This is a genomic window from Arthrobacter sp. MYb227 (assembly GCF_002975435.1).
Classification (GTDB): domain Bacteria; phylum Actinomycetota; class Actinomycetes; order Actinomycetales; family Micrococcaceae; genus Paeniglutamicibacter.
This window is the reverse complement of sequence record NZ_PCPT01000001.1, coordinates 57672-114560: the sequence shown is the minus strand read 5'-3', so window position 1 is coordinate 114560 and position 56889 is coordinate 57672. Positions and strand designations below refer to the sequence as shown.

The 56889-nt window shown below is 55.6% G+C and carries 55 protein-coding genes, 6 tRNA genes and 1 riboswitch (2 of these 62 running past the window's edge); of the genes, 28 read left to right on the top strand and 33 right to left on the bottom strand.

Annotated features, from left to right (window positions below; translation table 11 throughout):
- A protein-coding gene (locus CQ018_RS00575; protein ID WP_105548042.1) for a DNA topoisomerase (ATP-hydrolyzing) subunit A crosses the window boundary here: on the bottom strand, nucleotides 1-2438 show its 5' portion. The gene continues 205 nt to the left of window position 1, outside the view; only the first 2438 of its 2643 coding nucleotides appear in the window; it begins with the start codon at nucleotides 2436-2438; its stop codon lies beyond the left edge, outside the window.
- A 123-nt stretch (nucleotides 2439-2561) separates the two neighbouring features.
- On the opposite strand from CQ018_RS00575, the gene CQ018_RS00570 reads away from it, so the two are divergent.
- The 3 genes from CQ018_RS00570 (at nucleotide 2562) to CQ018_RS00560 (ending at nucleotide 7216) form a co-directional block, all read left to right on the top strand.
- A complete protein-coding gene (locus CQ018_RS00570) occupies nucleotides 2562-5264 on the top strand; it encodes a bifunctional GNAT family N-acetyltransferase/acetate--CoA ligase family protein (RefSeq protein WP_105548041.1) in 2703 nt (900 codons plus the stop codon).
- A 64-nt stretch (nucleotides 5265-5328) separates the two neighbouring features.
- A complete protein-coding gene (locus tag CQ018_RS00565) occupies nucleotides 5329-6009 on the top strand; it encodes a DUF5998 family protein (RefSeq protein ID WP_105548040.1) in 681 nt (226 codons plus the stop codon).
- A gap of 19 nt (nucleotides 6010-6028) precedes the next feature.
- On the top strand, nucleotides 6029-7216 hold the full coding sequence (locus CQ018_RS00560) for an alkaline phosphatase family protein (RefSeq protein WP_105548039.1): 1188 nt from the start codon (nucleotides 6029-6031) through the stop codon (nucleotides 7214-7216).
- A 157-nt stretch (nucleotides 7217-7373) separates the two neighbouring features.
- Here CQ018_RS00560 and sepH read toward each other — a convergent pair whose 3' ends face one another.
- Complete coding sequence (gene sepH / locus CQ018_RS00555) at nucleotides 7374-8477, bottom strand: septation protein SepH (protein WP_105548038.1); 1104 nt, start codon at nucleotides 8475-8477, stop codon at nucleotides 7374-7376.
- Between the two features lie 333 nt (nucleotides 8478-8810).
- Between sepH and CQ018_RS00550 the strand changes: the two genes are divergently transcribed.
- The gene (locus CQ018_RS00550; protein WP_105548037.1) at nucleotides 8811-9116 is read left to right on the top strand and encodes a DUF4193 domain-containing protein; all 306 of its coding nucleotides are present in this window, start codon (nucleotides 8811-8813) and stop codon (nucleotides 9114-9116) included.
- 117 nt (nucleotides 9117-9233) lie between these two features.
- Here the strand turns inward: CQ018_RS00550 and CQ018_RS00545 are convergent, their stop codons facing one another.
- Nucleotides 9234-9767 (bottom strand): DUF3093 domain-containing protein, encoded by a 534-nt coding sequence (locus CQ018_RS00545; protein ID WP_105548643.1) that lies wholly within the window; start codon nucleotides 9765-9767, stop codon nucleotides 9234-9236.
- Between the two features lie 127 nt (nucleotides 9768-9894).
- On the opposite strand from CQ018_RS00545, the gene dut reads away from it, so the two are divergent.
- The 4 genes from dut (at nucleotide 9895) to CQ018_RS00525 (ending at nucleotide 12449) form a co-directional block, all read left to right on the top strand.
- Entirely contained in the window at nucleotides 9895-10365 is a 471-nt protein-coding gene (gene dut / locus CQ018_RS00540; protein ID WP_105548036.1) for a dUTP diphosphatase, read from the top strand.
- Between the two features lie 45 nt (nucleotides 10366-10410).
- Nucleotides 10411-11211: a DUF3710 domain-containing protein gene (locus CQ018_RS00535; protein ID WP_105548035.1), complete on the top strand. Its 801-nt coding sequence runs from the start codon at nucleotides 10411-10413 to the stop codon at nucleotides 11209-11211.
- Between the two features lie 6 nt (nucleotides 11212-11217).
- Nucleotides 11218-11655: a hypothetical protein gene (locus tag CQ018_RS00530; protein WP_258142348.1), complete on the top strand. Its 438-nt coding sequence runs from the start codon at nucleotides 11218-11220 to the stop codon at nucleotides 11653-11655.
- 68 nt (nucleotides 11656-11723) lie between these two features.
- On the top strand, nucleotides 11724-12449 hold the full coding sequence (locus CQ018_RS00525) for a DUF3159 domain-containing protein (RefSeq protein WP_105548034.1): 726 nt from the start codon (nucleotides 11724-11726) through the stop codon (nucleotides 12447-12449).
- Nucleotides 12450-12535: 86 nt separating this feature from the next.
- On the opposite strand, the gene CQ018_RS00520 is transcribed toward CQ018_RS00525, so the two are convergent.
- Together CQ018_RS00520 and CQ018_RS00515 are read right to left on the bottom strand one after the other, a co-directional pair.
- Nucleotides 12536-13204 (bottom strand): TrkA family potassium uptake protein, encoded by a 669-nt coding sequence (locus CQ018_RS00520; RefSeq protein ID WP_105548033.1) that lies wholly within the window; start codon nucleotides 13202-13204, stop codon nucleotides 12536-12538.
- A gap of 8 nt (nucleotides 13205-13212) precedes the next feature.
- On the bottom strand, nucleotides 13213-13887 hold the full coding sequence (locus CQ018_RS00515; protein WP_105548032.1) for a TrkA family potassium uptake protein: 675 nt from the start codon (nucleotides 13885-13887) through the stop codon (nucleotides 13213-13215).
- Between the two features lie 191 nt (nucleotides 13888-14078).
- Between CQ018_RS00515 and CQ018_RS00510 the strand changes: the two genes are divergently transcribed.
- The 5 genes from CQ018_RS00510 (at nucleotide 14079) to CQ018_RS00495 (ending at nucleotide 21569) form a co-directional block, all read left to right on the top strand.
- Nucleotides 14079-16115, top strand: coding sequence for an APC family permease (locus tag CQ018_RS00510; protein WP_105548031.1), 2037 nt, complete (start codon nucleotides 14079-14081; stop codon nucleotides 16113-16115).
- A 7-nt stretch (nucleotides 16116-16122) separates the two neighbouring features.
- Nucleotides 16123-17475, top strand: coding sequence for a class I SAM-dependent RNA methyltransferase (locus tag CQ018_RS00505; RefSeq protein WP_105548030.1), 1353 nt, complete (start codon nucleotides 16123-16125; stop codon nucleotides 17473-17475).
- A 180-nt stretch (nucleotides 17476-17655) separates the two neighbouring features.
- Complete coding sequence (gene acnA / locus CQ018_RS00500; protein ID WP_105548029.1) at nucleotides 17656-20361, top strand: aconitate hydratase AcnA; 2706 nt, start codon at nucleotides 17656-17658, stop codon at nucleotides 20359-20361.
- A gap of 145 nt (nucleotides 20362-20506) precedes the next feature.
- The gene (locus CQ018_RS19965) at nucleotides 20507-20665 is read left to right on the top strand and encodes a hypothetical protein (RefSeq protein WP_181149672.1); all 159 of its coding nucleotides are present in this window, start codon (nucleotides 20507-20509) and stop codon (nucleotides 20663-20665) included.
- A 205-nt stretch (nucleotides 20666-20870) separates the two neighbouring features.
- Nucleotides 20871-21569 carry a hypothetical protein gene (locus CQ018_RS00495; RefSeq protein ID WP_146111784.1) on the top strand — a complete coding sequence of 233 codons (699 nt, stop codon included), beginning with the start codon at nucleotides 20871-20873 and terminating at the stop codon, nucleotides 21567-21569.
- Nucleotides 21570-21575: 6 nt separating this feature from the next.
- Here the strand turns inward: CQ018_RS00495 and CQ018_RS00490 are convergent, their stop codons facing one another.
- The 3 genes from CQ018_RS00490 to CQ018_RS00480 form a co-directional block, all read right to left on the bottom strand.
- Nucleotides 21576-21998, bottom strand: coding sequence for a low molecular weight phosphatase family protein (locus CQ018_RS00490; protein WP_105548027.1), 423 nt, complete (start codon nucleotides 21996-21998; stop codon nucleotides 21576-21578).
- Between the two features lie 72 nt (nucleotides 21999-22070).
- A complete protein-coding gene (locus tag CQ018_RS20395; RefSeq protein WP_308728957.1) occupies nucleotides 22071-22259 on the bottom strand; it encodes a helix-turn-helix transcriptional regulator in 189 nt (62 codons plus the stop codon).
- 58 nt (nucleotides 22260-22317) lie between these two features.
- On the bottom strand, nucleotides 22318-22959 hold the full coding sequence (locus tag CQ018_RS00480; protein ID WP_105548026.1) for a hypothetical protein: 642 nt from the start codon (nucleotides 22957-22959) through the stop codon (nucleotides 22318-22320).
- A gap of 257 nt (nucleotides 22960-23216) precedes the next feature.
- Here CQ018_RS00480 and dxs point away from each other — a divergent pair, with 257 nt between their 5' ends.
- From dxs to CQ018_RS00460, 4 genes are read left to right on the top strand one after another with little or no spacing between them, the layout of a single operon-like run.
- Nucleotides 23217-25184 carry a 1-deoxy-D-xylulose-5-phosphate synthase gene (gene dxs, locus CQ018_RS00475; RefSeq protein ID WP_105548025.1) on the top strand — a complete coding sequence of 656 codons (1968 nt, stop codon included), beginning with the start codon at nucleotides 23217-23219 and terminating at the stop codon, nucleotides 25182-25184.
- Nucleotides 25185-25195: 11 nt separating this feature from the next.
- Nucleotides 25196-25780 carry a YgaC family protein gene (locus CQ018_RS00470; protein ID WP_258142346.1) on the top strand — a complete coding sequence of 195 codons (585 nt, stop codon included), beginning with the start codon at nucleotides 25196-25198 and terminating at the stop codon, nucleotides 25778-25780.
- Nucleotides 25781-25794: 14 nt separating this feature from the next.
- Nucleotides 25795-26367: a hypothetical protein gene (locus CQ018_RS00465; RefSeq protein ID WP_105548024.1), complete on the top strand. Its 573-nt coding sequence runs from the start codon at nucleotides 25795-25797 to the stop codon at nucleotides 26365-26367.
- Between the two features lie 14 nt (nucleotides 26368-26381).
- Nucleotides 26382-26690, top strand: a complete 309-nt coding sequence (locus CQ018_RS00460; RefSeq protein ID WP_105548023.1) for a hypothetical protein — start codon at nucleotides 26382-26384, stop codon at nucleotides 26688-26690.
- A gap of 118 nt (nucleotides 26691-26808) precedes the next feature.
- On the opposite strand, the gene CQ018_RS00455 is transcribed toward CQ018_RS00460, so the two are convergent.
- Nucleotides 26809-27459, bottom strand: coding sequence for a maleylpyruvate isomerase family mycothiol-dependent enzyme (locus tag CQ018_RS00455; protein WP_105548022.1), 651 nt, complete (start codon nucleotides 27457-27459; stop codon nucleotides 26809-26811).
- A 181-nt stretch (nucleotides 27460-27640) separates the two neighbouring features.
- A complete protein-coding gene (argG, locus tag CQ018_RS00450; protein WP_105548021.1) occupies nucleotides 27641-29068 on the bottom strand; it encodes an argininosuccinate synthase in 1428 nt (475 codons plus the stop codon).
- A 181-nt stretch (nucleotides 29069-29249) separates the two neighbouring features.
- On the opposite strand from argG, the gene CQ018_RS00445 reads away from it, so the two are divergent.
- Nucleotides 29250-30233 (top strand): aldo/keto reductase, encoded by a 984-nt coding sequence (locus tag CQ018_RS00445; protein ID WP_105548020.1) that lies wholly within the window; start codon nucleotides 29250-29252, stop codon nucleotides 30231-30233.
- Nucleotides 30234-30373: 140 nt separating this feature from the next.
- On the top strand, nucleotides 30374-31036 hold the full coding sequence (locus CQ018_RS00440; RefSeq protein ID WP_146111783.1) for a hypothetical protein: 663 nt from the start codon (nucleotides 30374-30376) through the stop codon (nucleotides 31034-31036).
- Between the two features lie 71 nt (nucleotides 31037-31107).
- Here CQ018_RS00440 and CQ018_RS00435 read toward each other — a convergent pair whose 3' ends face one another.
- From CQ018_RS00435 to msrB, 12 genes are all read right to left on the bottom strand, one after another.
- Nucleotides 31108-31641 carry a cysteine hydrolase family protein gene (locus CQ018_RS00435; protein ID WP_374954167.1) on the bottom strand — a complete coding sequence of 178 codons (534 nt, stop codon included), beginning with the start codon at nucleotides 31639-31641 and terminating at the stop codon, nucleotides 31108-31110.
- A complete protein-coding gene (locus CQ018_RS20185) occupies nucleotides 31571-31759 on the bottom strand; it encodes an isochorismatase family protein (RefSeq protein ID WP_219843975.1) in 189 nt (62 codons plus the stop codon). The genes CQ018_RS00435 and CQ018_RS20185 overlap by 71 nt, the downstream gene beginning before the upstream one ends.
- 236 nt (nucleotides 31760-31995) lie before the next feature.
- Nucleotides 31996-32472 carry a Rieske (2Fe-2S) protein gene (locus CQ018_RS00425; RefSeq protein WP_181149671.1) on the bottom strand — a complete coding sequence of 159 codons (477 nt, stop codon included), beginning with the start codon at nucleotides 32470-32472 and terminating at the stop codon, nucleotides 31996-31998.
- A gap of 65 nt (nucleotides 32473-32537) precedes the next feature.
- Nucleotides 32538-32972 carry a ubiquinol-cytochrome c reductase iron-sulfur subunit gene (locus tag CQ018_RS00420; RefSeq protein ID WP_146111782.1) on the bottom strand — a complete coding sequence of 145 codons (435 nt, stop codon included), beginning with the start codon at nucleotides 32970-32972 and terminating at the stop codon, nucleotides 32538-32540.
- A gap of 117 nt (nucleotides 32973-33089) precedes the next feature.
- Entirely contained in the window at nucleotides 33090-35219 is a 2130-nt protein-coding gene (locus CQ018_RS00415) for a 3-hydroxyacyl-CoA dehydrogenase NAD-binding domain-containing protein (protein WP_105548015.1), read from the bottom strand.
- A 4-nt stretch (nucleotides 35220-35223) separates the two neighbouring features.
- The gene (locus tag CQ018_RS00410) at nucleotides 35224-36465 is read right to left on the bottom strand and encodes a thiolase family protein (RefSeq protein WP_105548014.1); all 1242 of its coding nucleotides are present in this window, start codon (nucleotides 36463-36465) and stop codon (nucleotides 35224-35226) included.
- A gap of 175 nt (nucleotides 36466-36640) precedes the next feature.
- Nucleotides 36641-37951 (bottom strand): HRDC domain-containing protein, encoded by a 1311-nt coding sequence (locus CQ018_RS00405; RefSeq protein WP_105548013.1) that lies wholly within the window; start codon nucleotides 37949-37951, stop codon nucleotides 36641-36643.
- Between the two features lie 72 nt (nucleotides 37952-38023).
- Nucleotides 38024-38659, bottom strand: a complete 636-nt coding sequence (locus tag CQ018_RS00400) for a DUF3000 domain-containing protein (RefSeq protein ID WP_105548012.1) — start codon at nucleotides 38657-38659, stop codon at nucleotides 38024-38026.
- A 101-nt stretch (nucleotides 38660-38760) separates the two neighbouring features.
- A complete protein-coding gene (locus CQ018_RS00395; protein ID WP_105548011.1) occupies nucleotides 38761-39816 on the bottom strand; it encodes a low specificity L-threonine aldolase in 1056 nt (351 codons plus the stop codon).
- Nucleotides 39817-39906: 90 nt separating this feature from the next.
- Nucleotides 39907-40635: an SDR family NAD(P)-dependent oxidoreductase gene (locus CQ018_RS00390; RefSeq protein ID WP_105548010.1), complete on the bottom strand. Its 729-nt coding sequence runs from the start codon at nucleotides 40633-40635 to the stop codon at nucleotides 39907-39909.
- A 102-nt stretch (nucleotides 40636-40737) separates the two neighbouring features.
- Nucleotides 40738-42111, bottom strand: a complete 1374-nt coding sequence (locus CQ018_RS00385; protein WP_105548009.1) for a DUF6421 family protein — start codon at nucleotides 42109-42111, stop codon at nucleotides 40738-40740.
- A 224-nt stretch (nucleotides 42112-42335) separates the two neighbouring features.
- Nucleotides 42336-42758 carry a peptide-methionine (R)-S-oxide reductase MsrB gene (gene msrB, locus CQ018_RS00380; RefSeq protein WP_308728839.1) on the bottom strand — a complete coding sequence of 141 codons (423 nt, stop codon included), beginning with the start codon at nucleotides 42756-42758 and terminating at the stop codon, nucleotides 42336-42338.
- 143 nt (nucleotides 42759-42901) lie between these two features.
- Here msrB and CQ018_RS00375 point away from each other — a divergent pair, with 143 nt between their 5' ends.
- Complete coding sequence (locus CQ018_RS00375; protein WP_105548008.1) at nucleotides 42902-44149, top strand: S9 family peptidase; 1248 nt, start codon at nucleotides 42902-42904, stop codon at nucleotides 44147-44149.
- Here CQ018_RS00375 and ybaK read toward each other — a convergent pair.
- The 3 genes from ybaK to CQ018_RS00360 form a co-directional block, all read right to left on the bottom strand.
- Nucleotides 44146-44655, bottom strand: a complete 510-nt coding sequence (gene ybaK / locus CQ018_RS00370) for a Cys-tRNA(Pro) deacylase (protein WP_105548007.1) — start codon at nucleotides 44653-44655, stop codon at nucleotides 44146-44148. The genes CQ018_RS00375 and ybaK overlap by 4 nt on opposite strands.
- Nucleotides 44656-44766: 111 nt before the next feature.
- A complete protein-coding gene (locus CQ018_RS00365; RefSeq protein WP_105548006.1) occupies nucleotides 44767-45216 on the bottom strand; it encodes a SufE family protein in 450 nt (149 codons plus the stop codon).
- A gap of 4 nt (nucleotides 45217-45220) precedes the next feature.
- Complete coding sequence (locus tag CQ018_RS00360) at nucleotides 45221-46129, bottom strand: sulfurtransferase (protein ID WP_105548005.1); 909 nt, start codon at nucleotides 46127-46129, stop codon at nucleotides 45221-45223.
- A gap of 264 nt (nucleotides 46130-46393) precedes the next feature.
- Between CQ018_RS00360 and zapE the strand changes: the two genes are divergently transcribed.
- Complete coding sequence (gene zapE, locus CQ018_RS00355; RefSeq protein ID WP_105548004.1) at nucleotides 46394-47431, top strand: cell division protein ZapE; 1038 nt, start codon at nucleotides 46394-46396, stop codon at nucleotides 47429-47431.
- A 95-nt stretch (nucleotides 47432-47526) separates the two neighbouring features.
- Here zapE and CQ018_RS00350 read toward each other — a convergent pair whose 3' ends face one another.
- The 8 genes from CQ018_RS00350 to CQ018_RS00315 form a co-directional block, all read right to left on the bottom strand.
- A complete protein-coding gene (locus CQ018_RS00350) occupies nucleotides 47527-48678 on the bottom strand; it encodes a benzoate/H(+) symporter BenE family transporter (RefSeq protein ID WP_105548638.1) in 1152 nt (383 codons plus the stop codon).
- A gap of 152 nt (nucleotides 48679-48830) precedes the next feature.
- Nucleotides 48831-49058 (bottom strand): antitoxin, encoded by a 228-nt coding sequence (locus CQ018_RS00345; protein ID WP_105548003.1) that lies wholly within the window; start codon nucleotides 49056-49058, stop codon nucleotides 48831-48833.
- Nucleotides 49059-49365: 307 nt separating this feature from the next.
- Nucleotides 49366-49438: transfer RNA gene (locus CQ018_RS00340), tRNA-Gly, on the bottom strand.
- A gap of 32 nt (nucleotides 49439-49470) precedes the next feature.
- Nucleotides 49471-49542, bottom strand: a tRNA-Val gene (locus CQ018_RS00335).
- 83 nt (nucleotides 49543-49625) lie between these two features.
- A tRNA-Gly gene (locus CQ018_RS00330) sits at nucleotides 49626-49698 on the bottom strand.
- A 33-nt stretch (nucleotides 49699-49731) separates the two neighbouring features.
- A tRNA-Val gene (locus CQ018_RS00325) sits at nucleotides 49732-49803 on the bottom strand.
- A gap of 27 nt (nucleotides 49804-49830) precedes the next feature.
- Nucleotides 49831-49901 (bottom strand) — tRNA-Cys (locus CQ018_RS00320).
- A gap of 53 nt (nucleotides 49902-49954) precedes the next feature.
- Nucleotides 49955-50027, bottom strand: a tRNA-Gly gene (locus CQ018_RS00315).
- A gap of 208 nt (nucleotides 50028-50235) precedes the next feature.
- On the opposite strand from CQ018_RS00315, the gene CQ018_RS00310 reads away from it, so the two are divergent.
- The 7 genes from CQ018_RS00310 to ribD all read left to right on the top strand — a co-directional run.
- Entirely contained in the window at nucleotides 50236-51105 is an 870-nt protein-coding gene (locus tag CQ018_RS00310; protein ID WP_105548002.1) for a PD-(D/E)XK nuclease family protein, read from the top strand.
- A 90-nt stretch (nucleotides 51106-51195) separates the two neighbouring features.
- Nucleotides 51196-51771 carry a peptide deformylase gene (def, locus tag CQ018_RS00305; protein WP_105548637.1) on the top strand — a complete coding sequence of 192 codons (576 nt, stop codon included), beginning with the start codon at nucleotides 51196-51198 and terminating at the stop codon, nucleotides 51769-51771.
- A complete protein-coding gene (gene fmt, locus CQ018_RS00300) occupies nucleotides 51768-52706 on the top strand; it encodes a methionyl-tRNA formyltransferase (RefSeq protein WP_105548001.1) in 939 nt (312 codons plus the stop codon). The genes def and fmt overlap by 4 nt, the downstream gene beginning before the upstream one ends.
- Complete coding sequence (locus CQ018_RS00295; protein WP_105548000.1) at nucleotides 52703-54256, top strand: RsmB/NOP family class I SAM-dependent RNA methyltransferase; 1554 nt, start codon at nucleotides 52703-52705, stop codon at nucleotides 54254-54256. Before fmt ends, CQ018_RS00295 begins: the two co-directional genes overlap by 4 nt.
- A gap of 53 nt (nucleotides 54257-54309) precedes the next feature.
- Nucleotides 54310-54981 carry a ribulose-phosphate 3-epimerase gene (gene rpe, locus CQ018_RS00290; protein ID WP_105547999.1) on the top strand — a complete coding sequence of 224 codons (672 nt, stop codon included), beginning with the start codon at nucleotides 54310-54312 and terminating at the stop codon, nucleotides 54979-54981.
- 20 nt (nucleotides 54982-55001) lie between these two features.
- Nucleotides 55002-55152: riboswitch (FMN riboswitch) on the top strand.
- A 152-nt stretch (nucleotides 55153-55304) separates the two neighbouring features.
- Nucleotides 55305-56006, top strand: a complete 702-nt coding sequence (pnuC, locus tag CQ018_RS00285; RefSeq protein ID WP_105547998.1) for a nicotinamide riboside transporter PnuC — start codon at nucleotides 55305-55307, stop codon at nucleotides 56004-56006.
- Nucleotides 56006-56889, top strand: partial view of a bifunctional diaminohydroxyphosphoribosylaminopyrimidine deaminase/5-amino-6-(5-phosphoribosylamino)uracil reductase RibD gene (gene ribD, locus CQ018_RS00280; RefSeq protein ID WP_105547997.1) — the 5' portion only. It continues 163 nt past the right edge of the window; 884 of the gene's 1047 nt are visible here — the first part of the coding sequence; the start codon lies at nucleotides 56006-56008; its stop codon lies beyond the right edge, outside the window. The genes pnuC and ribD overlap by 1 nt, the downstream gene beginning before the upstream one ends.

Below are 56889 nucleotides of genomic sequence, written 5' to 3'. Positions count from 1 at the left end.
AGTGGGACACCTGAGGCATCGCGCTTGGCATATTCGGTCGGCAGTGCACGGACCACACCGGCTGTTGAGGATGCACGTGCAGGGCCTTCGCCGGCGTAGGCAAGGTCCAGCCTGTCTTCACCCTTCAGGAACCTGTGCGCACGTACGCCCGCCGTTGCTCGACCCTTGGATGGGTATTCGTTGAAGTCGGTGACCTTCACGGTGTGTGAGGCGGTACCCGGTAACGCATCAGAACCGGTAGCAATGGAAACGAATACTGCTTCTGCCGCGTGTTCGGGAACCACACCGAAGAAGATCGCGGTATCACCTGCAGCAAGCTTGATGCCAGCCATGCCACCGGCGGTACGTCCCTGCGGACGCACATTACTCGCCGCAAAGCGCAGTAGCTGGGCGCCACGAGTGACGAAGACCAGATCTGCTTCGTCGGCACCCACCGCGGCACCAATGACCGTGTCCTTATCCTTCAGGGTGATCGCTTCCCACTCATCACGGTTCAGTGGGTATTCGGGGGTAAGTCGCTTCACCACGCCATTTGCTGTACCCAGTGCCACCACCTGATTCAGTGGGACCAAAGCAACCATTTTCTCGCCCTTGGTCAGCTGCGCGAATTCGGCAACCTTGACACCACCGGTCAGCTGTGGGAAGCCATTGGCCGGGGGCAGCAATGGCAAATCAACAACCTGCAGACGTAACATCCGGCCGGTGGAGGTAATTCCACCAATTTCACCGCGTGCGGTGGTAGAAACCATGGAACCGAGCACATCATGCTTGATGCGTGCACCGGAATCATCAATCGGGTTACGTTCCGCGGTGCGGGCCACCTGACCGGTTGCCGAAAGCAAGACCCAGCACGGATCATCAGCAATCTCAAGGCTCAGCGGTGCCTGCTTACCGGTACCAACCACCGCCGGCATGGTGCTGCCCTTCAGCGGCGTGCTGCTCTCGGACTCCAACAAGATAGTCCGTCGCGGGGTGGCGAACTTTTCTGCCATCTCTGCGAGTTCACCGGAGACCAACTCACGCAATAAGGCTTCGGATTCTAGGATGGCACGAAGCTCTTCGATTGCCGCACGTAGTTCGTCGGCTTCCTTCTCCAACTCAATGCGGGAGAACCGGGTGAGTTGACGCAGGCGCAGTTCAAGAATGTGGTTTGCTTGCAGCTCGGAAAGATCATAAATCTTCATCAAACGCTCGCGAGCCTGCGCCGTCTCATCCGAAGAACGAATGATCGAAATGACCTCGTCAATATCGACGATCGCAATCAAAAGGCCTTCAACCAGGTGCAACCGGTCGAGTTTCTTATTCAACCGGTAGTTGGTGCGGCGGCGCACAACATTGATGCGGTGCTCAACGTACACGGTAAGCAATTCCAGCAGACCTAGGGTGCGTGGCTGACCATCTACCAGTGCAACGTTGTTGATACCGAAGGAATCTTCCATCGGGGTGAACTTGTGTAGCTGCGCCAGCACGGCGTTGGGGTTGAACCCATTTTTGAGTTCAATGACAAGTCGCAGGCCGTGACTACGGTCGGTCAAATCCATGACATCGGCAATACCGGTGAGCTTCTTGGCCGTTACCGCGTCCTTGATTTTTTCAATGACCTTTTCCGGGCCCACCATGTAGGGAAGCTCGGTAATGACCAGGCCGGCACGGCGTGCGGTAATCTGCTCAAGAGCAACCTTGGCGCGCGTCTTAAAGGTGCCACGTCCCGTACGGTAGGCATCACGAATTCCCTCAAGGCCAACAATGGTGCCACCCGTGGGCAGATCCGGACCCGGAATAAACTTCATGATTGCCGCCAAATCCGCTTCCGGATTCGCAATCAAATGCTGGGCGGCCGCAATCACTTCACCGAGGTTGTGCGGGGCCATATTGGTGGCCATACCCACGGCAATGCCCGTGGTGCCATTGACCAAGAGGTTAGGGAATGCTGCCGGGAGTACCTCCGGCTGCATGATCTGGTTGTCATAGTTCGGGACGAAGTTCACGACGTCTTCGTCTAGGTTGGCGGTCATCGCCACCGCGGAGGCATCCAGCCGCGCTTCGGTATAACGCGAGGCAGCGGGACCATCGTCGAGGGAACCGAAGTTTCCGTGGCCGTCGATCAACGGTAGGCGCAACGCAAAGCTTTGGCTCATGCGCACCATGGCATCGTAAATTGCCGTATCACCGTGTGGGTGAAGCTTACCCATCACCTCACCAACAACACGCGCACTCTTCACATGCCCCTTATCCGGGCGCAATCCCATCTCACTCATCATGTAGAGAATGCGGCGCTGCACCGGTTTGAGCCCGTCACGAGCATCGGGCAGAGCACGGGAGTAGATCACCGAGTAGGCATACTCGAGGAAGGAGCCCTCCATTTCGCTAGTCACATCGATATCAACAATGTGCTCCACGAAGTCCGCTGGTAGTGGTTCAGGCTTTTTGCGCGCCATATTAAGTGTGAATCCTTGGTTAGGTACTGATGTCGACCCTTGTCAGGGGTCGAAAGGTTCGTTGCTATGGTTTCGGCGCGTCGAACGTGCAACAACGCTCGGCGCGACCGATAGGCTAAGCCTATGGTGGATGGTCGTAAACCCGGAGAATACCCTTCCCATTGGGAAGCTGATGTCGTTTTGCGCAATGGATCGACAGCGCATCTACGCCCGATTCAACCCAATGATGCCGACGCTTTGCAAAAAATGCATCAAAGCCAGTCGGAATCCTCCGTCTACATGCGCTATTTTACTTACAAATCAGCGTTAACAGCTAAAGAGCTTAAACGCTTCACCGAAGTCAACCACATAGACCGGGTAGCTTTCGTCGTCACCCGAGGCGGAGACATCATCGGTGTGGGACGTTATGACCGCCTCGATGACCCGGCCGAGGCAGAGGTTGCCTTCAATATTTCTGATGTCTACCAAGGCATGGGTGTTGGCTCGATTTTGCTCGAACACCTCGCCGCGGCGGCCCGCGAAAATGATATCGAACGTTTCAGTGCAGAGGTGCTACCCGAAAACCGCAAAATGCTCACGGTCTTTGCCGAAGCCGGCTATGCGGTCAAGCGCCACTTCGACGAGGGCGTGGTCATGCTCGAATTTAGTGTAGATCCCACGGACAAATCACGTGCGGTGATGGAATCACGCGAACACCGCGCGGAGGCCAAATCTCTGAGTGGACTTCTAGCACCACAATCCGTTGCAGTCATCGGCGCCAGCCGAGAGTGGGGATCCATTGGCTACTCACTACTGAACAACCTCATCGAAGGAGGTTTCGAGGGCCCCGTCTACGGGGTCAACCCCGAGGCCTTCGAACTTGGCGGGATGATCAGCTACGGAACCGTCGCAGAAATCCCCGGCCCCATCGACCTAGCAGTCATTGCGGTACCCAAGGAAGAAGTCCAATCGGTCATTGAGGCCTGTGCGCTCGCCGGAGTCAAAGGACTATTGATTGTCACCGGCGGCTTTGAAAACGACGGTGAGGAAGGCATGATGCACCAGCGTGAACTGGTGCGGCTGGCCCGAGCCAACGGCATGCGCGTGATTGGCCCAGCATCGCTAGGCATGGTCAATACTGACCCGGAGATCGCCTTGAATGCCTCAGTTGCCCCGGGCATGCCCAAACGTGGTTCCTTGGGACTTTTTAGCCAATCCGCAGCCATCGGGGTGCTGCTCTATGCCGCTGCCTCACGGCGTTCCATGGGCATATCATCATTTGTCTCCGCCGGGAACCGAGCCGATGTCTCGGGTAATGACGCAATGCAATATTGGGAGGATGATCCAGCCACCAATGCGGTTGGCCTATATCTTGAATCCTTTGGCAACCCGCGTAAGTTCTCCCGTATTGCCCGCCGGCTCGCGAACTCAAAACCGGTGATCGTTGCCAAATCCGATGTCATGGGGTTACGTCTGCCACCCGGACACGCGGTACGCACGACCCAGGCTCCAACCGCTGCCGTCGATGCAATGCTGCGTCAATCCGGGGTGATTCGAGTGAGCACCAATGAAGAGCTCATGGAGATCGCTCAGATTGTTGCCGTGCAACCCATGCCCGCGGGAAACGGCCTCGCTATCATGTCTAACTCGGTGGCGCTAGCCTCGGTCGTTGCCGACGCTGCGGGACAAAACGATCTGGACGTGATCTCGCAGAATGCACAAATATCCCTAGATGATGGGCAATCACGTGCCCTGCCCAGACTTGCACGACTGATAGGTGAAGCCCTTGCCAACGAAAACGTTCACAGCCTGATCATCACGTTGCTTCCTTCGGTGGGCATCATGACTTCCGCGCTTGCCAAGTGTATTCGCGCGGCAGCTACAGACTCGGGTAAACCGGTGGTTGCGGTGTTTACCGGAATCATTGATGCCTCAATTCCGGCCGAAGGATTATTAGATACAGGAACTCGAAGCGATGGCAGCAGCTATGGTCTGCCGTGTTACTCGAGCCCGGGATCGGCGATTAAGGCGCTTGGCGCAATAGTGCGTTATGCCGCGTGGGTCGCCCGAGATCATGGGCAATACCTAGTGCCCAGCGATATAGATGTTTCGGCGGCCGCGGATCTCATCGAAGAATCGTTGGCCACTGTTAGCGGACTAGAGCTGCTGCATCTGCCGCGCAGCACTGCCACCAAGCTTTTGGATCAGTATGGGATTTCGGTATTGGAATCGGTGAAGTTCTCCACCGAGGACCAAGCGGTTGCTGCTGCTCAACGATTGGGTTGGCCGGTAGCGCTCAAGGCCCGCGACGAACACTTGCGCCATCGCCTTGATCTAGGCGGTGTGCGTCTAAACATCACCGATGAGGCCTCGCTGCGTGGAAATATTGCGCACATGAAAGAAATGCTTGCCCCCTTTGCCGCCCAAGATCTTGAGGTGCAAGCCATGGCCCCCGCCGGGCAGGGCTGTGTGATTCGGGCAGTTGAAGACCCGCTCTTGGGCCCGGTGGTGTCCTTTGGGCTGGCCGGAGACGCCGTGAATCTTCTGGGTGACTGGGCTCACGGTATTCCACCGTTGACCAATGTCGACCTTGCAGATCTGGTGAAAAGCCCGCGGGCCGCGGCACGATTGCGTGGATACCAGGGGCTTCCGGCCGTTGATGTACCGGCGCTTGAGGATTTGTTGAACCGGGTTGCAACGCTGAAAGATAACCACCCGGAGGTCGCATTGTTGGAGATTAATCCCGTCATGGTGACGAGCGATGGCACTGTTTCTCTCGCCGTTGAGCTGTGGGTGGGTAACCCGGAACAACGCACCGATTCGGCTCGCAGGGCGATGAGCCAGTAACCATCATGTAGCCGAGAGAAGAGCACAAATCTTGCTAGACGAGCGTTTGGGTAGACTTGAGGGTATGACCCCCCTTTCTTCGCCCATGGGCCGTGACCTGCAAGCTGACATCAATCGCGCAGGGTTCTACCCAAAAATGGTTTTGGACGTTATTGATGAGGCGCTCGATGGTCGGGATCCCGGAGACCATTTGGTTCACTTAGAAACCCACTTTGATCAAAATGAGGTTCACCGTCACATCACGGTCCTTGTACTAGCCCAGGATGTGTTGTTGGTGGCTCATGTGGATGACCAGCAGCTTGATGAAAGCGGCCGCCAGATCATGGCGCAGATTTCCACCGAACTGGTCCAGCTGGCCAAGGTCACCACGGTTGCCAGCAGCTACGTCTATCACCAGCCACAGAATTACCGCACTGGCGATCCCGTCAAGGAACTGACCCTCGGCATTGCGTGGGCAGGTGCCCAGCGCATCGATCTGGCACCAGCCGGTTGTGCGGATCCAAATTGTGAAGGGGATCATGGCTACACCGGCACCAGCCAGCAAGAAGATTTGGTCTTACGCGTCAGTGCCGAAGCCGATGGTGCAGGGGCCGTGACGGCGGCGCGAAATTTTGCCAAGGCCATACGCCGTGCCTCGGCACCACGTGCCACCGGAACCATTGAAACCTCGGCTCCGGTAACCCCCGCGGCAGATCTGCTGGGACGAGTTTCTTCACGTTTTGGCCGCAACCCAAACCAGGGCTAAAGGAACGAGTACCCCTCACGTGAGCACGAGTCAGCGGATTACCCCTGCCCAAGAACTGCCCGCCGCGCCACCCTACGGCGTATCAACTATTGCAGAACTGCTTCCAAGTGCCGCCGCGGTACTTAACGTCCCGGGCTATGAAAATACCTTGGGGCTACCGGTTGCCTCACGAATCTGCGTGGTAATGATCGACGGGCTTGGAAAGGCCTTGCTTAAATCGCGTGGGGGACACGCACCATTCCTGCGCAAGGCCCTGGAGAATTCCCTGACCCTGTGCTCGCCCTTCCCTTCGACCACTGCAGCGTCCTTGGCGAGCCTTGGCACCGGGCTAGCACCCGGAAGCCACGGAATCGTCGGGTATGACGCTGTTGACCCGGTCAAGCGCCGTACAGTGAACCAATTGGGTGGTTGGCCCAAGGATTTAGATCCGCTTACGTGGCAGCCACACCAGACAGTTTTTGAACGTGCAGCGGAATCCGGTGTGTACACGGCCACCGTGAGCATGAGCCAATTCAAAGAATCCTCACTGACCAAGGCCGCGTTGCGCGGTACTAATTTCATCGAAGCGAATTCGACGCACGCGCGTGTACGGGCAACAACCGAAGTTCTTGAAGCGAACTCGAGATCATTGGTCTATTGCTATTTCAACGAGCTTGATAAGGCCGGACACCGTTATGGAAAAGACTCCTTGGAGTGGGGACATACCCTAGAAGAAATCGATTCGTTGGTCCGAACATTGGCGGCCAGGGTGCCTAGCGGAACTTTGCTGTTGCTAACCGGTGATCATGGCATGATCGACGTACCAGAAAAATGGCGTATTGATTATTCCGAGTTCCCAGAACTTATCCAAGGCGTTGAATTGACTGCGGGGGAGCCGCGCGCAGTTCAATTACACTTCTACAGCAATACCGATGATGAACAGCGTGTAGCGGTTGCTGAGGCATGGCGTGAGCGCTTTGGTGCCAAGGCTTGGGTACTAACCCGTGCCGAAGCGATTGAGCATGGACTCTTTGGCGAAGTTTCCGAACGTGTCAGCGAACGCATTGGGGAGCTGCTGATTCTTGCTGCGGAGGACATTGCCTTCCTTGATGGGCGCCGGGTAAATCCGGCAGCATTTACCATGATCGGGCAGCATGGTTCGCTCACGCGCGCCGAGCGGGAAATTCCCCTGCTGACTCTTAAGGCTCCTCAGAGTAAAAAGAAGTAGTAGTTCCTCACACAGCGAGGAATCCAGTCCCCTCCGTGGTGCTCATAGTTTCTTGAAGGTGGTGCTGTTCGCACGCGATGGGCCAGCTAGCAAAAGGTCCCGGTCTCCAATCACCCTAGGGGTATTTAGAGACCGGGACCTTTTGAATTAGTAAGGGTTAGTCGTTGTTACGGCGACCAAAAACTATTTCATCCCAGCTGGGAACCGAAGAACGCTTTGCCTTTTTCTTGGCCGCCGCATCCTCATCGATGGCCTCTTCAGTGTCGTCCTTCTCATCTTCGGGCTCGGCAGCGGGACGCAGCGGCGGCACCACAGAAATCTGGGTAGTACGGGTGATACCGTCATAGAGCTTCGGAAGACCCCCAGTTTCGGGGTTCGCTGGTCCGGCCAGACGCGGATCGTTATCAGGATGCGGGGTGCCAGGACTGCGGGTGAGCATCGAAGCTAGATTGTCATCGCTTTGTTCATCAACGCCCAGGCGCTGACCGCGGCGTGCGCTGAGAACATCGAGGAGTTCCTCTGAATCGGCAACTGCGGCCTCAAAGTCGACAGCTTCGGTACCATCCTCATTGAGCTCAACATCAAAAGGATGATCAGCGACCGCCGAGAGACGGCGAGTACCCAATGGCGCGTCGAAACTTTCAAGTTCACTGAGCGCCTGGGCCCAACGGTTGGCATTCTGCAAGGATTTGCGTCCGGGATGGAAAACCCAACGAGCTAAAGATTCATCGGTGCCAGAGCCAACGCTGAGGGTGGCAGTATTCTGCGGCTGGCCAAAACGCACGACGACTTCCCAGGAATTATCGGCAGCACGCCAGGCATCCCATTCTAAGGAGTCGCCATCAATGCCCATTAGATGAGCGCGGTATGCAACCATCTCCCCAAGGTTTGCTGGCTCTTCACCAAAAATTGCGCGGTAGCCATCATGTGTTTGTGGTGCCGAGACTTCAACGTTGCGTGCCTGCGAGGCAATATATTCACGTTCCGCAAGTACCGGGCCTTCATAACGCATGATGTGTTCAAGCGACATGCCAGAAGATTCTGCCACCTCCTCGGCGGTGGCACCGGAACGAATCCTTGTCTGGATTTCGCGTGGCGAAAGCGGCGACGCTGGGGGCTCGGTTCGTTCGGCACGGGCAGCGCGCGTCAGCGCACTGCGCAGCGCTTCATCGATGGGCAGCGTAAAGCTATTCCCATCTTCACTGCTCAGGTGCAGGCTTTCACCGTTCTCGTGGATGCCCACCAGTCGGAGTTGACGCATGACTATCCTCCACAAACCGTCGTGTATTGACTAAAACTCTGCCACCTGTGGGCGTAATTACCTAAGAAGCGCCTTGGTGTGGCGTGGAACAGGTTTATGATTTCTCCCATGAAACGGGGCAGATCAGGTGTTTTGCCTCATTGAAGTCCCACTTACGTGTTGGAAAGTGGGAAGATAAACCGCCGGTTGGTTGCAACGGGCACAAAATCAGCAGCGCCGTTGTTGAATCATAGGCGCAAACAAATGCGTGGATGGCAGGGCACCGGTATACCGGGGTCGTGGCACCCAAACCGAAATACAGCTTTAACTAAAGCGGAGTGTGAAGCAGCAATTATGGCAACCGATTACGATGCACCTCGGAAGCACGCCGAAGACGATGAGAAGCTCGAGGCACTGCCCGAACTCAAGGCGCAGCGCAACACCAGCAACGAATCAAACCTGATCGATGAGGACGAAGCGGCCCTAGCCGATAGTTATGAGCTACCCGGTGCCGATCTTTCGGGCGAAGAGCTTCAGGTCATGGTGCTACCTGCGCAATCGGACGAGTTCACTTGTGCCTCCTGCTTCCTGGTTCGTCACCGTTCGCAGATTGCCTTGGAAAAAGACGGTTTACTTTACTGCACCGACTGCGAGGGTTAGGCCCCTAGCAGCAACAGCGCTAAAGAAAGATTTGCGTTTAACGACGATGAGCGTGGTTCCCATAACAACTGGGAACCACGCTCATTCGCCTATGAGGGCAACTTTGCCGACAAAAACCTATTCGGAATCGGCAGGTGACTCGGATGCCTGATCTTGGGTTTCTTCAACCTCACGGAATTGGCTCATGACCCCGCCCAAGGCAGCGGTAAGTTCTTCAGGGCGACGGGTGGAGGTGAGCCAGTATGGTGTGGCATCACGCTCATCGGTGATTTCGATGCGCACAACCGGGTCAATCCAGCCACGAATATTCATGAACGCAATGCCGTTGAGGCCCGGTCCACGCTGATGGTAAGCAGCGGAACCTCGGTAGCCGGTGACCTCGCCAACGTATTGACGCTCAATGCTTGCCCGGCCAACACGCACGGTATCGGCGGTGACTTCAATGGTTGGAGTGTTTGCAATGAAAGCAAAAGCAATCAAGGCAAAGGCAATGAGCCCGGCAGTGATTCCCCACTGGGCTCCGATGGGGAAGAAAGCAACTCCTGCTGTAGCGCCAAGACCCAACGCAACAAGCCAGATTGCCCAGTTTGGTCTGAGCTTTTCTTGGAAGATGACAGGGGCATGCGGGGCAACTGAAGGATTCTCGGGCATACCTACAAGCATAGGCCGTTGCTTCACCGCACATTGCCACGTATCTGTTCCTCAAGCGACTAGAGTTGAAGGGCCCCTGTATCAGCCTCTGCGCTGCCCCGAACCAAACCCCCTGGAGTTAATACACATGTCCGAGTCGAGAGTCGATATTGCCCTGCTGATGTTGGACCCGGAACTTCCGCTTCCAAGTTACGCTCACCAGGGTGATGCTGGCGCGGATCTTTGCGCCCGTGAAGATATCACCTTGGAGCCGGGAGAGCGCGCCTTGGTACCCACCGGCGTCGCCATCGCTCTGCCTCTTGGCTATGTGGGACTGATCCACCCCCGCTCGGGGCTTGCAACAAAGCATGGTCTCACAGTTGTTAATGCACCGGGAACCGTTGATGCAGGATATCGTGGTGAGTTGAAGGTCACGTTGTTGAACACCGATGCGCGGACCCCCATTGTGCTCAAGCGCGGCGACCGCATCGCACAACTTGTCATCCAGAAGGTTGAGCGAGCCACGTTCATTCAGGTTGAAGAGCTCGACGAAACGGTGCGCGGCACCGGCGGGTTCGGCTCAACCGGCGGTTTTGAGACCGCGTCAACTCAAATCTAAGAACCGCAGCAGTCTCACGCCAGACTAAAGCAGAGAGCTACTCCAATGATTTTCAAGCGCAAGAAGAAGGCCGCCATCGAAGCGGCGGCCGAACAGACGATTGCAGAGTTAAACGCAACAGCGGCCAAGCAGGACGAGGCGCCTGAAGAAGTGCCAACGGACACGGACGCGGAAGCTGACGAGGCCTTGGCTACAGCAATCAAGGGCGTGAAGCAGAACCCGGATGAGGGCCCCTTTGACGGTGATGATTTTGAGGACCATGACGAGTACCTCGACATGGGTTCGCTTCTGATCAAGCCGGTTCCCGGGTTACAGCTTCGTCTAGAGGTTGAGGAATCAACGCAACGTGTCATTGCCGTTGCCCTAGAACTTGGTGGTTCACGGATGCAGCTGCAGGTATTTGCCGCATCGAAGTCCGAAGATCTCTGGCCTGGCATCTCCACCCAGATTGCAACGGGCATTGCCGATCAGGGTGGTGAAACCGAGATGGTTCCGGGTCGCTTTGGTAACGAATTGCTGGCACGTGTGCCGCAAACGGCACCCGATGGCCGTCAGGGTTATGTTGTGTTGCGTTTCTTGGGCGTCGATGGCCCACGTTGGTTCCTGCGTGCGGTGATTGGCGGTGCGGCACTAACCGATCCTGCGGAATCAAAGGCCATGGAGGACGCGCTGGCTCAGGTCGTTGTGGTTCGAGGCGATACGCCGATGCCGCCTACCGAGCTTCTGCCGCTGACGGTGCCACAGGGTGCCCTGACCCATACGGATGCTGCTGCGCAGGCAGCATCGGCAGCGGAGTCCAGCACCGAACGCCCCGAACGCGGCCCAGAAGTTACCCAGATTGGCTAACATTTAGTGCCTAAAGAACTAGTTGGCAAAAACACGGCTAAGGCTTCGCACCCCGTCCCGGATACCGGGTCACGGGGGAGCGGGGCCTTAGCCGCCAGCGGCAAGATGTTGAATTCCCTTGCAGAATTGCCCGAGCGTGGACGTATCATCCACCGCGGCTATGTTGAATCAATAACCATTCTTCCGGCAGAGCAAGCGCCGGCCTTTACGGTGTCTGTGGTTGATCATCCGGCTCCGCCCGGGGGACGCCGGGTTGCAGTGCCGCATCTGCATTTGATCTTTGTGGGACAGCGCCGGGTGCCTGGAATCCTTGCTGGCACCCGATTGAACTATGAGGGTATGGTCGCTCCAATTGATGGGGTGGCAACCATATACAACCCCCGTTATGAAATTCTTCCGGAGCGAAGTTCCGGGCAATTGCCGAAACCTAAAACAAGTTCTTGAGCTTAGCTAAGCGCAATGACATCGATTCTGCGGCATGTGCCGCACCCTCCCCAAGGACTTTTACTTCCATGAGTGATTCCACATCGACCCCGTCCGAGCCGGAAGAGCATGACCCCACGGCCGAGGAAATAGCTGCACGCATTGGTGCCAATGCGGGAATTGAACGTCGCGAAGACGGACAGATCGATGTGCTCAAGACCATCGGTGGGGTACGTGGACTTGTTGAATCCTTGCTTCCTGGTTTGGTCTTCCTTGTTATCTTCACCCTCATACAGCAGCTGAACCCGGCGCTGATTGCCTCGGTAGCCGTTGCCGTCGGTTTTACCGTGGCTCGACTAGTGCGTAAGGGCACGCTCGCCCAAGCACTTACTGGTCTGGTGGGTGTGGTGATTTGCGCTATTTTCTCGCGCGTTACCGGTGAAGCCAAGGATTACTACGTCCCGGGTTTCTACACCAATATCGCCTATGGGGCAGCACTTATTATTTCTATCGTGGTCCGTTGGCCACTGATGGGCGTCATCTTTGGCTTTATCCGTTCGGAGAACACCAGCTGGAGAACGGATAAGGTTCGTGCTCGGCAGTACACGTGGGCCACCTGGATTGTTGTTGGAGTGTTTTTTGCCCGGTTACTTGTTCAGGTGCCATTGTATTTCGCGGATAACATCCCGGCCCTAGGTGCCGCCCGACTTGCCATGGGCGTTCCACTTTATGCGGCCGGCTTGTGGATTGCTTGGATGATTTCACGCCCCATGAAAAGCGTTGAAACTTCAAGTCAAATCGGGTCTAGTTCCTAAGAATATTTCACCGTCATGAAGGTTTGAAGCCCGGCCAATCTTCCCTTGCGGATCGGTCGGGCTTCAAACTTTTTAAGGCATGCAGATCATGCGGTTTCGGTGGTGCGTAGCACCGCGCGAAGTTCATCTTCGGCAACGATCGTGGTGACAAAGAAGAGCTCGTCGCCACTTTCAATCACGTCGTCTTGGCTTGGCGTCAATGGAATATCATCACGCAAAATTGCAACAACTGTTGCATCTGCTGGCCAGGGAACCGAACCAATGGTGCGGCCAATGAGCACCGAATCGTGTGGCACGGTGAATTCGACCATTGAGACAACTCCCGATTGCAACGTCATGAGCCGAACCAAGTCACCGATTTCAACTGCCTCTTCGACAAGTGCGGTCATCAAACGCGGGGTGTTGACGGCAACGTCAACACCCCATGCGTCATCAAACATCCAGTCGTTCTTTGGATTATTGACTCGCCCAACGGTACGACCGACGCCGAACTCGCTCTTGGCCAACAACGAAACTACGAGGTTGACTTTGTCATCTCCGGTAGCCGAAACTACGACATCGAATTGATCAAGTTTTGCTTCCTTGAGCACACTAAGTTCGCAAGCATCTCCAAAGAGCCAACGGGCGCCCTGTACTCCGGCTCGAGCAACGACTTCTGGTTTTTCATCAATGAGCAATACCTCATGCCCGTTGGAGATCAGTTCTTTGGCGATAGAGCTTCCCACCGAACCTGCTCCGGCAATCATGACTTTCATAAAGGTTCCTACTCGGCAACTGGTTGTGGAGCGCTAGATAGGGCGCGTTCAATCTCGCCCGTCGCGTAGATTGGCATCATTGCATGAACAATGTCGCCTTGCTGAAGGCGGGTTCCGGGTGCCGGAAGCATTCCTTCACCAAAACGCGAAAGATAGGCTACTCGGATCGGAGCGACCGCTTCTAGATCCTCGAGCATGTGCCCATACCAGCCCTCGTGTACGTTGACTTCACCAAGAATCAGTCGGCCAGAAGCCTCGCGAAAATCCCCGTTGAGTGTATGTTCGGGAAGAATACGACGCAGTACCTGGTCGCTGCTCCAGCGCACCGCTGCCACCGTGGGGATGCCTAGGCGTTGGTAAATTTCAGCGCGTCCTGGATCATAAATTCGGGCCACCACGTGCGGGACATGATAGGTTTCGCGGGCTACGCGAGTCGCAAGAATATTTGAGTTATCGCCACTTGATACCGCCGCGAAGGCATAAGCGTTAGAGATTTCTGCGCGTTCAAGGGTCTCGCGGTCGAAACCAACGCCGTGAATCTTGCTTCCAGAAAAGTTCCTGCGCAGCCTGCGGAAGGCACGTTCGTCCTGATCGATGATTGCCACGGTATGCCCGGCATCGTCCAGAGTATGGGCGAGTGTAACCCCAACCCTGCCGCAACCCATGATGACAAAATGCGCCATGCGCCCGTTCCCTTCCACAAAGATGAAACAGCATCGTACGTCCATGCTCGATTTCATGGTGCTGGCCTAGCTGCCAGTGAACTCACGGCTAAGTCTTTCATGGAATTAAACACCGGGGTGTGATTGCTCAACTAAGGATCTTAACGGTGTGGTGTATGACAGGGGAGGGTAAAGCGGGCTAACTTTGGATCGTGCTTTCATTCCTTGACGCGCTTAAGCGGATTCTGGTGGGGCGCCCGTTTAGGACCGAACGTCTAAAACAGGCTCCACTGCGTAAACGCATGGCCCTGCCCATTTTCTCTGCCTCGGCGCTGTCATCTATCGCCTACGCGCCCGATGAAGTGATTCTGACCCTTGCCTTGGCCGGAGTCACTGCAATCAGCATTTCACCGCAGGTGGGGCTGGCAATCATGGTAGTCATGTTTGTCATCATTGCTTCTTATCGGCAATCGGTGAAAGCCTACCCATCGGGACGTGGGGACTACGAAATTGCCTCGGTAAATCTTGGTCCTAGGGCCGGAACCACTGTTGCAGCGGCACTTCTTGTTGACTTTGTCCTCACCGTTGCGGTGTCGATTTCCTCCGCCTCCCACTACGTGATTGCAGCTTTCCCTGCCTTGGCCGGAAAACAAGCCTTGATTGCCACCGCCGGGGTGGTAATTCTGACCGTCTTGAATTTGCGCGGCAGAGGCAGATCGCAACGCTTCAATGCGGCTCCCGTGTACTTATTTATTGGTGCACTATTACTCATGCTTGCCCTCGGTGGCATCTTTGCCATGTTAGGTACCTTGGGTGAATCGCCAAGCGCAGGATTTGAAGTCATGCCTAACCCCGACTACCCGGATGGGCTGACGGGAATTGCTGGAATTTTGCTTGTCCTGCGTGCCTTCTCCACTGGCTCCGCCGCATTGACAGGTGTTGAGGTTCCCATCTCCAATGTTCACACGCTTGCCGCGCCCAAGGCTCGCAACGCAGCATCACTGTTGTTGTGGCTTGGATTGATTGCTGCCGCATTGACGCTTGGAACTATGTATCTGGCCCGGGCAGTCAATGTTCACGTTGTTGAGGATCCACAAACCGGGATGCTGTTCAATGGCGGGCCCATTCCCGGGGACTATATTCAGGACCCGGTGTTGGGCCAGCTCGCTCATGCAATATTTGGTGGGGGATCGATTGGTTTCTTTGCCATTATGTTGCTCACCGTCGGTGTGCTCTTGGTCGCCTCCCATACCGCGTTCAATTCATTCCCCAACCTTGCCTCACACCTGGCAACTGATGGTTATCTACCGCGGCAATTGCGTACTCGCGGGGATCGGTTGGGTTTTTCCAACGGTATTTTGTCATTAGCCTTTGCCGCTATTGCCTTGATCTGGATTTTCAATGCTCACGTTCCAACGCTGATTCAGCTCTACGTTGTCGGGGTGTTTGTTTCCTTCACGCTGAGCCAATTAGGCATGATCAAACACTGGGGACGCGAGCTGGCAATGACACCGGATAAGCGAGTTCGTGCCAAAATTCAGCGCTCCAGGCTGCTCAATCTTGTGGGATTCATCCTCACCGCGGCAGTCTTGGTGATTGTCTTAGGTACCCGGCTGATCCATGGAGCATGGTTGGCCGTGCTAGGTATTGCGGTGCTTTTTTTCCTCATGGATTCTTTACACCGCCACTACGTTGCCGTTGATGATGAGCTCTCCATCGATACCGCTCAATCACCCACCGCGCTGCCGGCACGGGTTCATGCCCTCGTGCTTGTTTCAACGCTACGGAAGCCGGTGCTTAGAGCCGTTGCGTTCGCACGAGCCTCGCGACCCTCTAAGCTTGATGCGATAGTTGTTGATGCGGACTCGGAAAAAACCGAGCAAACCATTGCCGAGTGGGAGCGATTGGGCATTCCGGTGCCTATCACGGTGCTAGCTTCTCCCTATCGGGAAATAGCACCACCGCTGATCGAGTACATCCGTTCCATCAAACGTGATTCACCTCGTGACCTGATAGTCGTTTATATCCCCGAGTATGTGGTTGGCCGCTGGTGGGAACAGCTGGTACACAACCAAACCGCCATGCGCATTAAAAACCGATTGCATTACGAACCGGGTGTTGTGGTGGCCTCGGTGCCATGGCGTCTGGCTTCATCCGACGCTGCGGCGTTTGGCGGAGCCACCGAGTCTGCCTCCCACGGACGAAACCCCAATACTTCACTACCTCCAGCTTCCAAAGCGAAAGATTGATCCCCTCATGAGTACCGAAAACAGTATCCTGCGCGTGCGTCTTGACGCACCAGCCCACGGCGGACACAGCGTCGCCCGCCACGACGGCCGGGTGATTTTTGTACGTCACGGAATCCCCGGGGAAGAAGTCAGCATCGTGCTGCGCGACGCCGGTGAAAAATCACGCTTCTGGCGTGGCGACGTTGTTGAGGTGCACGAGGCTTCCGAGCATCGAGTGCCGCATTTCTGGGCAGCTGCGGATTCGCTGCGATGCGCGGCACGCAATGTGTTGCCCGTGGGCGGTGCAGAATTTGGTCACATGAGCCTTGCACACCAGCGCGAACTCAAGAGCCAGATCTTTAGCGAACAGATGCAACGCTTGGGCAAAATTGATGCTGCCGAGCATGGTTTTACCGGTGTTATAGCACCCGCTGGTGAGTCTGATGATGGACTTGGCTGGCGTACTCGCACGGCCTTCGCCGTTGATGCTAAGGGCCGCTTGGCGATGAGTCCCTTCCGATCTAACGAGCTGATTCCGGTCAAGGACATGCCGCTGGCACACCCTAAGATCAATGAGCTTCAGCTCTGGGATCTGCCGTTGATGGGTATTAGCCGAGTTGAGGTTGCCGTTGGATCGAGCGTCGAGCCAGGGGTGTTGGTGCTCTTCATCGAGGATGGAAGCATCAAGGGCGCAGCTGGGCGCGCGGCAAAGCGTTTGCCGGAGTGGGCCTCTGCCGCCTCGTTGACTCAGGCCGGGGGATCGGCCGCCGATGGACGCGGCGAGCTGACACGCTTGCGCGGGCGGACTTGGCTTTCGGAATCCGTTGCCGGGCACGATTACCGCATTACCGGTGAAGGCTTCTGGCAGATCCACCGTTTGGCTCCGGGCGTGCTTGTCGAGCGTGTCATGGCGCAGCTGAACCCCGGCTACGGAGCACGGGTTGCTGATCTCTATGCGGGAGCGGGGCTCTTTAGTGCACCGCTGGCCAAAGCCGTCGGGGATGACGGAATGGTGCTTTCGATTGAGGGCGCCCCGGGCACCAGTAAGGATGCGCTAAAAAACCTGCGTGAATTCCCGCAGGCAGTCGTGTCGCAGGGGCGTGTCGAAAAGACTTTGACCCGAGAATTGACTGCTCGTAAGGCCAAACTTGATTCGATTGTGCTTGATCCGCCGCGCACCGGTGCCGGTAAGTTTGCTATATCGGCGATGGTGCGATCCGGGGCCAAGAAGATCTCTTATGTTTCGTGCGATCCGGCCTCATTTGCCCGCGACAGCGCAGATCTTACTGCAGCAGGTTTCCGGTTGAACCAGATTGAGGTTTTGGATCTCTATCCACACACCCATCACATGGAAACTATTGGTCTTTTCGAGCGCCACTAGTCGTGGATATGACTCCGGTCATCTCGAAAGTGTCGGGTTGATCGGAGTCTAATCGCGTGCGGGGGATAGACTGTCTATAGCTCTGCCGCGAACCAACGCATAAGAATCTCAGTTAGGGAGTCCTAACTGGATTTTGTGCCCGCGTGCAACGAAGATGAAAATCCGGCGAGAGGAGTCCCAATGAGCAAAGTGGACAGCTTCGGGGCCAAAGGCGTACTGGACGTCGAAGGCAACGAGTATGAAATTTTCCGGCTGAACGCAGTAGAAGGTGCGCAAAGCCTTCCGTACAGCCTTAAGGTTCTTTTGGAGAACCTGCTTCGCACCGAAGATGGTGCGAACATTACTGCAGAGCATGTCAGGGCCATTGGCCAGTGGGATGCGAACGCAGAACCAAACACCGAAATTCAGTTCACCCCGGCACGCGTCATCATGCAGGACTTCACCGGTGTTCCGTGCATCGTTGACCTCGCCACGATGCGCGAAGCCGTCAAGGAACTCGGTGGCGACCCCACCCGCGTGAACCCACTTGCACCTGCCGAAATGGTCATCGACCACTCGGTTCAGATCGATGTTGCCGGCAACGCCGGTGCCCTCGAGCGCAACATGGAGATCGAATACCAGCGCAATGGTGAGCGTTACCAGTTCCTGCGTTGGGGCCAGACCGCATTTGATGACTTCAAGGTAGTCCCACCGGGCACCGGCATCGTGCACCAGGTAAACATTGAGTTCCTGGCTCGCACCGTGATGACCCGCGAAGTTGACGGCGTGCTGCGTGCCTACCCGGACACCTGCGTCGGCACCGACTCCCACACCACCATGGTTAACGGCATGGGCGTGTTGGGTTGGGGCGTTGGCGGCATCGAAGCCGAAGCAGCAATGCTCGGCCAGCCGGTCTCCATGCTGATCCCGCGCGTTGTTGGCTTCAAGCTCAACGGCTCGATCCCAGCCGGCGCTACCGCAACCGACGTCGTGCTGACCATCACCGAAATGCTGCGCAAGCACGGTGTTGTTGGCAAGTTCGTTGAGTTCTACGGCCAGGGTGTTGCCCAGGTTCCGCTGGCAAACCGCGCCACTATTGGTAACATGAGCCCGGAATTCGGTTCCACGGCTGCCATGTTCCCGATCGATGACGTCACCCTTGAATACCTGCGCCTGACCGGCCGTTCCAAGGAAAACGTAGACCTCGTTGAGGCCTACGCCAAGGAACAGGGCATGTGGCACGATCCGAACCGCGAAATCCGTTTCTCCGAATTCCTCGAGCTGGATCTGTCCACGGTTGTTCCGTCGATCGCTGGCCCGAAGCGTCCGCAGGACCGCATCGAGCTCTCGAGCGCCAAGGAACAGTTCCGCAAGGACATCCACAACTACGCAGCAGGTGAAGCCGACGAGCTGAACATTGGTCGCCCGTCGACCTCCGTTGCAGTGACCAAGGCTGATGGTACCGAGTTCTCGATCGATCACGGCCTGGTTTCCATCGCCTCGATCACCTCGTGCACCAACACCTCCAACCCTTCGGTCATGCTTGCCGCAGCACTGCTGGCACGCAAGGCAGTGGAAAAGGGCTTGGTCTCCAAGCCTTGGGTCAAGACCTCGGTAGCCCCGGGTTCCAAGGTCGTTACCGAGTACTACGAAAAGTCCGGCCTGCTGCCGTACCTGGAGAAGCTTGGCTTCTTCGTCGTAGGCTACGGCTGCGCAACCTGCATTGGTAACTCCGGTCCGCTGGATGCCGAGATCTCCGAGGCCATCCAGGCCAACGACCTCGCAGCCACCGCAGTTCTTTCGGGTAACCGTAACTTCGAAGGCCGCATCAACCCGGACGTAAAGATGAACTACCTGGCTTCCCCGCCATTGGTCATCGCTTACGCACTGGCTGGCACCATGGACTTCGACTTCGAAACCGATTCGCTGGGCACCGACACGGACGGCAACGAGGTGTTCCTCAAGGACATCTGGCCGACCCCGACCGAGGTTCAGGCAACCATCGACTCGTCGATCGACGAGGGCATGTTTGCCAAGGGTTACGAAGGCGTCTTCGACGGCGACGATCGCTGGAAGGCGCTCGACACTCCGGCAGGCAACACGTTCGAATGGGCCGAGGATTCGACCTACGTTCGTAAGCCCCCATACTTTGAAGGTATGACCGCTACCCCGGCTCCGGTTGAGGATATCTCCGGCGCACGCGTGTTGCTCAAGCTCGGCGATTCGGTCACCACTGACCACATCTCCCCGGCTGGCTCCTTCAAATCGGACACCCCGGCCGGTCAGTACCTGATCGCCAACGGTGTGGCTCGCAAGGACTTCAACTCCTACGGCTCACGTCGTGGTAACCACGAGGTCATGATTCGCGGTACCTTCGCGAATATCCGCATCAAGAACGAACTCCTGGACGGCGTCGAGGGTGGCTTCACCCGCGACTTCACCCAGGAAGGTGCACCGCAGGCCTACGTCTACGATGCGGCACAGAACTACAAGGAAGCCGGCACCCCGCTGGTTGTCCTGGGTGGTAAGGAATACGGTTCGGGTTCATCGCGTGACTGGGCAGCCAAGGGCACCGCATTGCTGGGCGTCAAGGCAGTCATCACCGAGTCCTTCGAGCGTATCCACCGCTCGAACCTGATCGGCATGGGCGTTCTTCCGCTGCAGTTCCCTGTAGGCGAAAACGCCGAGACCCTGGGCCTGACCGGCACCGAAACCTTCGCAGTCGAGGGCGTGACCGAACTCAACAACGGCACCACCCCCAAGACCCTGAAGGTCACGGCCGTGGGGCAAGACGGCAAGACCGTCTCCTTCGATGCGGTTCTGCGCATCGATACCCCGGGTGAAGCAGATTACTACCGTAACGGTGGCATTCTGCAGTACGTTCTGCGTCAGATCTCCGCAAACTAATTAGTTAGCGCTAGATTTACGCACGCAAGGGCGGTTAGTTGGGAATTTTCCCAGCTAACCGCCCTTGCGGCATTTTAACCCCCGCTGGAGTTATCGTAAGTAGAGATAGTGCTTCACGCTGGCTCCACGCGAAAGGATTCTGCACATGGGTGGATTAGATAACTGGCATTGGATCATTCTCGCAAATATCGTGATTGTTGCAGGACTGATTTTCCTTACGTATTGGTATTTTGTCGGTTCCCGCAAGCGTGCCCGACGCAAGCAACAGGAACAAGCCTCACGAAACGGTGATTCTCTCGAATAAGTCTCAGGACCCTAGACCATCAATTGTTCAGTTGGATAGTGCGGATTCTGCTTATTGGTTGCAGGACCGGCTTGCGACGAATTTTGGGGAACCGAATACGTTTGTGCCGCGTGGCTTTGAAGCCTACGCTCGCATCTTGCACCCTATCGAGCGCGATAGACCTCAACCACCGGAAACATGGGAAACAATTTTTCTGGCCGAACCCATGGAGTTTGAACGAGAGCTAGTTTCTTGGAAAACCGTTGCGGCAGCCGAAGGCAAACGGATCCAAAAATTCACACAGAGCTCTTCGCTGAGCCTCGCCGACCCGCAAACATCAACCCAAGAATGGTTCGACAGTGTCGGTTGGCGCTACAGTCAAACCATTGAGGGCGACCTCGAAGGTGGCACCCTTGCCCGTGTTGCTGCCGTCTTGGCGAACCATACGAGCACTCCATATCAAGGCGTGGCCGCCATTTGGGAAGGCTGGGGCGCGGGCACCCCAGTCCGCTATTCTTCGGCCAGACCCGCTCTCTGGGGAAGCGTCGTGGCTCGCGGTGCGGAAGCTGCGCGGAACCTCAAACAAATACTCAACGGTTCACAAGCAAGACTAGAGCTACCCGGGCGCAGCCATAGGCTTTTTGCAGCGGGTGTGCTTGAGTTTGCAGACCTTGATTGGATGGCCCATGCGCCCTGGGGAGAAAGTGAAGAATATGCGCAATCGCCAAGTATTTTGTGGCCCCAGGATCACACGTGGGTGCTAGTTACCGAAGTCGACTACGATTCAACGATCATTGCCGGCAGCATGCAGCTTATCGACGCTCTGTTGGTGACTGACGGCCTTGAAGTCTTTGAAGTTGGTAGTGATATTGAAGAACGGCTCCGGATCTATCCAGATCAGGAGCCGTCAGACGTGGGGGAGTAAATACGCTTACTTGCCGCCTAGTTCGCTTTCAAGGGTTTGCACGCGTGCGGCAATATCGTCACGCAAAAATTCCATGCGTTCGCGATCGGTACTTAGCTCTGCCGGTGCATCCGCCGGAATCCAACGTTCCATGTTTACGCCATCAAGCTCAGGAACCTGTGCCTCACCGACAATTATCACGCGATCGGCCGCGCGTAGCGCTTCCTCGGTGAGTGCGGTGGGAACCTCGGATCGCATGTCGGCTCCGCCCGCGGCCACAACATCGGCAGCAAGTTCATTAATTTGGAATGCGGGAATGAGGCCCGCCGATTGAACCTGTGCATTCTGACCAACAGCTTGACGGAAAAGCGCAGCAGCAATTTGGGACTTACCGCCATTGGTGTTGCAGACAAATAGAACAGTTGGCTTGTGATCGTTTGAAGAGCTCATGATTGTGCCATCACTTTGAGACGTAGAAGGGGGAAAATACTGGGCAGAGTTATACCTGCACTCATATTGATCTTAGGGGAATCTGATGGTGAAAAGCTCTGCGGGCGTAGCGTTCAGCTCTATACAGATGGCCGTCAGCGTCGTGAAGCGCACGGCCTTTGCCTTGTTTGTTTTGAGGATTGAAAGATTCGCCATGGTAATTCCGGTGCGTCTTGACAGCTCCGTTAATGTCATTCCTCGATCAGCTAGGACTTCTCCCAAGTGACATTCGATCAGGTGTTCTTCAGTTGGCGTGGTGTCCGGCTGAACCTTAGGGGAGCTAGACAACTCCTTCAACCTCGATTTCTAGCCGTGCTCCCGAACGGAACGCGATGGCCAATGCCGCCGAGATAACTCCGAGCAACATGAGGAGGATGGGCCACTGCGGAGAATTGACGACCAGAATCATGTACTCGGCACCTAACTCGAAGTTGCCATTCTCGTCTGGGAACCCCTCGGCGCCCATGAGGCTTTGTCCAGCAACCGTATCAAGAATGCCTTCGATCGTTCCGCCAATCACGAGTACAAAGCCCAGAATCTTCCAATTTCGAACGACTTTCTTATCGAAGGGCTGTCCGTGGGCAATTTTACGGATAATGCCTGCAACGAAAATAGCCGACAGAAGAACCGTCAAGGTATTTGTCACTGTGGGAGTAGCGCAAAGGGCGCGAATCAAGCTAGGAACGTCCGTAAGATAACCATCGGCATCAAACCGAACGTCAGCCCGCAGTACCTGGGGAAGCGCGGTAATCGGCATCCTTGTATCGGGCTCCCAAAAGAAGAAAATGAAGCGTCCGGTAAGGGTAATGCTCAACTGGATAAGGTTGGCGAGGATGGCGCCACCGGCAACGATCCACACGGCGACCAGCGCAATATTTGTGGATTTGGTGCTTGTTCTAAAATCTGCAACACGGATGCTCATCAGAGACTCCTTATTGAAGTTCGATATTATCGATAAACAATAATTCTCTCTGTTGGTTTAAACAACCCTTAGGGTCAAATTTGAGTACTCTACTTTTGTGCGGGTGCGAAGACGACGCTCACTATTTTCATCCTTAGGTACCGATTTCCTCATAGGGGTGCCCAGCGCCACGGTGGTCTGTGCCGCTAAGCGGCCGGGAACCTAGTTCAGAGCGGTAAGATTGAACGGGTATTTGCCATCTCGAAAGGACCGCCTCCGTGTCATTGCTTCAGACCATTACCGAACCACGCGACCTGCAGGGTTTGACCATGGTCGAAATGCGCCAATTGGCCGAAGAAATCCGGACGTTCCTGATTGATAACGTCGCTCGCACCGGTGGGCATCTGGGCCCCAACCTTGGCGTGGTGGAACTGACCTTAGGCATTCACCGAATTTTTGATTCACCACGAGACTCGATCATCTTTGACACCGGACACCAGTCGTATGTTCACAAGCTGGTCACCGGGCGCCAAAACTTTGAAACACTGCGCAAGCAGGGCGGACTATCCGGATATCCGGAACGTGCAGAATCCGTTCACGATATCGTCGAATCCTCACATGCATCGTCCTCGTTGTCTTGGGCCGACGGAATCTCACGCGCCCGTAAGCTGACCGGTGAAAACGATCGCCACGTGGTGGCTCTCGTTGGTGACGGTGCACTCACCGGTGGCATGGCTTGGGAAGCAGTCAACAACATTGCGGCCGACAAAGATCGCAAGGTTGTCATTGTGGTCAATGACAATGGCCGTTCCTATGCACCAACTATTGGCGGACTAGCCGACCAGCTTGCTGGCCTGCGCCAACAGCTTGATAAGTTCCGTACGCTGCCCGTGTATGAAACCACCATGGACAAGCTCAAATCCAAGCTGCAAGAGTCGGGTGCCGTTGGACAATTTGCCTACAAATCACTGCATGCCACGAAGAAGGGCGTAAAGGATTGGTGGGCACCCCAGGGACTCTTTGAAGACTTGGGGATGAAGTACATCGGCCCCATTGACGGCCACAGCCAAGAAGCCGTTGAAGAAGCGTTACAGCAGGCCAAAAAATTTGGTGGTCCGGTGCTGGTGCACGTGCTCACCGAGAAGGGCCGTGGTTATGCACCGGCTCGGGCCAATGAAGCCGATCAGTTCCATGCCGTTGGTGTCATTGATCCGCAAACTGGAGAACCTGTTCAGAAAGCTTCGGCACGATCCTGGACCAGTGTCTTTGGCGAAGAAATCGCCGATATCGCCGATGAACGCAAGGACATTGTCGCAATCACCGGTGCCATGCTGCAGCCCGTGGGTCTCAAGACAATGTCCGAACGCCACCCCGAGCGAGTATTGGACGTTGGCATTGCCGAGCAGCATGCAATGACTTCCGCGGCAGGTCTTGCCTTTGGTGGACTGCACCCGGTGGTCTGCATTTATGCAACCTTCCTGAACCGCGCCTTTGATCAGCTTCTGATGGACGTTGCCCTGCATAAGGCAGGAGTCACAGTCGTCCTTGACCGAGCCGGAGTCACCGGCCCGGACGGGCCTAGCCACCACGGCATGTGGGACATGGCCTTAATGCAGATCATTCCTAACGTGCATTTGGCAGCTCCGCGCGATGCCGTGCGCTTGCGCGAAGAGCTGCGTGAGGCCGTGGCCATCAGCGATGCGCCAAGCGTTGTACGCTTCTCCAAGGGAGAAGTTGGACCGGAGATCGTTGCGCTGCAGCGTTTGCACGATGGCGTCGATGTTCTGGCCAAGCTTGGCGCCGGTGAAGAACGCGACGTACTGATCGTTTCGGTCGGTGCAATGAGCGAGTTGTGCCTCGATGTTGCAAGTCGCCTGAATGCCCAAGGCATTACGGTCACTGTTGTAGATCCGCGCTGGGTCTTGCCGGTCCCGCGCTCAATCATTGGTTTAGCCGCACGCCACCGCATCGTTGTATGTGTCGAAGACGGAGTACGCGCCGGCGGTGTCGGTTCACGGATCCGCCAAGAAATGCGAGCAGCCGGCGTTGATACGGCATTGAACGAAGTAGGGCTGCCCACCGAATTTTTGGCGCACGGTAGCCGTACCGAAGTCATGGATCGTGTGGGCCTGAGCGCCGCCCAGATCGCCAATGACACCCTTGCGCAGGTCTTGGGAACCAAGGTTCCCTTCGCCCGGCCATTACCGGGCCAAGACCTGCCGACCGGACAGATTCCGCAACTGTGAAGGCCGCCCCGGTGATCCCCTCGAATCTGCCGCGCGAACCCTTCGGAGCTCAGCGCGGCGACATGGTGGTGGCCCGTGCCTGGAAATACGATGGCCAGGCGCATTGGGTGGTCCCCGGACGTTACCTAGGCGCTGATGAGCACGGGCACTGGATCTATCAACCGGCGGGGTCTCTTGTATCGCGACCCGGGCACGGGCATTTGGCGCAAACAGATGCCTTATGTCTGATACCCCGAAGCGGATATTGGGTAGGAACGTTTTATGATGACCCATCCGAAGACTACAGAATTTATCTGGATCTAGCCGCACAAATTGGTTGGCGAGAATTAGCTCGCGGCGGCTGGGAAGTTAATTCAATAGACATGGATCTTGATGTCATTGAATCCCGATCCCGCGGAGTCTTCCTAGACGACGAGGATGAATTCGCCCAGCACACCGAATCAATGCATTACCCCAAGACACTGGTCAGCGCATTGCGCAACCAAGCAACTTTTCTACTGAACTTGGTAGGTCAAGGGCAAGCCCCTTTCGACCAGACCATGAACAGTTGGTTTACCCGCGGCCGCGCCGCATCCACCGACGCAAGATCCCGCTAAAGGAGCAACACCACATGTCGATAGTCCGAACTTACCGCCGTGACGAAGAAGGTACCCTGTACTTCCGCGAAGCCTGGTACGCCCAGTACGAGGGCGAAGAAGTAGGCCAGTTCGTTGTTAACCACGGAACCGTCGGCCACCAATCCAAGACCGAGACCGCTAAAGACGTCAGCGTAGCTACCGCAGATGGGCTGCTCGATGCCTTTATGGAGCAGTGTGCCGAAGATGGCTACAAGACGCTAAACACAGACGAGCAGAGTTGGGTCATTGTTCAGTACGCATTGAAGACCACCGAAGGTACCGACCGCGACAAGTACCTCGAGGCAACGGCCAAGGAAGCACTGACTGGTCACCTAGCGTGGCGTGGACTGGGAACCGTCGAGTCCTCGGATTATGCACCGCGCAAGCTCAATATTCGTATTCTGTCACCGGAGCCAAAGAAAGCAGTGGCTGCCGTAAAAACTTGCCTGCGCGAGGCAAAGCTTGATTTCACTAAGCTCTCCATTGCCACCGCAGCTTTTGATGATGTTGAGACGCTGAAGCAGGCATACCCGTTGCCGGCCAAGGCACCCTTCACCCTCAACTAAGGCGATACTCCCGCATGACCGCAAAAGTTGATGACGTACCCGTTGCACGCTCCAAGATGTTTCGCCTGCTGTCCTATGCGGGTCAGATTCTTGGTGGCGGGATCATTGGGCTTGGTAGCTACAAGCTGATTGCCCTGCCACCGGAACAAATCGCGTTGATCGGTACCTTGATCACGCTGGTCACTTGGCTTAGCGAAGAAGCCCTGACACTACCACCTCGTGAAACGAAGCTTGGGGGAATCGTGCATGGAGCAATGCGTATCATCTCGTTCGTTGGGTTTGTACTTGCCTTGATTTCGCTCATTGAACTTAACAAGGGCTAGTGCCGCCTACCTGCAGAACCTAACTTCTGCCCGGTGACGCAATCATGCCTCACCGGGCAGAAGCATCTTGGCTATAGCCGTTCTTCTGCAGCATGCAGCAAAGAAGTCCGCACAAGTCTCACGCCCACGGGAGTGATGTAATACGAGATCGCAGGGTCTCTACTCCCGGACCAATCAGACGGTCGACGAATATTTCGCGGCCTGCCATGGCCATGACGAGGTCCATGGTGCTGCCGGATACCACTGGACCGGTTCCCGTGGTGAAGGTTCCGTCGGTGGATTCCAAGCGCAGCCCGGTGCTGTTCTTTTTGCTGGGCACGGCAAAGTCCTTGGCCGCGTAGAACCGCGCAACGGCCGTGCGCGCATCAATGCTGGGTTGACGTTCCAGCCCCAGTGGCACCCGGATGTCTTGGGCATGGACAATCACTTCGCCGAGCCATGCCTCGGTTGCTCCGAATGGTGCCACCTGGCTGGGAATGATCTGCGTGAATCGCTGCAGGGTTTCGTGGGGGGAGCTGCCAAGGTGTTCGTCAAGCCGTCTGCGGTTGTGAAGGTCAAAATCAAAGCGTGCACCGGCAACGCTGGTGAACCAGCGAAACGGTCCGATGCTTGCCGCGGCACTGAGATGGGCAAGGGTCTGTTGGATCGTCCAATTGGTGCACAGTGATTGCAGGTTCCATTGCGCATTGCTAATGCCTGCGAGGTCTTCGGCTAGGCCCGTGCGTTCGGCTTGGATCATGGACCATAGCTGGTCTCGGGTGCGGCTCATGAATGGTTGGCTCCTGTAGGGCACCGGGTTACGGATAAAGCTTCTTGGTGCTAAAGCCTAGCAAGCTGACCTTGAAGGTTTCACTGGCAAGCAGTAAATAAGAACCGCGGGGCACCCCACCATGTGGTGGAGTGCCCCGCGGTAGGAGAAGCATCAAGTTAATGACGCTAATCGGTGATTCTTAGTCGGTGCCCGAATCGAATGCGGCGCGCTCAAGCGAGCGGTCCTGTGCTAATTCGGCTGCGTCAACGGCTTCGGCATCGACGATGTCCAAGGCTCCACCGGCTTCAAGCTTGCCAACAAGCTCGACGGTCTTGCTGCCCAACAACCCCTGATTGCCGTACTGCTCAAGACGTGCACGGGAATCGGCAATGTCAAGGTTGCGCATGGTCAGCTGGCCAATGCGGTCCAGCGGACCAAAGGCCGAGTCGCCAACGCGCTCCATGGACAGCTTGTCCGGGTGGTAGCTAAGGTTCGGGCCCACGGTGTCCAGTACCGTGTAATCGTCGCCGCGGCGCAAGCGCAGGCTGACGGTACCGGTAACGGCCGAGCCGACCCAGCGTTGCAGTGATTCGCGCAGCATCAGGGCCTGCGGGTCCAACCAGCGGCCTTCGTACATTAGACGGCCCAAGCGGCGGCCTTCTGCGTGGTAGTTGGCCACCGTGTCTTCGTTGTGGATCGCGTTGAGCAGGCGCTCATAGGCGATGTGCAGCAGAGCCATGGCCGGTGCTTCGTAGATACCGCGGGACTTGGCTTCGATGATACGGTTTTCGATCTGGTCGCTCATACCTAGACCATGACGGCCACCAATCTTGTTGGCTTCGTCAACGAGAGCCACCGGGTTGGCGAACTCGATGCCATTGATGGCAACCGGGCGGCCAGCTTCGAAGGTGATCGATACATCTTCGGTCTTGATTTCGACCGACTCATCCCAATAACGCACGCCCATGATTGGTTCTACTGCCTCAAGGGAGGTGTTGAGCAGTTCAAGGGTCTTGGCCTCGTGGGTTGCACCCCAGATGTTGGCGTCGGTCGAGTAAGCCTTTTCGGCCGAGTCACGGTATGGGAAGTTGCGTTCAACGAGCCATTCGCTCATTTCCGAGCGACCACCGAGTTCCTGGACGAAGGCCGGGTCAAGCCATGGCTTGTAGATGCGCAGCTTTGGGTTGGACAGCAAGCCATAGCGGTAGAAGCGCTCGATGTCGTTGCCCTTGTAGGTCGAACCGTCGCCCCACACATCAACGCCATCTTCACGCATGGCGCGCACCAGCAGGGTGCCGGTGACTGCGCGGCCCAGCGGGGTGGTGTTGAAGTAGGACTTGCCACCGGAGCGAATGTGGAAGGCGCCGCAGGCAAGGGCTACGAGGCCTTCTTCAACCAATGCGGGCTTGCAGTCGACAAGACGTGCTGCTTCGGCGCCGTATTCCAGGGCGCGGCCCGGAACTGCATCAATGTTTGGTTCGTCGTACTGACCTAGGTCACCGGTGTACGTGTAAGGGATCGCACCCTTTTCACGCATCCAGGCAACGGCAACTGATGTATCGAGGCCACCGGAGAACGCGATACCTACGCGTTCGCCAACGGGCAGGGAGGTGAGAACTTTAGACATAGTCACCATCCTATAGCGTCAAAGATGCAATCCAACGCCCAGATGAAGGCCGCAAAGAGACATACTGCGCCAACGTTGCCAGCACGTGATTGAATTTTCTTGGCACTGCGTTGCCCGGTTCCTACCGAGCACCCGCCGTGAGAAGCGCTCAATGCATAATTATTAGAGAGGCTGAATCCTTATGAATTCAGTGGAATATCGACGTTTGGGCAATTCTGGGCTCACAATTTCCGCGGTGGGTTTGGGATGCAACAACCTTGGGCGAGCCGGTACGGCCACCGAAACTCAAGAGGGAGCAGACGCGGTTATTCATGCATCACTTGAGTCGGGAATCACATTTTTTGATGTGGCGGACGTGTATGGAAGAGAACCTGGGCTCTCCGAAATCATGCTCGGCAAGGCCTTAGGCTCCCGACGTGATGAGGTTGTTATCGGCACCAAGTTCGGAATGGACATGGTAGGGGCGAACGGAAACGACTTCGACGCCCGCGGCTCACGTGGCTACATTATTCGTGCCGTGGAGGCTTCGCTACGGAGGCTCGGCACGGACTATATTGATCTTTACCAATTCCACACACCCGATCAGCGCACTCCGATTGCCGAAACCCTGGCTGCGCTCGATGATTTGGTCCAAGCCGGAAAGGTTCGCTATATCGGTCACTCCAATCGGTCGGGGTGGCAAATAGCCGATGCGGAGTTCACTGCGCGCATGCAGGGTGGGGAACGGTTTATCTCCTCGCAAAATCATTACAATCTTCTGGACCGCCGAGCCGAACTTGAGGTATGTCCAGCTGCCGAAGCCTATGGGCTCGGATTACTTCCTTATTTCCCACTAGCCAATGGATTGCTGACCGGTAAATATTCGGACGGCGTGGCTCCGGAAGGCAGCAGGCTGACCCACGCTCGTACACATCTGATGCATCAGGTTGACTATGGTCAGCTTCGCGAATTCTCCGAATTTGCCGTGGCTAGAGATTTGACAGAACTTCAGGTGGCTTTCTCCTGGTTGGCAGCTCAGCCGAGTGTCTCGAGTGTGATTGCTGGAGCAACTCGGCCCGAACAGGTCCGCGAGAATGCCCAAGCCATCGCCTGGAAACCAAGTGTGGAAGAACTTTCCGAACTCGACGTTATTTTTCCCAAGACGCCTAAAGTTGCCTTGTTCTGATGAATAACACCTCGAAAACTGGGCGTTGTCCTATTTTCGCTGGTTTTGTTCCCCGACGCGGTGCCTAAACACCGCTCGACGGGAAGGCTTCTGGATAAGCTGAGAAATCAAGCCAATGCTAAGTAGTTCTTGGGGGATGCATGCCTGCGCCAAGTTTTGAGCGCTGGGAAGTTTTAGTCCGTAATAATAAACGTGCTGGGGTACGTTATCGGACCATCACTTCTCATACACTTTTAACTCGACTCATCGTTGATGATGAGCAACGTCCGTATCTGGCCGAGTCCCGAGTCCACCTCGAACCGGAACCTGGAAGCTGGGAGCTATCCTGGTTTCAGGACAATGGAATGCCTTACCCGCAATTAATGCGCCGAAAGTTGCAACAATTGCCCGTTGACTCAATGCCAAGCTCAGCCGACTACTTGATGATGTTGCGGGCCATCAAAAACCCGGAAAAGGAAGTCACCTATCTTAGGCTGACCGAGGCTGCGGTATATGCGCCGGATGTATTCGACGCTGCCAAGACCAAACCCAACGCGCGTATTATCCGAGTTGGAAAGGAGACCTTGCAGATTCCGCAGGGTCTACCCATTCTCGCCCAGAGATTTGAAGTGCGGGTCGATGGGATGTTAGTTGTCACGCACTGGGTAGGTGCCGACCAAGATATCGTTGCGTCTCAATGGGGCGCCGACCTGAGAAGTTACAAGTACTCGGCAATTTCCAGTAGTGCCGAATGGTATTCGCTTGCTGGCCTCGAAGCAGGAGCCCATGATTTTCTGACCTCTGGGTTTGGCTGCCAGCTCTAGAAGAAACACAAGCAAGTCGGTGCGCCCGCCCAGCGGAGAATCGCACCGATATACGTGGCTATCGTTCAGGACTACTGCTGATGGTAGCCGCGTGTGGTATCCGCGAGAGTGCCTTGAGCGGTAAGCGTTGCAATGAAATCATGGCTAGTTGCTGGAGTCGAGAACATTGGATAGTTGAAGCGAACCGCCGATTCGCCTTCTTCGATGCTTGTGGCGGCCACGGCATCGGTAATTGTCACAACCTCATAACCACGTTCGTATGCTGTGCGCATGGTTGACTCCACACAACAATTAGTCAGGAATCCGGCAAGGGCAACCTTCGTGATGCCCTTAGAACGCAAGATGAAATCAAGATTTGTGCTGCCAAATGCATCGAGTCCGCGTTTGCCCTCGACGACTATGTCGGATTCGACGGGCGCGAAGCGCTCATCGATCTCGGCTCCCCACTGGCCCTTAACAAAAGCCGTGGCATCCACAACGCCCTTCAGAATTCCATAAGGGTGTGAGGAAATTTCGTGATAACCAGGTGCGAAGCTAATCGGTGAATGGATAATGGATAATGGTTGCGCCAGACTCACGTGCAGCAGCCAAGAGTTTTGCGGCATTTTCCAATGTCGAGTTGGCGTTATTAGAATCGCTGACCGCTTCGTGTAGAACACCGCCCGGCGATGTGAAGTCGTTCTGGAATTCGATAAAGACTACGGCTGTTGATGCATTGGACATGAAACCGACTCCCTGATGATCAATGGCTGCCATAATGTGGCATCACCTGTGAATCTAGCGCGGAAGGTGGAGCCGAGGGAAGAGTTAAGCGCGCTGGACCCGGTCAGTAGTCGGTATGTGACAAATGATCATGCCCTGCGAGCCATCGGTAAAGAAAAAGAACCCCCTCATCAAGGGGGCCACTACAAACACGCCTCGGGTAAAGTCTTGGCGAGTGATGAGGGGGTAAAAGCAGACTAAACGTACAAAAGTACGTCTTGGCCCTTGATAGCAGCGGCTATGCGTTCGAGCGCACCGCGCGCAGGACCCGCGACGGCTTTGCCATCCGCTGGCTGGAAGTATGAGCCGTGGCAAGCGCAATAGAAGTCATCGCCCTGGGGTGCTTTCGTGGTTACTGCGCATCCTTGATGGGTACAGATATTTGTGTACGCCAACACGGTCTTCTCATTGGGGCGGAAAAGCAGGAATCCAGCATCTTTGGTCTTACCGTCGGCGTTGGTACGGGGAGCTGTCACCGCTAGACGAGTACCAACAGCAAGCTCGGCAAGTGTCGTCACAACGGTTCCTTCGCCTACCGGCTCAGGTGGTGCCGAAGGCTCATTGTTTGGTGCGGCCGATGAACCATCACCACACGCTACCAAGGCAACGGCTGCACCTGCAGCCACTGTGGTTCCAACAAAAGCTCGGCGGGTCTGGGAAGAAGGCAAACTCATGTTTCCCATCTTCCCATGTACGCACGCAGGTGACGATTCGTGAAACCGCGGACGTGATCACGCTCTCAAAGATAGATTTTGACCTTATCGCCCTCAATGCTCGTTGCATAACGCGTCAAAGCCTTGGGTGCCGGTCCCTGCGTGACTGATCCGTCAAGCTTCGAGTATTCGGATCCATGGCAGGGGCAAATGAAATTCTTGCTATCCCCGGTACCGACTTTGCACCCCTGATGAGTGCACACCGAAGTGTAAGCAAGCACTGTGCCCTCATCCGGCCGGTAGAGCAAATAGTTGTGTCCATTAATGTCAACCGAGGCGGTGCCTGACACGGGGAGGGCACTAAGCGTCGTCGCGTCATAGGCAGTACCGGTGCCTGAGGGTAAGGCGCTTGCGGACTTATCGCCCCCGCCACACGCCGCCAGTGTTACTACGGCTCCAGCGGCTAAGGAAGACCCCAAAACACCTCTACGGGTAGGTAGCAGCGTTAGATTCTGTTTCATATGCACAGTGTCGCGCACTAATAGCCCAAGGTATAGACCTAGGGACTCGTAACTCGATAAGTAGTGGGCACGCCTTCTGTAGAATGCGCGCCCACCAGAGGTCAGATAAGAACGAACTTAATGCGCATGAAACTTCTTTCCGTTGACGCGTTCGGATGCCCCTACCTGATCCAGGTAGGGAGTAATACCGCCCAGATGCATCGGCCAGCCGGCTCCCATGATCATGCACAGGTCAACATCCTCGGGAGCCGCAACAACCCCTTCATCTAGCATTAGCCCGATTTCTTGGGCCAAGGCGTCTTGAGTGCGGACTAGCAGTTCCTCAGAAGTGCTGGGGCTTGTGCCGAATTGCAGCAAGTTTAAAGTGGTAGTGGGAATTTCTTGCCCACCGTCGGAGGTTGCTGCCCACAAAGACTTGATGCCGTGGTCAATGAGTGTCTGCTGATTTTTTGAGACATGGAACCGGTCTCCGAATGCTGCATTCAGGGACTCGGAAACATGCTGTGCCACAGGGATTCCAACCATGGCAAGTAACGTAAACGGGGTCATGGGCAGCCCCATGGGGCGTAATGAGAGATCTGCGACTTTTGCATCGGTTCCCTCATCAAAAGCATGTGCGATTTCACCCATGAGGCGAAGCAGGACCCTGTTGACAACAAAGGCAGCGGCATCCTTGACCAGCACACTGGTCTTTCGCAAGGTCTTGCCCAGCGCAAATGCCGTAGCAAGTGCCACGTCGGTGGTTTTCTCGGTGCGCACAATTTCAAGCAGTGGCATTTGGGCCACGGGATTAAAGAAGTGGAAACCAACGAGTCGTTCGGGATGCCTTAGATCCTTGCCCATTTCGGTAACCGAAAGTGAGGAAGTGTTGGTGGCAAGGATGCATTCGGGCGAGACCACCGCCTCGACCTCGGCAAAGACCTGCTTCTTGACCCCGAGTTCTTCAAATACCGCTTCAATGACAAAGTCAGCATCCGCGAAAGCTTCCTTGGTGACGGATCCAGTGACAAGAGCCTTGGTACGGTTGGCCGCGTCTTGTGAGATGCGGCCCTTGGCAAGCTGCTTGTCTACTTCACCGTGGATGTAGGTGATTCCATGATCGACCCGCGTTTGATCGATATCGGTAATGATCACCGGAACTTTGAGATTCTTGGCAAAGAGCAGTGCTAATTGTCCGGCCATCAGGCCGGCCCCAACAACACCGACCTTGGTTACGGGCCTGGCAAGCTTCTTATCAGGTGCTCCGGCCGGGCGTTTGGAACGCTTCTGAACCAGATCCAGGAAGGCATACACGGTGTTGTGGAACGCATGAGTTTGCATGAGTTCGGTGAGCGCAGCAATTTCGAGTGCAGCAGATTCCTGCTGCGAAATTGAGGCTCCAGCCTCAAAGACTTCGAGTACCTTGGCCGGGGCCGGAGCCGCATACGACGTCTTTGCTTCGATGAAGGCACTTGCCTTGGCCGCGGCTGCCATCCAGCGTGCTGTAACTTCTGGGTTTCCGTTGGGTTCCACGGCGTGTGGACGGGCAACCTCTACACCGCCGAGTACCGCGTCGGCCCACAGTAGGGACTGCTCTACAAAGTCTGCTGGCTCAAACAGTGCATCGGCGATTCCAGCTTTGAATGCACTTGGCCCATTCAGGGAGCGGTTGTTGTTGAGTGGGTTTTCAATCATTACCGTCAGGGCGGTCTCTGGGCCGGTAAGCCGTGGGAGTCGGTAGACGCCGCCCCACCCGGGAATTAACCCAATGAAGGCCTCCGGAAGCCCAATACCGTTGGCTCCGCTGGAAATAGTGCGGTAGGAACACGCAAGGGCAATTTCCAATCCACCACCGAGCGCAACGCCATTGATGAAGGCGAAGGTTGGAACCCCCAGATCCGCAAGCAGGTCATAGCAGGCATGACCCATGGTGGCCATGGCGGCTCCGTGCTCCGCAGATGCAAGATTTTTGACGCCGTTAAGGTCCGCACCGGCAACCAAGAAGTATGGTTTACCAGTCAGTGCAAGGGCATGAATTTCGCCAGCCGCGGCCCGTGCCCGTTGGGCTGTAAGGACCGCATGTAATTCCAGCATGGTATTGGGCCCCAAAGTCGTTGGTTTGGAGTGGTCAAACCCGTTGTCCAACGTCAGCATCGCGATCTTCTTGCCACTGGGCAGCAACACGTCTTCGATGAGCGAATGGGTGAGAACCTCATCGGGAACGAGAGAAGCGAGAGAAGCGAAATTTTCAATGGTGCTTGAGCTCATGGCCTTAAGCATCCTTTCCGAAGTCTGTGTGGTGCGGGTTTTCCCAGATCACGGTGCCGCCCATGCCCAAACCAATACACATGGTGGTCAGCCCGTAACGAACCGAAGGATCTGCCTCGAATTGTCTGGCTAACTGCGTCATCAGACGCACCCCGGAAGAGGCAAGTGGGTGCCCAACGGCGATGGCACCTCCATAGCGGTTCACCCGGGGATCTTCCTGGTCAATGCCGAAGTGGTCGAGGAACGAAAGCACTTGGACGGCAAAAGCTTCATTGATTTCAAAGAGACCAATATCTTCGATTCCCAGACCGGCCTGAGCCAATGCCTTCTCGGTTGAGGGCACTGGCCCAATGCCCATGACCTGTGGTTCGACACCCGCGTAAGCGTATGAGACTAGGCGCATCTTGACGGACAGACCCAGCTCCTGGGCTGCTTCTGAACTGGCCAAGAGTGCCGCGGTGGCTCCATCATTGAGTCCCGCAGCATTTCCTGCGGTGACTCGCCCGTGAGCGCGGAAGGGCGTGCGCAGCTCGGCAAGTGATTCCATGGTGGTGCCGGGCCTCGGCGGCTCATCGGTGGTGTGTAGCGTCCAGCCTTCTGCGGGTCGACGTGCGGCCACGGGCACCAAATCTGGCTGAATATTTCCTTCGTCATAGGCCGCAGCAAGCTTCTGTTGGGAAGCTACTGCGTAGCGGTCGGCACGCTCTTTGGTAATTTCGGGAAAGCGATCGTGTAGGTTTTCCGCTGTGTTGCCCATGTTTAGGGCCGCGGGATCTACTATGCGTTCGGAGAGGAATCGGGGGTTTGGATCTGCGCCGGCTCCCATGGGGTGGTTTCCCATGTGTTCAACGCCGCCGGCAATCACCACGTCGTAGGCGCCAAAGGCGATCGAGCCCGCCGTTGCGGTGACCGCTGTCATGGCTCCAGCGCACATGCGGTCAATGGCGAATCCGGGGACCGATTGGGGTAGGCCTGCTAGTAGGGCGGCAGTGCGTCCAATGGTTAAACCCTGATCGCCAGTTTGGGTGGTTGCTGCGATTGCTACCTCATCAATGCGTGAAGCAGGAAGTGAGGGATTACGGCGCATGAGATCACGGATGCATTTGACGATTAGATCATCGGCCCGGGTGCCATGGTAGATGCCCTTGTCTCCGGCCTTGCCAAAAGGTGTGCGGACTCCGTCGACGAAAACTACGTCGCGTACCTGCCGTGCCGCGTTGCGCGTGGTTACTGACTGGGGGCTCACCGGTGCTCCTTGCGATTGCTGGGTGGAATGTGATCCACTCCATAGGCTACTGGTCGGTAACTTAGAGTGCAAGTGTGGGGGCTTTTCCTCGGTGTCGGGAGATGAAAAAACCGGCAGCGACACGCTATCTCCACAAAATTTGGGGAAGTAGGATGTCGCCGCCGGTGAGCGGTATCTAGCGGCCTTCAAGCTCATCTGGGTCAAGAAGGGCCACGGTTATGACCGGGGCAAGAGCATCGATTTGCCATTGTCGGGCACCTAACTCAGCGAGTGCTTGAGCTACCGAATCCGGATCAATCTCCGACGGGGGACGCCAGCAAATGCGACGCAAATAATCCGGGGTCAGCAGATTCTCTAGGGGAATATTCATCGACTCGGAAATCCGGGAGATCCTAGCGCGTGCGGTCTGTAGTCGCGCGGCCGCCAGCGGATCCTTATCTGCCCAGACGCGCGGTGGCGGCGGAGCATTTGAGGGAACCTGATTTGGCGGTAGTTCCTTGGCAAAACGAGCGTCTTGCAACGCCTTGAGCCAGCGTGGGGCATCCTTGGATGCCGAGCGGCCGTGGAATCCCTTGGTTTTGAGTAGTGCCGGAACGCTTGTTGGCATGGCCTTAGCTGCGGCAATGAGCGCGGAATCGGGAATCAGCCGCCCGGGTGCAACATCGCGGCTTTTGGCCAATGCTTCACGGGCTTCCCAGAGATTCTTTACCGCAGCAAGCGTACGGCGCTCTCGAATCTGATGTAGTCCCGATGTTCGGCGCCAGGGGTCAACGCGTGGTGGTGCCGGGGGAGCGGTACGTACTGCCTCAAACTCCTGCTCGGCAATCTCGATCTTCTGATCGGCCTCAAGGATCTTGATCAATTCAAGGCGCAGCACATCGAGAACTTCAACATCCAGCGCGGCATAACGTAGCCATGGTTCCGGAAGCGGACGGGTGGACCAGTCGGCAGCCGAGTGCTCCTTAGCAAGCTTTAAACCCAACAGCGATTCAACTGCCGGTCCTAAACCTACACGTGGTAGTCCGGCAATTCGTGCCGCGAGTTCTGTGTCAAAGAGTACTGAGGGTGCCATCCCAAGCTCGGCAAGACAAGGCAGGTCTTGGGACGCTGCATGCAAGATCCAGATTTCATCGCCGATGGCCTCTTGGATTTCATCAAGATTTTCAAAGGGAACTGGGTCAATAAGCCAGGTTCCAGAACCTTCGCGGCGTATTTGTACCAAGAACGCACGTTGACCATAGCGGAACCCGGAAGCACGTTCGGCATCAACCGAAACCGGGCCGGTGCCCGCGGCAATTGCGCGTGCGGCACGCTTGAGTGCGGGTAGCGTGGCGATGACCTCTGGAACCCCGTCACGCGGCATATCCAGCAAGACGGGTTCGGCAACTTCCTGGGCAACGGTGCCATCTGCCACAGTTGCATCGGAAGTATTGGAAAGGACTGGGTCTGGCGCGCCTGAGCGCTGTGCGTGTTCGGTACGGGTCATGATGTTTCCAATTCTAGTACCGAAGTCAGGTCCTGCGGATATGTATCACGTGCGGGCGTGGTTGAATGCGAATTAGGACAATCTACGGTACGGCAGTGCCGTAACTCCCTGGGGCAATGGAGGTAGCCCGGCAAAGGTGCAGACCATGTCCGCCCACGCTTGAAGGTGTTTGGAAATATTTTCATCTCCTGGCGTCCACGAGGCACGTAATTCAATATCAATGGTGTCTGTGCGATCGGCAAGAGTCCCATAGCTTTCCGAAAGCACGCGCGTTGCGGTGCCGCCCGCTTGCCGATATTCGGCTCCCGACTGATCCAACGCATCAACCAGCCACGTCCATGCCACCGAACCGAGCATTGCATCATTGCCCATTTCGGATTCCATACGGGCTCGAATATAGGTAACGATACGGAAGGTGCCATCCCAGAGGGAAGAGCCCGCTGGATCATGCAAAAGCACGAAGCGACCGGTCGCTAATTCCTCGCCGAGGGACGTGCTTTGTGGCTCGCTCGCTGCCTTGGTGCTGCTCAATCGGCGCGGTAGACGTTCATGTACGTCTGCGGCTAGTGCCAGCGCATAGGGGGCTAGTCGGGCCGGCGCTGGAATTTCCTCGAGGCGCAATTCACTACGGCAGTTGGTGCGGCGCACCGCTGCCAGCGCATCGAGGAATGCGGGCGGTACTGCTGATATTGGTCCATGTGAACTCACATGGTGAGTCTAAAGTGCCACGAGCGTTTGGTGGCTCAAGGCACGCCGGGAACGAGTTTCTTCTCCAGCCCGGGATGCCTTGAGCCGGTAAGCAGCGAAGCTTAAAGCGCGGCCATTTCTTCCTTTAGTGCCACAACAAAGGCCTCAACGTCTGCCTCGGTGGTGTCAAAGGAACACATCCACCTCACCTGTCCGGCCGCTCGATCCCAATCGTAGAAACGGAATCGTTCGCGCAGGGCATCGGCGGCAGCGTTGGGCAACGCGGCAAATACTCCGTTGGCTTCGGTGGGGTAGACAAGCTCAACACCTGGAACCAATGCCACCGCGGAGCTGAGTTTCGCGGCCATTGTATTTGCGTGAGTTGCCGAGCTGAGCCACAACTCCGTGCCATAGAGGGCCAGCAGCTGGGCGGAAATGAAACGCATTTTCGAAGCCAGCTGCATATTCATTTTGCGCAGATACTTCATGGAATCTGCAATGTTTGGAGAGAGCACAACAATTCCCTCGCCAAACATGATCCCGTTCTTGGTGCCACCCAGGGATAAGATATCGATTCCCACCTCTGTGCTCATCTCGCCCAGGCTGACGCCTAAGGCAGCGGCCGCGTTGGCGATGCGGGCACCATCCATGTGCACACGCATGCCCTTGGCGTGGGCGTGTGAGGTAATGGCCCGCAGTTCATCAAGGGTGTAGAGAGTGCCAAGTTCTGTTGATTGGGTCAACGAAACGGCAAGTGGCTGGGCCCGGTGTTCATCGCCCCAACCCCAGGCTTGCTGATCGATGAGCTCTGGGGTGAGTTTGCCGTCCGGAGTGTCAACGGAGAGAAGCTTCATCCCACCAATACGTTCGGGTGCACCGTTTTCATCCACGTTGATATGTGCGGTACTGGCGCAGATCACTGCCCCCCAGCGTGGTAGTAGGGACTGCAGGGCAGTGACGTTTGCACCCGTGCCGTTAAAGACCGGGAAAATGGTTGCCTCGGCACCAAAATGTCCCTTAATGACTGCTTCGAGTTGTTGTGTGTATTGGTCTTCGCCGTAAGAGACTTGATGCCCGCCATTGGCATTTGTCAGGGCCTCGAGTACTTCCGGGTGAACCCCCGAGTAATTATCTGAAGCAAAGCCGCGTACCGAAGAATCGTGAAGTGGTGAAGTCACGGGTGTTGAGTCCTAACCTGTGGAAAATGAAAAGAGCTGCAAGAGTAAAAGATTTCTAAAACACACTCATTCAAAAGTGTAATGCCGATCTCAGAGTGTTGGCAGACGTAGACGCGCGCCGTTGATGCTTGCTGCATCGCTAGTGAATAAGGAAATTGCGGCATCGCCAAGTGCCGTAACGTCGGTGAAACCGGCGGTGTTACGTTCGGGATGTGCCTGTCGCGTGGCTTCATCACTGAAGGCTTTAATGACCCAGCGGACTGCTGCCGCGCGCTGGGGTGTGGGCTGATCTTTGTTCCCGGATTGGGCAGAAGTCAGAGCCGCTGCAACCGAGCGTATCCAAGCCTCGGCTCCCGCCTTGGCCGTGCTGTAGTTGGCGTTTGAACCGGTCGGAGTATCGACGGCTGTGGCACTAACAATTGCTACCCGACCGCACCGCGAAGCAAGTAAGTCCTCGTGGAAAACTCTCGTGGTGTTTCGTAGCGTGGTGACGATTTGGGTATGCAAGAAATCTGCATCTTCATCGTTTTGCCCGGCCAGCCCTTTGCCTCCGCGCCAGCCGCCGACTAAATGAAATAGCCCATCAATGGGACCGCGTTCGGTGTCGATAAGCTGATGCAATTCGCTGACCGCGCCGTGATTTGCCAGGTCAACCTCGTAGCGCCCGTGTACAAAGGGGAGCCGTTCGGCCAGACGTTCTGCGTTGGATCCAGCGGCAAGTACCGTGGCCCCGGCGTTGCTTAGCGCCCGCGCTGCTGCGACCCCGGCGGCTGAGGTGGCACCTGCGATGAGTACAGTTAGATCCGTTAGTGTAGCCATAATCGTGAGTCTAGACCTCGAGGGTGAGTTTCCATGTGGGGTGTGCAAGCATTCCCCCAAGAATTGCATGCACACCCCACAAGCTTGGGTGATAAATGTTGGCTACAACGAGCTGGACCCGGTGATGCCAATCGTTGAATCAATAACCGGAGTCATTTTCTTGCTCAACGCCTCATAGAACATTGAAAGAGGAAATTCGTCATCGAGGACCTGATCGGTCATCTCACGCAACGGTGCAGTTAGCGGTAACGCATCGGGACCCTTGGCCCACGTGGAAGCGGGATGAGGCGTGAGAGTTGTGGAAACCAGCTGGTACGCGGCAAGCCAATGCGCAATCTTGGGTCGATCGATCGAACGCCAATACAAATCGTCAATGGCGTCTCCCAAGGCCGAAACTACGGCCGGTACCTCTTCCCAATCGATGGTGAGTTTGGTGTCGGTCCAGTGCAGCACATGGTGTTGGTGCATCCAAGCAAAGAGCAGTTGACCGCCCAACCCGTCGTAGTTACGAATGCGGGAACCGGTGATGGCAAAGCGGAAAATCCTGTCAAAGATCACTGCATATTGCACTAACCTTGAGTGTTCGCGGGTTTCACTACTTTGCGTCTCATCAGCCTGAATTTTCACGCATTCACGAAATGCTGTGAGATCGCAGCGTAGCTCTTCGAGCGAGTAGAGGAAATATGGCATGCGTTGCTTGATCATGAACGGATCAAAGGGAAGATCTCCGCGCATGTGGGTACGGTCATGGATCATGTCCCACATGACAAACGTTTTTTCGCTGAGGGATTGATCCTCGAGCATTACCGCGGCATCTTTTGGTAGCTCTAGGTCGGTGATTTGTGCAGCAGCCTTGAGTACTTTACGGAAACGCGCAGCTTCACGGTCTTGGAAGATTGCCCCCCAGCTGAATGCCGGGGTTTGCCTAATGGCAACCGACTCGGGGAAAAGGACCGCAGAGTTGGTGTCATATCCAGGCGTGAAGTCCAAGAAACGAAGCGGAACAAATAGTTTATTGGAATAATTGCCTGCTTCAAGCCCGGCAATAAACTCCGGCCAAATCACTTCAACAAGTACCGCCTCAAGCAGTCTGTTGGTTGAACCATTCTGGGTATACATGGGAAAAATTACCAGATGACGCAACCCATCGTCGCGCTGGGTTTGCGGCTGGAATTCGAGCAATGCATCAAGGAAATCTGGAATCTTGAAGCCGTTGGTAACCCAGGTGCTGAGGTCTTTGATGACAGCGGTGATGTATGCGGCGTCATGACTAAACTGCGGCGCTAAAGATTCGATGGATTCAATGATCGTAGCGACCAAGCTGGTTGCTCGTGGGTGATCTGTAGCTTCGGGGATCGAACCATCATGGACCTGCAGGGTCTGAAATTCGGTAGCAGCCATTTTTAGGGCGATCCACTGTGTGGACGAAATAAGCTCAGCATTGGATAGTGGCTTAGGAAGTGTTGCATGAGTCATGTGAAGGCACCCCTTTCGGTGTAGATGTTCGAGCTAGCGGCAGCTGCCGCGGCACTATTCATTTACAGCCTAATGAGATGTAAGCAATACTGGTCTAAAGTACCCCTTAGCAATAGCAGGTCTATTGCTAAGGGGTATCATACAGGCGTTATGCCACCGATTGTTCAGTGCTTGGCCACAAGGAAGAAACTTACTTTTCCAAACAGCGGCCTCAAGAATGCCCCTTAGCTAGTGTGCTTCAGCGTCAACGACACAGAGTTCATACAATAGCGCTGGTCGGTGGGGGTATTGAATCCTTCGCCTTCAAAAACATGGCCAAGATGTGATTCACAGGCAGAGCAGAGCACCTCAACGCGTGCCATGCCCATCGAAACATCACGAACATAGCGAACCCGATCCTCGGCCAAGGGCGCGAAGAATGATGGCCAACCGCAGCCAGCATCAAATTTTTCATTGCTGGTAAACAGTTCCTGGCCGCAGGCGCGACATGCATAAACTCCCTGCGTGGTGGTGTCCCAGTACTCTCCGGTAAAGGGACGTTCCGTCCCTGCCTGACGAAGAACCCGGAACTCCTCGGGACTTAGCTCCGCGCGCCATTGAGTATCGGATTTGCTGATAACTGGTTCTGAAGGCTGGATATCACTCACACTAGCCACAACGTCGCAAGGCGCTCCATCATTCCCGAGAATACGCCCGCACCTATTGTCCCAAACGAAGAGAACGAATGCTCCAGCAAAGAAGACGGTGAGTTGCCGCCTAAGGATCAGCAATCATTTGCGATGATTGAACTATGAAGGCTCAACGACCATCCCGCCGCCCAAGCCCTAAAACAACAGGCAAAGGCCTGAGTATTGCCCTCGTAGGCGCAGGAATAGGTGCCGTTGCAGGATCGCTCTTTGCAGGAAGTGTTTCAGCGTTGGCTGCATACTTTGCACGGCGTGTGGTAACACCCGATGCAGTGCCCGAGGAAAGCTTAGCGATTCTTGCGGTACTTCACACAGAAGATGGCTATGAAGTGATTCTTCCGGCTACCAAAGACTCAACGGCCCCGGGTCGATACTCACTGTTTTTTGCTGCCGATACCGGCCACGCCCGTCTAGGGGAGCCTAAAGATTATCGTGTGGGGGACGGGACGGTCACCCGCATCGTTGAAGAAGTCTATTCCGGAGACATTGGCACTGCTGCGCGAGGCCGACTCTCCGGAGTCATTTTTGATTCTCCGGCGGATGCTGGGATCGAATTTGAAGAAGTTCAAATTCCCACGGAAAATGGGGATGCTCCGGCTTGGTTAATACCTGGTGTCGAGCATAAGCACGTCTGGGCCATTTGTGTTCACGGCCGTGGGGCAAACCGCAAGGAAGGTATCCGTGCACTGTCCACCCTAGGTGGACTCGGACTAACTTCATTACTTGTCTCCTACCGAAACGACGGCATTGCACCTGCGGCAATCGATGGACGTTATGGCCTAGGTGGCACCGAATGGCCGGATATTGAAGCTGCAATCGACTTTGCCTTGGCTCGAGGAGCAAACGAAATTATGCTCTTTGGCTGGTCAATGGGCGGCGCAGTTAGCTTGCAATTAGCAGACAAATCATCTCATGCACGGAAGATCTCGGCACTGGTACTAGACGGCCCGGTTATTAACTGGATTGATGTACTCTCCCACCAAGCAAAGCTCAATAGGATCCCCGAGGCAGTGGGTCAATTCGCGCAATGGCTGCTCAGCAATAAGGCCGGACGCTGGATGACAGGTTTAGCAGCTCCCCTAGATCTCAAAGAATTGAACTGGGTTGAGAAGCACGACCAGCTACGCATCCCCACGTTGATCCTGCATAGTGAAGACGATGATTTCGTTCCGATTGGACCTTCGGAACAGTTGGCCGAACTCAATCCACAAACCGTGACGCTTAAGCGCTATACGCGAGCTGGACACACTCGGGAATGGAATGTGGATCCGCAGAGGTGGGATCGCGAAGTCAGTGCATTTGTGCGCAATATCCTGAACTCAAACAGGCCAGGATTCGACGCTGAGAACTAATGCGCAGCGATATGCGCAATTAATGCATTGGTGAGTCGTTGCAGATCGCTCGCCGCTAATTCAATATCAAGGCCTCGGTGTCCACCTGAAATGAAGATCGTTTCATGGCTCAATGCACTTGTATCAAGAATGGTTCGTGATGGTTGGCGTTGGCCCAGCGGGGAAATCCCACCCACCACATATCCCGTGCGCCGCTCGGCAACCGCAGGATCTGCCATCTCAACTTTTTTGATGCCCAAGGCCGTAGCTATGGCCTTCAAATCAAGGGTCTTATCCACTGGCACAATTCCAACAGCCAAGGCGGCAGCTCCGGGCTGCCCGGTAGCTACAAGCAATGTCTTGAAAACACGTTTGGCTGGAACTCCAAGTGCCTGTGCGGCTTCTAAACCGAAAGATGCTGCCGCTGGATCATGCGCATAAACATGCACTGTATATGCAACCTTCTCCTTCTCTAGGAGCGTGGTGGCCGGTGTACCGGCTGTAGCATGTACCTTCTTCTTAGCCATGAGGGTGTGGATGCTCCTTAAAGAAAAGTTTGGGTACCAGTAATAGCGATACCCAAACATCTTCTCAGTCTTGAACCCCGGTGCAAACCGAAAGACTATTTTTGGTAACTTTTAGACTGCTGGAGCCTGAATGCGTTCGGTCACCTGACGCTTGATGCGTCCGAGCATTGCGGTCATGCCGCGTAAACGCAGTGGGGTCAGTGCCCTAGTCAGCCCCAAGGTGTTGGGCATATCATCGGGAACCGCGAGCAGCGCTTCCGCCGGCAAACCATTCAGACCCTGATGCAGGATCGAGGCAAAGCCACGAGTCGTGGGTGCTTCCGGTGGAGCGGAGAAAAACAACGAAACATTTCGCTGGCCCTCGGGCTCAACTTCAATAGTTAAAAATAGTGGCGACTGGCATTCGACAACCTGTTCCAACAGATCTGGATGATCGGCAAAGCGTTGGGGGAGTGCCGGGAGTTCTTCGGAGAACTCCAGAAGCAATTCCAAGCGCTCACGTTCGGTGACAGCTTGAAAATCATCAACAATTTCCGCCAATTCCTTAGGCAATTCGCTCATGCGCTTAGGCTCCATATCCTGCAGGAACGGCACCAGGTTCGATACCCTTGACGATCGGTACGCGAACTGCGTTGCCCCACTCGGTCCATGAACCATCGTAGTTGCGTACGTTTTCAAAACCGAGCAAGAATTGCAAGGCAAACCAAGTGTGGCTTGAACGCTCACCAATACGGCAGTAAGCGATGATGTCATCGCCTGCGGTAAGCCCGGCATTGCTGAGGTAGATTTCCTCAAGTTCTTCACGGCTGCGGAAGGTTCCATCATCGGCAGCCGCAAGTGCCCATGGCACCGATGCTGCCGAAGGAATGTGGCCACCGCGAAGGGTGCCTTCCTCAGGGTACGCAGGCATGTGGGTACGCTCACCGGTGTATTCCTCGGTTGAGCGAACATCGATCATTGGCTTGCCAAAGTGCTCGAGCACCTCGGGGAGGAAAGCACGGATTGCATTGTCATCACGGGTAATTACCGGGTAGCCGGTCTGCGTGATGACCGGCTTTTCGCGGGTGAGTTCACGGCCTTCGGCAATCCACTTATCGCGGCCACCATCAAGCAAACGAACATCCTCGTGACCAAAGAGTGTAAAGACCCACAGCGCGTAGGCTGCCCACCAGTTGGACTTGTCTCCGTATATGACAACCGTTGAATCGCGGCTAATACCCTTGGAAGCCATCAGCTGGGCAAAGGCCTCACCATCAACATAGTCGCGGGTATCTTCATCATTTAGATCCGTATGCCAGTCAACCTTTACTGCGTTTGCAATGTGGCCGGTGTCGTACAGCAAGAAGTCCTCATTGGATTCGAGGATGACCAGACCAGGGGCGGAAAGATTTGCTGCCAGCCATTCGGTGGTGACCAAACGCTCGGGGTGGGCGTAGGCGGCAAACCGGGGGTTGGCGTCGATGGGCAGGCTCATGATGAATTGACCTCGCAACAAGAAGTTAAAGTGGGGATGATACTTACCTACTAGCCTAGCGAGCTATGCAAGAGGTTCGGCGACTCTTGAGTCATCTCACGCCATATTTCGCTTCAAGCGTCCGGGAAAACCGGTGATTAGTGCCCCTGATCACCTATGAAGATCAGAATTTAGGGGTTGTGGAATCTCACGGCGTAAAATGGCGGGGGCGTGCTTTGCGCGCCGATCACTTTCTCACCTCGACGCTAAGGACCGCTTCGCCGTATGGCCACGATTGCGCACCTTTCCCAACGGACCCCATCGGTCTCGATTGAAGAGCTGCTTGCCGGCTTCCACCCGTCCTACCGTTTTGGCGAGGTGTCTTTTGAGACCTACCGACCGGATGCATCGGCTCCGTCCCAGGCCGAAGCGGTCACCAAGCTCAGGCACTTTGGGGCAAATATTGGTGGCTCCAAGGGCGGTTTCCTGGGCAAGCTTTTTGGCAAGAAGAAAGTCGAGAAATCCGGGATCTACCTTGATGGTGGATTCGGTGTGGGTAAAACTCACCTTTTGGCTTCGCTGTGGCATATCGCCCCGGGTCGCAAAGCATTTGGTACGTTCGTCGAATATACGAACCTCGTTGGTGCACTTTCCTTCCGTCAAACTGTTGATGTATTGAGCACCTACTCGTTGGTCTGCATCGATGAATTTGAACTCGATGACCCGGGGGACACCGTATTGATGTCTCGGCTTATGCGGGAACTTGCGGACGCCGGAGTAAAGATCGCAGCAACATCGAACACGCTTCCCGGTGCGTTGGGCGAGGGAAGATTTGCTGCTGTTGATTTCCAACGCGAAATTAAGGTTCTCTCCGAGCAATTCGATGTTCACCGTGTTGATGGTGTTGACTTCCGGCACCGTGGGCTTCCAGATGCCCCGGAACCATTGGATGATTCGGTCATAGAGGAATTCGCTCAGGAACGCTATGGCGATAAGCGGTACTCGGTTGATGAGTTCGCAGATCTTGCCGAGCACCTTTCAAAGGTTCACCCGAGCCGTTACCGAGCGTTGGTGGGCGAAACCGATGTGATGGTGCTACACAACGTTGAAACCATCACCGAACAATCGGTTGCCCTGCGCTTTGTGGTTTTGGCCGACCGTTTGTACGACAAGGATGTGCCAATCGTTGCCTCAGGCAAGCCGTTCTCCGAGCTGTTTACCCCGGAGATGATGGCTGGCGGTTACCAGAAGAAGTACTTCCGCGCCGTATCACGGTTGACGGCGCTTGCCCGTGAAGGTCAGACCGGAGAGCCAGCGCTCTAACGCGAGCCCCAGATAGTTCGATTGACAAGGCTAAGGCCGCTTGGATTTCCTGTAGGAAATCCAAGCGGCCTTAGCCTTGTGGGTAAGAAAAATTTTTAGGAGCGCTTTTGTTCGATGAGGAAACGCAGCGCCAACCCCGCAAGTAATGCCCAGAATGCTCCGCCGATTCCGGCGAAACTAAGACCTGAACCAGCAATCAAAAATGCAACTAGAGAGCTCATCCTGCTGCTTGGATCCGCCAGAGCCGAGGATGCGGCAGTCCCCAAAGTTCCAAGTAATGCTAGCCCGGCGGCGGCTTCGAGTAATCCGCTAGGGCTCGCCGAAGCCAGAGCAGTGATGGCGGCAGAAGCTAGACCCAAGAGGATATAGAACCCACCCGATGACACGGCGGCGATCCATCTGCGAGAGCGGTCTTCACCTGCTTCTTCACCGGCAGCCAGCGCGGCGGAGATGGCTGCAAGATTAATAGCATGTCCACCGAAGATTCCGGCAACTGAGGTGCCAATGCCTGTGCTGATCATTGAAGCACGCCAGGGAGTTTTATAGTCAAAACTTGCCAGCACCGCAACGCCGGGTACATTTTGTGATGCCATGGTCACAACAAAGAGAGGTAACGTGATTCCGGTAAATGCCTGGATGCTGAATTCGGGGATAGTAAACACTAGCGTTGGTAGCAGCTGACTCATGGCCCCACTGTCCGTTGCTTGTCCCATGGTGAAACCTGCAATGATCAGAGCCGTGGCCATAGCAGCGGGAACCGCCCAGCGCGGGCTAAGCCGCAGGAACACTAGCCAGATTATAATGACCGGAGCTACATACAATGGGATCTGCGCTAAGGCAACAAACGGTGCTAAGCATAGCTGGAGTAGAACTCCAGCCAGCATCGCCTGTGCCAGTGGAACCGGGATTGCAGCAAGTAGGCGCCCTAACCAAGGTATGGCTCCGGTGGCTGCGATCAGGACACCGGTCATAATGAATGCGCCAACAGCCTGATTCCAACCAAGATTCAAGCCGCCGGCGCCAAGCAATAGTGCAGCCCCCGGGGTAGACCAGGCAGTGGTGATAGGACGCTTGGTGAACCATGCCAGACCGATCGCGCAGATGGCGAAGGTGATGGTGAGGGCGAAAAGCCCTGAAGCAGCTTGCGCTTCATTTGCTCCCACGGCTTTGAGCCCGGTGAGAACCACGGCAAATGAGGATGTGTAGCCGACCAATGCCGTGACCAAACCCGCCATGACTGGTTGCATCGAATTTGGCTTTTTGGCTGCGTGCTGTTGAACGATGCGTGTCAAAACATTTCTCTCTATACAAACAACAAGCGCCGGTTCCGCCTCACGGCGGTACCGGCACTCGTTTGTCGTGCCTTCAGGGCACAAGTCCTACAAGCTAGGTGAGGAAATTAGGCGGTTGGCGCCTGATCGTCACCATCAACCTTGTCGAGGAGGCCTTTGGCACCATCCTGGACCTTATCGACCTTATCGGCGAACTTACCGCCGGTCTTCTCGTCGATGAAGTCTCCAGCCTGATCAATTGCACCGGTGATCTTTTCGGAGTTCTCCTGGATCAAATCGGCGGCCTTGTCCTTCAACTCTTCGGCCTTGCCCTTCAGCTCGTCAAAAATAGACAAAAGGCACCTCCTCTCAATACCTGGGAGCTATGAACGCTCCCGACTAAGTTCATCATATGTGCATTGAGACACAAATCAACAAGCGAACACGTATTTTTTCCAAAGTTTGCATGGAATTGTCTGTGAGCCGTCACTTCTCACCAGATCGATGCGCCAGAAAATTCATAACTATGGTTTGACGTGTAATACTTCGTCATTGAAAGAACCCAATGGGGATGTATGGGGAGCCTTGAAATCGGGCGCATGCCGCTTGCGGGGCAAAAGAGAAGACCGGCCGATTCAAATGAATCGGCCGGTCTTTATTCAGAGTGGACAACGAGGTTCGAACTCGCGACCTCGACCTTGGCAAGGTCGCGCTCTACCAGCTGAGCTATGTCCACGGGAATAACCAACAGTTACTTGTGATTTTTCGTGGGCGATACTGGGATCGAACCAGTGACCTCTTCCGTGTCAGGGAAGCGCGCTACCGCTGCGCCAATCGCCCAAAGTTTCTTACTTGGCTTCTTTGGAAAGCCAAAGAATAAGGACCCCTTTTCAAGAAATGAATTGAGGTCCATTATTTCTTCGAGTGGACAACGAGGTTCGAACTCGCGACCTCGACCTTGGCAAGGTCGCGCTCTACCAGCTGAGCTATGTCCACGTGAATAACCAACAGTTACTTGTTGATTTTTCGTGGGCGATACTGGGATCGAACCAGTGACCTCTTCCGTGTCAGGGAAGCGCGCTACCGCTGCGCCAATCGCCCATATTTCATTTTTACAAAAGTACTACGAGGTGGGGACGGGATTCGAACCCGCGTAAACGGCTTTGCAGGCCGGTGCCTCGCCTCTCGGCCACCCCACCATAACCAACAGATGTTGGCTAGATCAGTAAACTGATCCGGTGAATCTATTGCGAGTGGACAACGAGGTTCGAACTCGCGACCTCGACCTTGGCAAGGTCGCGCTCTACCAGCTGAGCTATGTCCACAATGTTGTGCTTTCCGCACGGTTCGTTTCCGTTCCGTTTGGCGGCGTTCCAACGAGTAAAAACTCTATACGACGTTTACCCAAAGTTCCAAATCGGCGCTCTTCACCTTCGAAATCTTTGAATAATCCGCATGATTACGGGGTTTAGAAAAAGCGGTCGGGTGAACGAAAAGGCTCAATCGTCGGAAAGGCATGGAAAAATCTTTTTTATGACTTCACCACAGCTGGCCCAGCAAACAGATTTTGGTCGGATGTATTCACGCAAAATTGGTGGACTTCCCGAAGTTCCCTCAATCACCACCGTTATCGGCCAAGAAAAAATAGATCTAGATGGATGGATTGGCCATATGGCCGCCACCGCGGTAATTCAAGATGATCGGCTTGGCTCGGCCATAGGCGATAGCGCAAAGCTAAAGACCTTGGCCAGACAAGCATCGAGTGCTGCCGTGGAATATCGGAATGCCGCAGCGGCTCGTGGCGACAGGGTTCATCAGTATTGCGAAGAAATTGCCCTGCGGGCCATGGGGCGGCCACATCAGGCGGCCCAAGCCCGCGAGGCGCTGAAAGAACATGGCGAAGAAGCGTTTGCTGGACGTTTTGATGAATGGTGGGAGCAATACAAGGTTCAACCACTAGCTACCGAAGTTACCGTGTGGAATGAATCTGTGGGCTACGCCGGAACTCTTGATCTTGTGGCAACCATCGGAGGACGAATATGTTTAATCGACTACAAAACCCGGGGAACCGATCGTGACGGGAGAGTGAAAACACTTGACCCGAAGGTCGTCATGCAGCTTGCCGCCGGTGCCAAAGCAGAAGAAATGGTGGTTGACGCTGCAACGGGAACCTGGGAACCGTGGAAATACTCACATGACCCAATGCTCTTAGGTGTGGCGTTGGGGCAAACGGAAGTACAAACAGTTATGGCCAATCCGGATGTTTTACCCGCGTATTGGTCGAAATTCTGGTCACTACGTCAACTGTGGGGCGCTGCTCAGCGTGTCCGGGATGCTGGCCCGGCTCTTCAAAGCGTCGGACCACCGCCGGGAAATCAAACCGTAGGTCGCTCGGTAGACTAGGAAGCAGGCACCGTCATGAGTGAGTTTGACGGCGTCTTCATCCACAGCACATTGCCGGGACTCAGCCGGCGGAAGGGGGACGGAAATCTCATGACCGTCTTAAGTATTCGAATCGTTGGAGACCCGATTTTGCGCACACGCGCAGACGAAGTCACCGATTTTGGTCCGGTACTGCGCAAGCTTGTTGCAGACATGGACGAAACCATGGAAAACGTTGAGGGCGCAGGCCTCGCCGCCCCTCAAGTAGGCGTATCGCTACGAGTCTTCACCTACCAAATCGCCGGCCAGCGCGGACACATCATCAACCCCGTGCTCGAAATGAGCGAAGACGATCAAGAGGATGTCTCCGAAGGTTGCCTCTCAATTCCGGGCATGGCCTACCCAGTCAAACGCCGCCGATGGACCCGTGCCACCGGCGTGGATGTAGATAATAATCCTGTGGTAGTTGAAGGCGAAGACTTCCTAGCCCGCTGCATTCAGCATGAGACTGATCACCTTGACGGGATCCTTTTCATTGATCGACTCACCGGAGAACTGAAAAAGGAAGCCTTCCGCAAGCTGCGAAACGCCAACTACAATTCGGTTGCCGCAAGCACAATCAATGAGCGTGCTGCGGCCCTTGGCTCCAGCTTTGGTGCCGGTGCAAGCTTTGGAGGTCAGCGATGAGAGTCCTCTTTGCCGGAACCCCACAAGTCGCCGTCGCCTCACTTGATCAACTGATCGCCGATGGATTCAATGTAGTTGCGGTCCTAACCCGCGAAGATGCCCTCGTAGGACGCAAACGGGTACTTACCCCTTCACCAGTTGCGGCACGAGCGGCCGAACTTGGCATTGAAATTATCCACGCAAACCGCATTGATGAAGCAACCGAGGCAAAGCTTGAAAGCCTTGAATTAGATATTGCGGCAATCGTTGCCTACGGCGGGCTAGTCCCGGAAAAAGCATTGACTATTCCGCGACTTGGCTGGATCAATCTACACTTCTCATTGTTGCCAATATGGCGCGGAGCTGCCCCGGTACAGCACTCGATCATGGCTGGTGACGACATCACAGGAGCCGTGACCTTCCAGCTTGAGAAGGGCTTGGACACCGGACCAGTGTTTGGAACATTGACCGAAACCATTAATCCCGCCGACACTTCCGGAGAGCTGCTGGGTCGCTTAGCAATCTCGGGATCGGTGCTGCTTTCGCAGACTCTTTCGGGACTTGAGGCAGGCAAACTTGCCGGTGTTCTACAACAGGGGGAGAGCACCTACGCGCACAAGCTCACACTTGTAGATGGCAAGGTCAACTGGAGCCATCCGGCACTGGTGATCCGCCGCCGGATCAACGGAACTACCCCGGATCCGGGAGCCTGGACCGAACTTGATGGACAACGATTCAAACTTGGGACATTGAAGCCGGCAACCGAGGTTACCGACCTAGAGCCGGGACAGGTACGCATTGAGCCGGGCAAGCAACCCCGTGTACTGGTTGGTACCGGATCGCACGGTGTTGAGCTTGGACTTGTGCAGCCCCCGGGCAAAAAAATGATGAATGCAGCAGATTGGGCGCGAGGAATTCTTGCCTCAGGAAACACAGATGAGGTGAAATTCGCATGAGCGAATTCGGACAGGGACGTTCAGATCGTCCACGTGGTAACTCTAATAACCGTGGTGGCGGACAAGAACGGCGCGATAGCGCCGGGCGCACGCGAAACCGTGGTGGAAATGCGCCACGTCAATTCAGCGCCTCCGCTCCTTCGGCCCGTGGCCGCCGTGCGGACCAGGCGCGCCTGACGGCCTTTGAGGTGTTGCGTGCTGTTTCGGAGCATGACGCTTACGCAAACTTGGTACTACCGAACCGAATTCGTGAAAACCGACTTGATCGCCGGGATGCAGGATTCGCTACGGAACTGACCTACGGTGCACTGCGTGGCCAAGGTCTCTACGACGCAATTCTTGCGCGCTGTGTTGACCGTCCGTTGGCTCAGCTCGATCCCGCGGTACTCGATACGCTGCGTTTGGGAGCTCACCAACTGCTTGCCATGCGTGTGCCCAACCATGCGGCTCTTGATGAGATGGTCTCTTTGGCTCGCATGGTTATCGGTGCAGGTGCCTCGGGATTGATAAACGCAGTGCTGCGTAAGGTTTCGCTGAAAGATCTTGAAACGTGGAGCGCCGAACTTGTCGAAGGCCTCAGTGATGAGAATGCAGCGGCAGCAATCGTTCATTCTCACCCCGAATGGATAGTTCGTGCGTTGCGCCAGGCCTTGGTTGCTCACGGCCGGGATGCCACTGAAATCAACGATCTTCTGGCAGCAGATAACCTGGCCCCGGTGGTGAACCTTGTGGCACTACCGGGTGTTGGCTCACTTGACGAAGCAATGGATCAGGGTGCGGAACCGGGTACCTTGGTGAAGGATTCCGCCTACTATCAGGGCGGTGATATTGCGCGTTTGGCCTCAGTTCGCGAGGGAAGCACCCGTGTTCAGGATGCTGGATCCCAATTGGTTGCACGCGCACTGGCCGCAGTTCCACTACCCGACGCCGGTGAGGACCAGTACTGGCTTGACCTCTGCGCCGGTCCTGGCGGTAAGGCAGCACTTCTTGCGGCGCTTGCTGCCCAAGAGGGTGCCCGGCTCACGGCAAATGAGCCGGCCGAGCACCGAGCCGAACTTGTCTCCAAGGCACTTATCGCCATTGATCCCGAAACATGGATGATCACGGTACGTGATGGTCGCGAATTTGCGGAGACCGAATACGCCGGAGGCTATGACCGCATCATGGTTGATGCTCCGTGTTCGGGTCTTGGTGCGCTGCGTCGTCGCCCAGAATCACGCTGGCGCAAGAGCCCTAAGGATGTTGCCGAGCTGACAATCTTGCAAGGTGAGCTACTTGATGCAGCGCTTTCCGCGGTTCGTGTGGGCGGAGTTGTCGCTTACGTGACATGCTCACCACACCCGGCGGAAACAGTTGCCGTGATTGATGATGCTTTGGCACGACACAAGAACGTTAAATTGATGGACACTGGTGCCGCGTTGGAAGCCTCCGCCTTACCGGGAATGGCAAATGCAGCACGTAAGGTGGGTGAAGGCAGCACGGTGCAACTGTGGCCGCATATTCACAGCACCGATGCGATGTTCATGGCTTTGCTGACGCGTACCGCCTAAGCTACCCCAACGCTAGATTACCGGGCCAGCCCCCGCTTTTTACAGGAGTTTCAATGCGTAATTGCAAGATTAACCCGTCGATTCTTTCTGCAGATTTCACTAACCTCGAACGTGAACTGCACCGGATTCACACAGCCGATGCGGTCCACGTTGATGTCATGGACAATCACTTTGTGCCCAACCTAACCATCGGATTACCTGTGGTTCAGCGGTTGAACGAAGTCAGCGATTTGCCACTTGACGTCCACCTAATGATCAGTGATGTTGATCGCTGGGGTCCGGGTTACGCCGAAGCGGGGGCAGCTTCGGTAACATTTCACGCCGAGGCCTCGGCGGCGCCAATAAAACTAGCCCGAGATCTGCGTGCTGCGGGTTCGAAGGCCTCGATGGCGTTGCGTCCGGCAACACCGATCGAACCGTACCTAGACATGCTTCCGGAGCTGGATATGGTGCTGTTGATGACCGTGGAACCCGGTTTTGGTGGACAGGCGTTTCTCGATATTGTGTTGCCCAAGATTCGCAGGACTCGTAAGGCGATTGATGGATCTGGGTTGCCCATTGCCTTGCAGGTCGATGGTGGGGTAACCCGCGAAACAATCTTGCGTGCGGCAGAGGCCGGTGCCGATGTATTTGTGGCTGGTTCTTCGGTGTACGGGACGCAAGATCCGGCAGCCGCCATCGAAACATTACGCAACCTCGCGGCCCAGACTCCGGTTTCCGTGTAATACTAGAAGCTACAACTACACAACGTGCTCCGGGGTCGGTGTAAGTCCGAACCGGCGGTTATAGTCCGCGACCCGTGCCAAAAGGATTTCTTAGTTGAAGCCCTGGAAGCATGGTTGAACTGGTGAAATTCCGGTACCGACAGTTAAAGTCTGGATGGGAGAAGCACGTACACGCAACACTTGTAACCCTTTGCGGGATGCATTAAGAGATGGCAGAAGACTAGGTCTTCTCAAATCAAAACTTAATCGCATACTCTCGCCAAGGAAGGCAGTGAACCGTTGTCACGAACCCCCCGGAGCCGCCGCGGCTTGACAGGAGGACAATGGATTTTCTGCGGTGGCTCATAGAAGCTTTCAACTCTTACATCACGATAGGTAGCAGTGCACTGCTGGTACGCGAAGTCGTGGGCAACATCTTTGGTCTGGCCTCAGCGCTCGGTGGTATCCGCCGTAAGATCTGGGCTTGGCCGGTAGGAATCATCGGAAACGCATTATTGCTGACGGTATTTCTTGGCAGTATTTTTGGGCACGACTCAACGGCGAACCTTTTGGGCCAAGCCGGACGACAAATCATGTTCATCGCGGTGTCCATCTACGGCTGGTACCGCTGGAAATCAAGCAAAAACTCCAGTGGTCACGCAGTCACGCCACGCTGGGCTACCGCCAAGGAACGCATTTCCATGGCAACGGTCATGGTCGTTGGAACCGTCGCGCTGACCCCAATTTTCGGCGCCTTGGGCTCATATGAGCCGGTGTGGGCAGACGCTTGGACGTTTGTCGGATCACTACTGGCGACCTTTGGAATGGCTAAAGGACTGGTCGAATTCTGGTTGGTGTGGGTCATCGTGGATATTGTCGGTGTTCCGCTACTTTTCAGTGCGGGATACTACGCAAGTGCCTTCATGTACTTGTTCTACGGTGTCTTCACACTCTTTGGCTTCTTTATGTGGTGGAAGGCGCAAAATGATGCAAAGCCAAGCATCGAAACCTCGTTGCCAGATCCCACGATCAAGGTGCCAAACTAATGCGCGCAGCACGCCAACTGGCAGGAATGCGAGTTGCTTTGGAACTCGCCAAGCGCGGTGTGCGAGGTGCTAACCCACTGGTTGGTGCGGTGATCCTCGATGCCGAGGGCAATATTCTTGCCACCGGATTCCATCGCGGTGCAGGTACCACGCACGCCGAAGCAGATGCCCTGAGCAGGCTTGGAAAGCTCAGCGAACAAGCATCTCGCGAAGCAACTATGGTCATCACCTTGGAGCCCTGTAACCACACCGGACGCACCGGACCGTGTACCCAAGCAATCATCGATGCAGGAATCGGCAACGTGATCTTTGCCGTCAGGGATGAGGGGGCCCAAGCCGGTGGTGGAGCCGAACGTCTACGCGCTGCGGGAGTCAATGTTGAGCAAGGATTACTTGAATCTGCCGCACTAGAACTCAACCACCGGTGGTTCTTGGCTCGCACGCAATTCAGGCCCTTCACGACACTTCATCTTGCACAAACCCTTGATGGCCGCATTGCCGCGGCCGATGGGACCAGCCAATGGATCACCTCGCCCCAGTCGCTGCACTATGCGCATCAAGTCCGTTCGCGGGTTGATGCAATTATCGTGGGAACCGGAACCGTCATTGCGGATAATCCTCGGCTTAATGCCCGGGATGAGTCTGGGGCTCCGCTTGCGAATCAGCCGCTTCGCATCATCATGGGCAACCGTGAGATCGCCGAAGATGTAGCGCTGAAATCCGATGATCACTGGGAACATATCCATTCCCATGACCCGCACGAGGTGCTTCGCAGGCTTCAGGCCAGCGGCATCGCACATGTGCTGATCGAAGGCGGATCATCAATCATTACCGCATTCTTGGCAGCAGACCTTGTTGATGAGATTCACCTTTATCAGGCACC

Coding starts and splice junctions, on each gene's coding strand:
- dut (WP_105548036.1), top strand. CDS start 9,895: ATGTCCGAGTCGAGAGTCGATATTGCCCTGCTGATGTTGGACCCGGAA.
- CQ018_RS20185 (WP_219843975.1), bottom strand. CDS start 31,759: ATGTCCAATGCATCAACAGCCGTAGTCTTTATCGAATTCCAGAACGAC.
- ybaK (WP_105548007.1), bottom strand. CDS start 44,655: ATGGCTAAGAAGAAGGTACATGCTACAGCCGGTACACCGGCCACCACG.
- CQ018_RS00365 (WP_105548006.1), bottom strand. CDS start 45,216: ATGAGCGAATTGCCTAAGGAATTGGCGGAAATTGTTGATGATTTTCAA.
- CQ018_RS00350 (WP_105548638.1), bottom strand. CDS start 48,678: ATGCAACCAGTCATGGCGGGTTTGGTCACGGCATTGGTCGGCTACACA.
- pnuC (WP_105547998.1), top strand. CDS start 55,305: ATGGATTTTCTGCGGTGGCTCATAGAAGCTTTCAACTCTTACATCACG.
- argG (WP_105548021.1), bottom strand. CDS start 29,068: ATGTCTAAAGTTCTCACCTCCCTGCCCGTTGGCGAACGCGTAGGTATC.
- acnA (WP_105548029.1), top strand. CDS start 17,656: ATGAGCAAAGTGGACAGCTTCGGGGCCAAAGGCGTACTGGACGTCGAA.
- CQ018_RS00445 (WP_105548020.1), top strand. CDS start 29,250: ATGAATTCAGTGGAATATCGACGTTTGGGCAATTCTGGGCTCACAATT.
- CQ018_RS00360 (WP_105548005.1), bottom strand. CDS start 46,129: ATGAGCCTGCCCATCGACGCCAACCCCCGGTTTGCCGCCTACGCCCAC.
- CQ018_RS00405 (WP_105548013.1), bottom strand. CDS start 37,951: ATGACCCGTACCGAACACGCACAGCGCTCAGGCGCGCCAGACCCAGTC.
- CQ018_RS00505 (WP_105548030.1), top strand. CDS start 16,123: ATGAGTACCGAAAACAGTATCCTGCGCGTGCGTCTTGACGCACCAGCC.
- zapE (WP_105548004.1), top strand. CDS start 46,394: ATGGCCACGATTGCGCACCTTTCCCAACGGACCCCATCGGTCTCGATT.
- rpe (WP_105547999.1), top strand. CDS start 54,310: ATGCGTAATTGCAAGATTAACCCGTCGATTCTTTCTGCAGATTTCACT.
- CQ018_RS00310 (WP_105548002.1), top strand. CDS start 50,236: ATGACTTCACCACAGCTGGCCCAGCAAACAGATTTTGGTCGGATGTAT.
- CQ018_RS00550 (WP_105548037.1), top strand. CDS start 8,811: ATGGCAACCGATTACGATGCACCTCGGAAGCACGCCGAAGACGATGAG.
- CQ018_RS00415 (WP_105548015.1), bottom strand. CDS start 35,219: ATGAGCTCAAGCACCATTGAAAATTTCGCTTCTCTCGCTTCTCTCGTT.
- CQ018_RS00520 (WP_105548033.1), bottom strand. CDS start 13,204: ATGAAAGTCATGATTGCCGGAGCAGGTTCGGTGGGAAGCTCTATCGCC.
- CQ018_RS00480 (WP_105548026.1), bottom strand. CDS start 22,959: ATGAGCATCCGTGTTGCAGATTTTAGAACAAGCACCAAATCCACAAAT.
- CQ018_RS00435 (WP_374954167.1), bottom strand. CDS start 31,641: ATGCCGCAAAACTCTTGGCTGCTGCACGTGAGTCTGGCGCAACCATTA.
- fmt (WP_105548001.1), top strand. CDS start 51,768: ATGAGAGTCCTCTTTGCCGGAACCCCACAAGTCGCCGTCGCCTCACTT.
- CQ018_RS00490 (WP_105548027.1), bottom strand. CDS start 21,998: ATGAGCTCTTCAAACGATCACAAGCCAACTGTTCTATTTGTCTGCAAC.
- CQ018_RS00535 (WP_105548035.1), top strand. CDS start 10,411: ATGATTTTCAAGCGCAAGAAGAAGGCCGCCATCGAAGCGGCGGCCGAA.
- CQ018_RS00545 (WP_105548643.1), bottom strand. CDS start 9,767: ATGCCCGAGAATCCTTCAGTTGCCCCGCATGCCCCTGTCATCTTCCAA.
- CQ018_RS00495 (WP_146111784.1), top strand. CDS start 20,871: ATGGAGTTTGAACGAGAGCTAGTTTCTTGGAAAACCGTTGCGGCAGCC.
- CQ018_RS00455 (WP_105548022.1), bottom strand. CDS start 27,459: ATGAGCCGCACCCGAGACCAGCTATGGTCCATGATCCAAGCCGAACGC.
- CQ018_RS19965 (WP_181149672.1), top strand. CDS start 20,507: ATGGGTGGATTAGATAACTGGCATTGGATCATTCTCGCAAATATCGTG.
- CQ018_RS00390 (WP_105548010.1), bottom strand. CDS start 40,635: ATGGCTACACTAACGGATCTAACTGTACTCATCGCAGGTGCCACCTCA.
- CQ018_RS00440 (WP_146111783.1), top strand. CDS start 30,374: ATGCCTGCGCCAAGTTTTGAGCGCTGGGAAGTTTTAGTCCGTAATAAT.
- sepH (WP_105548038.1), bottom strand. CDS start 8,477: ATGCGTCAACTCCGACTGGTGGGCATCCACGAGAACGGTGAAAGCCTG.
- CQ018_RS00295 (WP_105548000.1), top strand. CDS start 52,703: ATGAGCGAATTCGGACAGGGACGTTCAGATCGTCCACGTGGTAACTCT.
- def (WP_105548637.1), top strand. CDS start 51,196: ATGACCGTCTTAAGTATTCGAATCGTTGGAGACCCGATTTTGCGCACA.
- CQ018_RS00425 (WP_181149671.1), bottom strand. CDS start 32,472: ATGAGTTTGCCTTCTTCCCAGACCCGCCGAGCTTTTGTTGGAACCACA.
- CQ018_RS00460 (WP_105548023.1), top strand. CDS start 26,382: ATGACCGCAAAAGTTGATGACGTACCCGTTGCACGCTCCAAGATGTTT.
- CQ018_RS00565 (WP_105548040.1), top strand. CDS start 5,329: ATGACCCCCCTTTCTTCGCCCATGGGCCGTGACCTGCAAGCTGACATC.
- CQ018_RS00570 (WP_105548041.1), top strand. CDS start 2,562: ATGGTGGATGGTCGTAAACCCGGAGAATACCCTTCCCATTGGGAAGCT.
- CQ018_RS00385 (WP_105548009.1), bottom strand. CDS start 42,111: ATGACTCATGCAACACTTCCTAAGCCACTATCCAATGCTGAGCTTATT.
- CQ018_RS00420 (WP_146111782.1), bottom strand. CDS start 32,972: ATGAAACAGAATCTAACGCTGCTACCTACCCGTAGAGGTGTTTTGGGG.
- CQ018_RS00525 (WP_105548034.1), top strand. CDS start 11,724: ATGAGTGATTCCACATCGACCCCGTCCGAGCCGGAAGAGCATGACCCC.
- CQ018_RS00375 (WP_105548008.1), top strand. CDS start 42,902: ATGAAGGCTCAACGACCATCCCGCCGCCCAAGCCCTAAAACAACAGGC.
- CQ018_RS00465 (WP_105548024.1), top strand. CDS start 25,795: ATGTCGATAGTCCGAACTTACCGCCGTGACGAAGAAGGTACCCTGTAC.
- CQ018_RS00515 (WP_105548032.1), bottom strand. CDS start 13,887: ATGGCGCATTTTGTCATCATGGGTTGCGGCAGGGTTGGGGTTACACTC.